The following is a 57,455-nucleotide window of genomic DNA, read 5'->3' as shown; positions in this document are numbered from 1 at the left end:
AAACAATGCCGCGGATTATGGGATGAATAAGTGGGACGACAATGACGAGGAGAGGATATATGGGGATTCTGTTCTGAAGCTGAGTGAAGAATCCTTAACCTTAACAACCACCGTTACGTTAAAAGAAGTTAAAAAAGAAGTTAAAGTCGTCTATGTTAAGGGGCTTAGCTTGCTTACGCAATAGCGATGATGGCGTCGTAGTCTTTAGAGCCTTATAACCTAAAGTCCCGTAAGCGTCAAATAGAATGGACATGGAAAGTGCAGGGAAAAGGTATATACTACGTTCAAGCTCAAGGGCGAAGCTCAGCTTTGGGGAGGGTTTCACTGTTTCGAAGACGCCATAGATTTTAACTCGATAGTATATTAAATAGTATATATTAAATCCCCCGGCTATGCCGGGGAAACTAAATAGAGCGGAAGCGATCCGTGAAGTAACAAAATTCCCAGACTCCAGATTAAGTCCTCAGATATGCTAGGCAAAACAGAAAAAGCGGAATAAGTTGAGTCCTATGTTTCGCTTATTCGAGGGCGAGAGGCTTTTCTAATGATTTGATGTTTTAAGCCCCTTATAGGAGCGCAATTTCAAGCCAGCGCTTGAAGCGGTGGCTGGTGGCTATGTTTTACGATAATATTCTGATCTTTCTGATCTTATTAACCTTATTTTGACCTTATTTTGGCTATCACCAATCAACTTAGCAAAACCTACTGTACGCAAGAATAATTGATTAGGAATAGCTCATTTGAGTGCGAGACATTTTTAGAAGAGTAATATTTAGCGTTGAAAGCGGAAGTTATTTTGTGACGAGCTCTAGAAGTTATTTTGTGACGAGCTCTAAGAGAAGAATACGAATCGAGCATCGCTCAGGCCAGGTGTGCAAAGACCTGGAACGCGTCTATATCGAACAGAAGGAAATTGCCGAAAGCGCTAAAGCTCTGGACGAAACCCTGAAAATCAGCGAGTTTGACGAGAAAGGGCGAAAAACCGGCGAAAAGATCAGGCGAAAAGATCAAAGGAAAAGAGACCGAAAAGACCGCGGCTTCTGAAACGAACCCGACCCTAACGCTGGAAAAAGCGATGTACAAGCGCGGGCAACGCGAGTATGTGGGGTGGGAGACCGGACGGCAAGAGCGGATCGACAAGAAAAATACCGCCCTTCGAGTCGTAGCTGATGTTTACTGGGCACGACGGGTTTTCAAATTCGTCCCGGTCAGAGAGACTGTTTTCTATTCCCTTCGTCTTGCATTGTGCTCTTATGTACGAAAAAACTCTCCGACAGTCACGTTATTGTACTCTATTTCGCTCTATTTCAATGTGCATTTCGTTACCTCCTTAAATTTTTTTAGGGAGTTGTGACTCGCTGCTCCTGCATTACCGGGCGGGATGTTCTCCGCCCGTCACTCTGCGTTTTCCAATCCCATCGTTGAGAGGGTTTCTGGTTAGCGAGTCCTTGAGTTTCATCGCCGCTGTTCTGGCTGGCCGTTTCCTATGGGTTTCTTGTGTTCACCGTTCGACCCCTTCTCCCGCTGGCCCGATTCCCTGGTTCGTGCCTACCCTCTGGTTGTCAAGGTGCTTGGTGCTTGATTCCTGACTTGATGGACATAGTTACACCTTGGCGCGTAAAGCGTCAAAGTGTAGTATATAGGCCATAAATCCTATCTTTACTTTGACGCGTTATACGTCAAGGTGCATAATGTAAAAGGAGGTGATATTTAAATGGCAAAAAGCGAAAAAGCGAGTGACGTTCGATTTACGTTTCGGATTGATGAGAAAGAATGGGCCTTATTTACTTCCATCATCGCCCTGGAAAGGAAAAACGCGATTGACGTAATAAGAGCTTACGTCAGACAGTACATTGAGGAGCGGAAGGGCGTTTTAATGTCAGCAGCAGCAGAATTAGAAAAAACAAAAGTCTAGCCGCCGAGAATGCCGCAATCCTGGCCAAGGCAAAAAGGAGCTAACCCAAAAGAGCTAACCCAAAATGGACAGAATAGGGTACAAGATTCAAGTCGCATGGGACGAAAAAGCGCTGGTATGGATTGCCACAAGCGATGATTTGCCGGGCCTTGTCTTGGAGTCCGGCTCTGTGGATGCGTTGATCGAGCGCGTCAGAGTGGCGGCGGCTGAGCTGCTGGAGATTGCTGCTGGAGATTGAGGAGAAGCGGCACGAAGGCGTTTCCTTGGACTTCAGCATGGCTCGTCAGGTGGTGGTTGCCTGATGGCAGAGTATGAGACGAGAGTCCGTGAGAAACTGGCCGAAAACGGGTGTTATTTCCAGCGGCACGGCAGAGGGGATCATGACATTTGGTACAGCCCTATCACGGGACTCTCGATAACGGTGGATGGTGGATGGGGTAATCAAATCGAGGCACACGGCTAACGCAATCATGAAAAGAGCCGGTGTTGATCACCGTTTTTAGGATTGCTAGAGAAGGTTACAATCCTTGAGGAGCGCTGGAGGCTAAAATGAAAAGGCTGACTACCCCAGCAATTTTAATATGGACGCTGGCAGGAAGAAAAAGCGATATAAGATATAAGATAATCCATCCGCTAATGATGCCGCTAATGATGCCGCTAATGAGCTAATGATGGGAAAGGATGATTCGCCGCTCTTCGAGATTTTTTCTGAGATTGACTACCGCTACGATCTCCTGTATCGGTCTGTCTCCAATGTGCAGGAATAAGAATTTTTCAAGCCGCGAGAGAGTTTTACAAGCATATTGGGGAGACTTTGACGGCGCTATGTTTCGACTGTGCCATTCCCAAGCTACTGCCCCGAAGGTGGGAAGATCGGGTTTCTTGGCCTTTGGATCGATTCCCCCCGCCAGGTTTTCCTTGAAAGCGTCGCGCTTCTCCCGGACCTCTTTCAGCCCAACTTCGGGATACACGCCGAGGCTTGTTTTGTGTTCCCGACCTTATATCCAATACCGCAAGTGCTAATACTTGCCGCCAGTCGGGAGAACTTCCACGGGAGAACTTCCAAATGAAGCCCGTTACCATCCCCAAGTTGGTACGGCTTTTCTCGCCCCTTGGCCTTTCGCACTTCCATCTCCGTCAGCGCTACAGCATACCCCTCCTCCACAAGCACCAACCCGTTTTTCTGTCCGGTTATGTCCCGGATAGTATTATATTTTGTTATGTTTTATTGTGCTGTGTTTTATTGTGCAAGGAAATAGCCTAAAAATCCGCTTACTGACTGCCTTTTTGTGCAAGATTGTTTCCTGTTATTTTTGTTCTTGGTGCGGAGAGGGAGAATCGAACTCCCACAGCTTTTAAGCCACAAGATCCTTAGTCTTGCGCGTCTACCAATTCCGCCATCCCCGCAAACTCGTGATTTTTTATTTTTAAAACTCCACTTATTACAACTTAGAAGATTTTACTTTATTTTCTTCAACACGTCAACAGCATCATAAAGGTTAAAATCCGCAAGATGCTCTCTAAAAATCCATGTCATCCTGCACTGCTCAAGGAAATTTTGGGGAAGGACCTGTCATCATGAGTAGAATTTAAACGCTCTAATTCCGCAGCGACCAATATGCGCGCTACGTCATGATAAGCGCTCTTCGCGCGCCATCTTAAAATTTAGGGGGCTTTGAGGGGTAACGCGCGGCTTTGCAAAATATCGGAGGACCTCTGCAAAGTTGGGCTGAGGTTCACGTGTTCTTTCCAAAATAACACCGGTGTGCCATAGCCCGTGACGGTGCCTGCGAGAAACAGCGCGTTCGAGACTAGCCGATGGAATGAACCCCGCCTTGATTGCCCAATTTACGGCTTATCCATAGCGGAGATTGAGGCATTGCGCAGATCGTATTGAGTTTAGCGGCATAGGTGAACGCGCGTTGCCGCATTACAAGTTCCGGCGGCAATAGGTTCTTACACGCGAAAAACCTCTGGGAGATTTTACTCCTAGGGGTTCTTTTGGATTGCCGAGCGAAAAACTTCATTTAAGACACATTTAAGACAATAAAATTATATTGGATATTTTTTTGCGTTCTATTTAACCGTAATTTTAGCCTTAAAAATTCCCATATATTCAATCTAAGTTTTTTTTGCTCCGAATTAATACCGATACGTGTTTTAATTTAGCAAATCTTTATGACATGAAATCAGCAAGAAACTGTCACACGAAAAACGCGTTTTTATGACATGATAGAAATGAAAACATAGAAATGAAAATAGTAAATCACATCACATTTTCACATTTATTTAAAGTTAGCTCTGCGTCTGACTTGCGGCGCCTCTGCATTTTTACGAGGAGGGAAAGCGCGTGGCGGAAGATTTTTCTCGTTCTTCACGAGCCGAAAAAACTAGAATCATTCAGGAATTTGTCCCCGGTAAACAAGTGACAATCGCCCATATTATCGCAAATCCCAATAGGGACATCTGCGAACGGATCGGCGTCGATAACAAGGGCGCGGTGGGAATCATGACAATAACACCAGGCGAGGGTGCTATCATCGCGGCGGATACGGCCTCGAAATCATCCAACATCAGAATAGAATTTGTCGACCGCTTCACGGGAGGACTTGTCTTCAGTGGCGAGGTCTCCGCTGTCGAATCCGCTCTCGTTAACGCCATGCACGCCTTGACAGAGACTTTGGGCTTCGCTCCATCGAACATTACGAGGAGCTAACAAGAGACATGGAAGAAGAGAGGTTAAAAGAAGAAGAGAGGTTAGAAGAAGAGAGGTTACACGTTCATCTTCCTCAAGAAGGGGTTTCGGTGGAACCAGTGGAGACCGCGAAGCAGCCAAACGAGCTCCGCCCTCCTGAGCTTGAATGTTTACATTATGGCTACCTTTCCGCTAATCGTAAGCTCATGGTAGCGGGACCCACACGGGCCGGAAAATCCACGCTTCTTAAAGCCCTTGGTTACATTGACGACGTGCGGAAAACGCAGATGGTCGTACACGGAAGCTATTTCATCGACACACCAGGAGAACTGCTGAACCACTTGTACCTTTACAGGTCGCTCTTGCAAAACGCGAACAAGGCCGGGCTCGTGCTTTTTTTAGCCGACCCGACGCAGACACCCCGCTATCCGCCGAAATTTAACACCGCCATTCGTGGCAAAGTACTGGGGGTCGTGACGAAGATAGATCTGGCTACGGAAGACATGAAAGCGCGTTCAAAAAGAGCCCTGGAAGTGGCGGGAGCAAAGGAGGTGATGTTCTGCTCGTCGCTAACGGAAGAAGGGATACCGGAGTTGCGTGAAAAAATTGATCATATTCTAGGAGGTGCGTTTGGAAATGAACGGTGAAGCTCTGGGTTTAATAGAGACAAAAGGGCTTGTCGGCGCGATCGAAGCGGCGGACGCGATGGTCAAAGCCGCCAATGTGGGTCTAATCGGTTACGAGAAAATAGGGTCCGGCTATGTGACGGTCATGGTGCGTGGAGACGTGGGAGCGGTGAAAGCCGCGACAGACGCCGGAGCGGCGGCCGCGAAAAAGGTGGGGGAAATCGTGTCCGTACACGTTATTCCGCGTCCACATTCGGACACGGAAAAAATCCTTCCCAAAATCGGATAGCTACAGTGAATTAAAGTAAAACGCCTAAAGTTAGGATAGTGAAAAGCAGTCCTTTGTGAATCAAAGTAAAACGCCTAAAGTTAGGATAGTGCAAAGCAGTTCTTTGTGAATCAAAGTAAAACGCCTAAAGTATAGGATAGTGAAAAGCAGTCCTTTTATGAGCTTAGAGTGCTTAATGGCTTAATGGTTCAACTGTTATTTTATCAAAGCGCTATAACAGAGGAGGCGTCGAGATGGAGCAAGAAACAGTCAAAAAAGTAATGGATGAAGTTATGAAGCGGTTCGCGGAGACTCCCGCCGAGACGAGCAAGCCGGTCGTGGAAGAGTGTCGTGTTGAGCCAAGTTGCGTCCCCGCGAGTTGCACTGAGTTCATCGGGACGGCTATGGGACATACCATCGGACTCGTCATTGCGAATGTCGAAGGGCGTCTGCATGAATTGATGGGCATAGACAATAAATATCGCTCAATAGGGATCATTTCCGACCGCGTCGGCGCTGGCCCCCAGCTCATGGCCTGCGACGAAGCTATCAAAGCGACGAACACCGAGATCATTTCCGCCGAAATGTGCCGCGATACCGAGGGCGGCGCCGGACATGGAGCCCTCATTATCTTCGGCGCGGAGGACGTATCTGACGCTAAACGCGCCATCGAGGTCGCCCTCAAAGAAACCCCGAAGTACTTCGGCGACGTGTGGGGCAACGAAGTTGGGTATCTGGAGCTTCAGTACACGGCCCGCGCGAGCTACTGCCTCAATAAAGCCCTGGGCGCTCCCGTGGGACGCGCGTTTGGGCTCATTCTGGGCGCGCCCGCCGGCATTGGCGTTGTCATCAGCGATACGGCGCTTAAGGCGGCCGAGGTTGAGGCGTTCAGCTACTGCTCGCCGCAGAAAGGCACTTGCTATACCAACGAATCCTTCATCATGGTGAGCGGGGATTCCGGAGCCGTGCGGCAGGCTATTCTTACGGCCCGCGACGTGGGCGTGAAGTTGCTCCACTCCCTGGGTGGCAAGCCGAAGCCCTCTACAGTTCCCTACATTTGACCGGCAAAGTTCCTCTGAAAACGAGGAAGAATGAGGAAGGTGGCTTGAGAATGGCTGGCACAAAACGCAGCAAAAGATTCGAAGCGCTCGAAAAACGTCCGGTCCACCTCGACGGCTTCATCGGGGAATGGATTGAGGTGGGACTTTACGCGATGGGTAGCCCCCAAGACCCGCAACCCTCTCTTAAAATAGAAAATGGCAAGATCGTTGAAATGGACGGTAAGTCCAGAGTCGAATTTACCACGATAGAGCAATTCGTGGCGGATTACGCGATCAACGTCGAAAACGCGAAAGAGGCTATGGCGAAGAGCGAGATAGAACTCGCCCGTATGCTCGTGGACATCAACGTCCCGCGTCCAGAGTGCATCCGCATGTTCACGGCTCTCACCCCGGCTAAGATAGCCCGCGTCATGGACCGCATGAACGTGGTCGAAATGATGATGGCGATGCAGAAAATGCGCTGCCGCCAGACGCCCGCCAACCAGGCCCACGTTACCAGTGCGAAAGACCATCCGGTCATGCTGGCGGCGGACGCGGCCGAGGCCACATATCGGGGCTTCAAAGAAATAGAGACGACGGTGGGTGTTGTTCGTTACGCGCCCTTCAACGCGCTGGCCCTTCTGGTGGGCGGGCAGGTGGGACGCCGCGGTACCCTGTCGCAAGATGCCCTCGAAGAGGCGTTCGAGCTACAGGTCGGTATGCGCGGCCTGACCAGTTACGCCGAAACCGTCTCGGTCTACGGCACCGAGCGCGTCTTCGTGGACGGAGACGACACGCCCTGGTCGAAGGCGTTCCTGGCCTCCGCCTACGCGAGCCGCGGCCTCAAGATGCGCTTCACGTCCGGCACGGGCTCCGAGGTTCAGATGGGCGCGGCCGAGGGCAAGTCGATGCTCTACCTGGAAGCCCTCTGCGTCATGGTCACGAAGGGCGCTGGGGTGCAAGGGCTTCAAAACGGCTCCATCTCCTGCATCGGCGTGCCCGCAGCGGTTCCCTCCGGGCTTCGCGCCGTGACGGCGGAGAACCTCATCACCATGTGTCTCGACCTGGAGGTGGCCAGCGGCAACGACCAAACTTTCTCCCACTCCGACCAGCGCAGAACCGCGCGGACAATGCCGCAGTTCCTCCCTGGCACGGATTGGATATTCTCCGGGTACTCCTCGGTACCGAACTACGACAACATGTTCGCGGGCTCCAACTGGGACATTTCCGATATGGACGACTACCTGGCGCTCCAGCGCGACTTCAAGGTAGACGGTGGCCTCCGGCCCGTGAAAGAAGAGGACGTCATAGCGGTCCGCAATAAGGCCGCGCGCGCCATGCAGGCCGTGTTCGCGGAACTCGGCTTTCCCCCCATTACTGACGATGAAGTCGAGGCGTGCACCTATGCTTACGGTTCCAATGACATCGGCAATCGCAACATTCCTGAGGACCTCAAAGCGGCGGAACGTCTGATGAGCGACGGCGTTACCGGCGTGGACGTGGCGAAAGCTCTGGCGAAACGCGGTTTCCGCGACGTGGCCGAGTCCATTATCCTCATGATGAGGCAGCGCGTCGCCGGGGATTATCTCCAGACATCCGCGTGGGTCGGGACTGATGGCACGGTCTATAGCGCCGTCAACGATCCGAACACTTACATGGGCCCCGGCACTGGCTACGAAATATCCAGCGAGCGCTGGGAGGAAATCAAGGCTATTCCCTGGGCCATTCGCGCCGAAGACGTATAGGAAGTATTAGGAAGGGTGGAAATTATGCAGATCAATCCTGAACTGCTCGAAAAAATCGTGACAGAGGTTCTGGCCGAAATGGAGGCGGGAGCCAGAGCGGGAGAAGTATCGTCCACGGTTTCCGCTTCTACAGTTGCCACTTCTTCGGTTGCCACTTCCACGGTTGCTGAGGAGCCTGCTGGACTCCTGCTCCAAGAAAAAGGAGCGGCCTCGCGCGGATCCGACCCGAAAGAGATCGTACTTGCTGTAACTCCCGCTTTCGGCACAACGTTCAAGACAACGATCGTGAAAATCCCCCACTCCGCGGTGTTGCGTCAGGTTTTTGCCGGGGCGGAGGAGGAAGGGCTCCACGTGCGTGCTATTCGCGTCTATCACACGGCCGATGTGGCGTTTATGGCCCATCACGCGGCCCGTATATCCGGCTCCGGTATAGGGATCGGCATTTTGTCGCGTGGAACCGCCGTCATTCACCAACGCGACCTGAACCCCCTCTCAAACCTGGAGCTGTTCCCTCAGTCTCCCGTCATCGACCTTCCGACGTTCCGCGCCATCGGTAAGAACGCCGCGAAGTACGCGAAGGGTGAGACTCCCACGCCTGTGCCCACGAAGAACGACCCCATGGCTCGCCCTCGTTATCAGGGGCTCGCGGCGCTACTGCACAACAAAGAGGCCGCTTTCCAGGAGCGCTCGAAAGCTCCGCAGGAACTGTCGGTTTCCTTTGAATAGGGGAGCTTTTTCTTTGGCTTTATAGTCAAAAAAATACTATGCGAAATATATCTACTCGTTATAAGTAGGTATTAGTACGCTGAAAGGATCGGATCGGACGAAGATGGCACAAACAAATGAAGAACTCATCGCGAGCGTTGTCCGACAAGTTTTGCGGGAGCTGAGTGGCGTGGCTCCTATAAACGCGGCTCCTATAAGCGCGGCCCCCGCAAGCAAAGCCCCCGCAAGCGCGGCGGCCGGCCCCGAAATCACCGCCCAAGACTATCCGCTGGGCATGAAGCGCAGAGATATCCTGAAAAGCCCGCGGGGAATCCCCTTCGACGAGCTGACCCTCGAAAACGTCGAGAGCGGGAAAGTCACCTTCGAGGACTTCAGCATATCGCCTGACGTTCTCCGAATGCAGGGGGACATTGCTGCGTCGGCCGGTCGCTCCCAGATCGCTCTCAACTTCGGGAGAGCCCGCGAAATGACGAAAATCCCCGACGCCAGAATTTTGGAAATGTACAACAGCCTTCGGCCTCACCGCTCGACGAAGGAAGAACTATTGGCGATGGCCGAGGAACTGCAGAGTCAATATGACGCCAGTGTCTGCTCGACCTTTGTCCGGGAGGCCGCTGATGTCTATCAGCGTCGGGGGTTGTTGAAAGGCGATCTGCCCACGGATTAAAATGGGTATAGTGGCTGGAATCGATATCGGCAACGCGACGACCGAAACGGCGCTCGCGCGCGTAGAGGGACGGAATATCACGTTCCTGGCTACCGGCATCAGCGATACCACGGGCATAAAAGGCACGCTTCAAAACGTCGCGGGCCTCCGTTCCTCTTTGGGCATGGCTCTGGAACGCGCCGGCTTCAGACGTGACGAATACAAGGCTGTCGACCTCATTCGCCTCAACCGCGCGGCTCCGGTTATCGGCGACGTGGCGATGGAGACCGTTACGGAAACCATCGTTACGGAATCCACTATGATTGGACATAATCCGTCAACGCCCGGCGGAATCGGGCTCGGCATAGGCGTGTCCACGCCCTTCGAGGATCTGTGGCAAACGGCGGAGGGCGAGTCCGTCATTCCCGTCATCGCGGCTAAGTTTGACTATGAAATTGCCGCCGCCGGCATAGCCGAGGCGATGAAGCGAGGTGTGAACGTCGCGGCCGCTATTTGCCAGTCCGACGACGGAGTCCTCATCGTGAATCGCCTGCCTCGCGTCATCCCGGTCGTGGATGAAGTCAGCGCCATCGAGCGGGTGCCCCTCGGTATGAGATGCTGCGTCGAGGTGGCGCCTCCGGGGCGTGTCGTGTCGCTGCTCTCGAATCCTTATGATATCGCCTCGCTTTTCGCGCTTTCGCCCGAGGAGACAAAGCAGATTGTACCGGTGGCGCGGGCCCTGGTGGGTAATCGTTCCGCCGTTGTCATTCGCACTCCCCTGGGCGAGGTTCGTGAGCGCCGCATACCGGCTGGAGAGCTATACATCATTGGTCCCCAGGGGAAACGCACGGTAAACGCCGAGGACGGGGCCGACGCGGTTCAAAATACGGTCACGGACTGCCGCCCCGTCGAAAACATCTTTGGGCAGCCCGGAACAAACGTTGGCGGTATGATGGAACGTGTGCGCCGCACGATGTCGGATTTGACGAACATTCCCATAGGCGAAATCTACATTCAGGATCTTTTGGCAGTGGACACTCTGGTTCCGCAGAAGGTGGTCGGCGGTGTCGCTGGGGAGTTTTCCCTGGAATCTGGGGTGGCTCTGGCAGTGATGGTGAAGACCGAGGAGCTGCCCATGCGGCGGCTCGCCTTGGCCGTCTCCGAGGAATTTGGGGTGACGGTCGAGGTGGGAGGCATCGAAGCCGACATGGCTATCCGGGGTGCGTTGACGACACCGGGCACAAAGCCTCCTGTGGCGATTTTGGACCTGGGCGCCGGCAGCTCCGACGCCTCGTTCATGAAAACCGACGGTTCCGTGACTTTGACGCACCTTGCGGGCGCGGGGAACATGGTCAACACGATCATTGCCAGCGAACTCGGCATAGAGGACATGGACCTGGCGGAGGCGATCAAACGCTATCCACTTTGCAAAGCCGAAAGCGCTTTTCACATCCGGCAAGAGGATGGTACGGTCCGCTTTTTCGACAAGCCCCTTGACCCAAACGTCTTTGGGCGCGTCGCTCTGTTGCATGAGAACGACATGCTCCAACCTCTGAACTTACCTCGCGTCAGCGTCGAAGGGGTCCGCGCGGCTCGGCGCAAGGCAAAGCGCGAGGTCTTCGTCAAAAACGCTCTGCGAGCGTTATCGCAGGTGGCCCCCGGCAACAACATACGCCTTGTTGATTACGTCGTTCTAGTCGGAGGCTCGGCGAAGGATTTCGAGGTACCGACCATGATAACAGACACGCTTTCCCGTTATGGGATCGTGGCGGGACGCGGCAACATTCGCTCGACGGAGGGACCAAGAAACGCCGTTGCCACGGGGCTTGTGCTCTCGTCGATGGAGGAGCTATGAGCGCCTGGTTTGGGCGTGTTGGCGCGGGCAAAGACGCGCTTCCGGACAACAAACCCTCCGTCTGGTTGGTGACGGACGCCTCCTTCAAGGAGAGCGACGCGAAAGCCGTAGGCGCCGGGTGCGAGGAGGAAGGTGTGCCTCTTGCTTGGTTTACCCAAAACGCTAAAAACGTGGGCTCCGGATCGTCCTCGGAGCTGGCCCGCGTGGCGTGTCTTCGATCACGCTTAGAGACCGGCATAGGGATATGCCCGGAGCGCAAGGGAGCGATTGCTCTGTTTTCCGTGGCTGATGCGCCTTATCTGGAACGGGACGTCAACACGCCCTCGCGGCTTCGCTGGCTCGGTCAGACGGCCGCCAGAATATCCAAAGGGGAGCCGATTATGTACGAAACGGAAGGGGTGGACGGACATGAGTGACGGCAAAGCTCTTGGCTTTATAGAGACCGTTGGGCTCGCGGCCGCCATTGCCGCCGCGGACGCGGCTCTCAAGGCCGCGAACGTAAAGCTCATAGGGCGGGAGAACTCGAAAGGTCGAGGCTGTATCACCGTAAAGATACGCGGAGAAGTGGGCGCGGTCAAGGCCGCGATAGACGCGGCCAAAGCGGCAGCGGGTGGCGTATCAAGGATCTGGGCGACGGACATCATCCCGCGCCCGGCAGAGGGTATGGGCAACATTATGGCCTGGAACAAAGAAACGATTCTCGCCTATCTAAAAACTGAAGAAAACGAAGATGTGGAGCCAGTTGCTCCAAGTGAATCAAATGTTCTAAGTGAATCAAGTGATTCAAATGCTCCAAGTGATTCAAATGCTCCAAGTGATCCAAATGATTCAAATGCTCTAAGTGAATCAAGTGAATCAAATGTTCTAAGTGAATCAAGTGAATCAAATGTTCTAAGTGAATCAAGTGATTCAAGTGATTCAAATGCTCCAAGTGATCCAAATGCTCTAAGTGAATCAAGTGATTCAAATGATCAGCTTACGTCAAGATATTCAAGTGAACCAAATAGTTCAAATGATCTAGGTGAAGCAAGTAGTTCAAGTGAACTAAGTGATTCAAGTGAAGCAAGCGAAGCAAGTGATTCAAATAATCTAAGTGAACCAACTGATCCAACCGAACATGAAACACAGCAGACGGAGAATAAGCCCAAGCCGGGCAAACGTGGAAAGAATACAAAAAAACACGGATAACCAGGGGGATGTCCCCTGGCCCCCAGGGAGGTGAGCGAGCAACGTGAGCGGAGAACAGAATGTGAATAACCCGCCGAAGGCTAACGGGTCCAGGGCCTATGGTCCTGGTTTGTTGGAGCCACTCGAAGCGTCGCTGGGGGCGACTTCTGCCCTTACGGAGTGGAAGAGCTTATATTTGGGCTTCGACCTCGGCACAACCAACACGGTCCTGGTCGCCCTGAACGAAAAGGGTGAGCCCGTGGGAGCCGCTATGGAAGAGTCGGGGGAATCCGTCGCGGATGGGGTTGTCGTCGATTACCTTTCCGCGGTGGCTACGATGCAACGTTGCCTGGAGCGCCTGGAACGTCGGTTCGGACGCTCGTTGAACGGCAATGGCCCGCAAGGCAGCATAGGCGCCGCGGCGTACCCGCCCGGCATTTCCGAAAGAACGGCCAAAGTTTGCGCTAACGTCGTGGAGACTCTGGGATTTCCCTGTGAGGGCCTTTACGAGGAGCCGACGGCAGCGGCAGACGCTCTGGGTTTCACCGACGGGGCCATTGTCGATATAGGAGGCGGCACAACGGGTATCTCAATTCTTCAAGGTGGCAAGGTCGTTTACTCCGCCGACGAGCCGACGGGGGGAACTCACATGACGCTCGTTCTTGCCGGCGCGCTGAAAATTCCTTTCGATGAGGCCGAAAAACTGAAACGGAATATCGCGCGCAACCCCAACCTTGTCCCCTTGCTTCGACCTACCCTCGAAAAGATGGGTACCATCGCGCGAAAACATCTTGAAATAAGCGGCTTTTATGGGAAGGTCTCCATCATTACCGTGGGTGGCGGAGCGGCGTTGCCGGGAGCCGAAGAGGTTTTGTCCGCGGCGGTGGGCTCAGAGGTGAAGTTGTGCCCTCATCCATTGATGGTGACTCCCGCGGGCATCGCCACTCGCCTCTGGAACGAAAAGGGAAACGAAAGAAAAGGAAACGAAAAAAATGGAACCGGAGAAAATTAAGGCTCTGGCGTCACTGGTCATAGAAAGACTGAACGAGAAAAGAGTCGGCTTTCTGTGGCCCGCCGCCCCTGTTTTTTTAGAACGCCAACAGGGCTTCAGGTGGGTCCATTACTGCCATGAGGCTTTCGTGCCCACGCTCCCCACGCCTTGGGGACAGACCGTGTCACTTCTCGAAGAACTGGGAGAATCGGAGGGGGAGGGACGAACGTTGAACATGCTCGTCGTTCCCTCTGGAAACGCGGGGATACTGTGCGAGGTAGCCTCTGGAATGACCGTCTCTTTGGAGTCGTTCCTGATCGAGGGAGCATTGGAGGCTTCCATCCCCGTCCTCTTCGATGCCTCTCCATTCAACGCCTGGCTTCGCTTCTCGTCGTCCAAACGGGCGCGGGCGTGTGATCGCGTTCTAGAATCCCTCTCCCAGCGAGGAATGAAGTTTATGGGTCTATCAAAAATAACAACAACAACATCAACATCAGAAATATCAACATCAGAAATATCAATAATATCACAAATATCAAAAATACCGGAGGTCCCGGCGGTTACGGTGTCCGGCGGCTGGTTCTCTTGGGTGGAGATAGCGCCTTTCGCGCGGGAGTCCATGAGACGTGGCTCCGTGATTCGCCTTGCCAAAGGAGCGAGACTAACGCCTGAGGCATTCGATAGACTTACTCAACTGAAAATTCGCGTCGAGGAAGTCTTTTAATCATGGCGCTTTTGCACAAGTGTATTTATTCTCCGTCGGCTTCGACGAGAAGGCTCCTGACACGGCGGATTCTCGTGGGACGCGCCGCGGCGGAGGAAGAAACGCTGAAGTCCGCGAGCTGGGGCGCGGTGTTGCTCGTCCAAGGGACGCTCGCTGAAATGTGCTACGCCGCCGACGTGGGAGCGAAAACCAGCCCTGTGACGGTGATGGAGGTCGTCGGTAATTGCCCGCAGCACATCGTCACGATGGCGTTCATCGGCGCCGTCGCGGACGTGAAACAGGTCTTGACGGCGCTGTTAAACGAGGGGGTGGTCGCGTGAAGCTGGGCAAAGTCGTAGGCTCGGTCGTCGCCGTACCAAAACATGAGCGACTGACGGGGCATAAGCTCCTCATCGTCCAACAGCTCAAACCAAGCCCAGACGGTTCGCTGATCCCGTTCGCGGGAAGCGGAGAGTTCACTATCGCTGTGGATCTCGTGGGGGTCGGCGTGGGAGAGTTCGTCTTGTATTCGTCCGGTTCGTCCGCGCGTAACGCGTCCTCGGAGGATCGCGATTCTCCGGTGGACGAGGCGATCATCGGTATCATTGATCAAACCGACGTGAATGGAAAAGAGATCCTGGTGAACAGAGACGTGAACAGAAAAGAGATCCTCGTGAACAGAAAAGAGGTCCTCTAACGTGGGTAGGGTCTACACCAGAACTGGCGACGGAGGCGAGACACGCCTGGGAAACAACACGAAAGTTCCCAAAGACGCGCGGCGGGTCGCTCTTTACGGCACGATAGACGAAGCAAACAGCGCTCTGGGTTTGGCGCGCGCCCTCGCCCCCGTCGCTGTGGCTCCGGCCATTCATGAGCTTCAGGCTGATATGACGCGTCTGATGGGCAGAATCTCCCTGTACAACCTGAAAGGGCCGCTCCTCACCGCCTCGGACATCGAAAAGCGCATCGAGACGACGCGCCAAATCGTGCCGATGCCTGATACTTTCGTCACGCCGGGCGAAAGCCGAGCAGGGGGCGCCCTACATTTGGCTCGCGCCACCCTGAGAAGAGCAGAGCGAGAAGCCGTTGCGCTCCGACGCGAAGAAAAACTGGATGCGGAAGAACTCAAAGTCATCAATCGATTGTCGGACTATGTTTTTGCTCTGGCGGAATGGGCGGATTACGAGGAAAAGATCGAGCGAATCACCCACCTCGTGTCCGAAGCGCTGGAAAAAAAAGCGATAAAAGAGGCAATAATAAAAGAGGGAACAATAAAGGAGGCAACGATAGACATGGACATGAGACTTGAAGTGGCGGAGCGTCTTCTACGCGCGATGCGGGAAAAGGCGGAGCAGGGGGGAGTGCCCATGGCGATGGCTGTTTGCGATTCGCGAGGAGAACTGGTGCTCTTCGCGCGTCAGGAGGGTGTTTTGCCCGTCAGCGTTGGGCTGGCTCAAAAGAAAGCCTTCACAGCGACTCAACTTAGGCTGCCGACGGCAGAACTCGCAGAGGTAACGCGACCGGGGGCGATGCTCTGGGGCCTTCAGTCGGATCCAAACCTGGTGGTCTTCGGTGGAGGAATCCCTCTTTTCTCTGGATCTGACTCAGGCAGACGTGTGGTGGGCGCGGTGGGCGTGAGCGGCGGAACCGTGGACGAGGACGTGACCGTAGCGGAAGCCGCCCTAACCGCTTGGGTAAATCGGTAAAAAAGGGATTCATAAGGGCCCAAGGCCCTTATGCGAGGTTTGGGGCAGAGCCCCAAGACAGTTTGATCTTACATATATATATTGCGAGGTGAGCGCGTTGGTCGATGGGAGCACACGAGAAACGCTCGTCAGAGATGTGACGCAAAAAGTAATGGCTCTCTTGAATCAACTAGAACCGGGCGAATCGAAAGAGCTTGGAACAAACGGTTACGAGTCCGTAGATGACGCGCTGGAGGCCGCTACCGAGGCTCAACGCGCGTGGCAGTGGGATTTTTTACTAGAGGAGCGCATCCGAATCATTAATGAAATGCGCAAAGAATTGTTGGACGCAAAGACGATCAAGGAACTTTCTATCATGGCTCTCGAAGAAACAGGCATGGGGCGCGTGGATGACAAGATCCTCAAAAAACGCCTCGCTCTGGAAAAGACGCCGGGGCCGGAGTTTTTCCGCGTAAACGCCATCACCGGCGATCATGGGCTGGCCCTGGAAGAGCTGTCGCCCTTCGGCGTCATAGCCGCCATCACTCCCTCCACCAACCCCGTCGCGTCCGTCTTCAACAACACGATCTGTATGATCGCCGGTGGCAACGGCGTCGTTTTCGCGCCTCACCCAACCGCAGCGCGTTCGACCCTCCACACGGTGAACCTCGTGGCCCGTTCCCTCGAAAGACTCGGAGCGCCGCGAGGCTTGGTCGTCACCCTGACGGAGCCCAGCATGAATAATCTCGAAAAATTAATACGCCATCCCAAAATCAGAATGGTCGTGGCCACAGGCGGACCAGGCGTCGTAAACGCGGCGCTGGCGTCGGGAAAACCCGCCGTCGGCGCGGGACCCGGCAATCCTCCCGTTTTGGTGGACGAGACCGCCGATCTGAGAAAAGCCGCCCTGGACGTCATCATGGGCTGTTCCTTCGACAACAACCTCACCTGCATCGCGGAGAAGGAGCTTTTTGTAGTCAACTGCGTGGCCGATGAACTGAAAAAACACATGCTCGAAAGCGGTCTGGCCTTCGAGCTGAAGAACCCGCGGGATATCGATAAACTGCTGTCCCTGGTCATCAAAAACGGCAACCCCTCAAGAGCGATGGTGGGAAAAAGCCCCCAGTATATCCTCTCGCAAATAGGTATGAAGATACCGGCGAACGCGCGGATCATTCTTGTGGAAACACCGGAGAAACACCCGTTCGTCCAGGAGGAATTGTTGATGCCGATACTGCCTATGACGCGTGTCGCCGACTTCGAGGAGGGCTTGGCCGCTTCTCTGCGAGCCGAGCACGGTTTCAGACACTCGGCCGTTATTCACAGCACGAATATCCATCACATGAGCGTTATGGCTCGCATGATGGAAACGACGATTTTCACGAAAAACGCGCCGTCTTTCGCCTCGATCGGCTATGGAGGGGATTGTCCCACCGCGTTCACAATCGCGACCACGACCGGTCAGGGACCCACGACCCCTTTGTCCTTCTGCCGGGTGAGGCGCTGCGTACTGGCTGGTTCGTTCCGAATTGTATAGCGCGTCTGCAGATACGCTCGTGACCAGCCTGCTCGATAGAGTAAGAGACGCCGGAGTCGTCGGCGCGGGAGGCGCGGGGTTTCCGACGCACATCAAACTTGACTGCAAGGTGGAGGTCCTGCTCGTCAACGCCGCAGAGTGCGAGCCCCTGCTGGCGACGGATAAATACCTGCTAAACACCCATCCCGACGAGATCGTCGAGGCCGCGTCCGCCGTGGCGAAGCATGTCTCGGCAAACAAAATCCACATCGCGATCAAGGCCGTGAACGAGAAGGAGATTGCCAGTGTCCGAGGCGCCATTGCTCATCTGGGCTCCAGTGTCGAAATTTTCCCTTTGGACAATTACTACCCGGCGGGAGACGAGCAGATGATCGTGTACGACGTTACGGGCCGCGTGGTTCCTCCGTCGGGCATTCCTCTGGATGTAGGGGTCGTCGTCTCCAATTCCTCCACGATGTGGAATATCTATCACGCCCTGAGCGGTCGTCCGGTTACGCACAAATTCTTGACGGTAGCGGGAGAGGTCGCGCGTCCGACGGTGTTGAAAGTACCGGTGGGCACGTCGTTTTCCGAATGTCTGAACGCCTGTGGAGGCAGCGGGCTCGCGCGTTTTAAGATCATCGACGGCGGCCCCATGATGGGAACCGTCCTAAACGACTCAGAAATAAACTCAGAAATAAACCCGGGAAGAAATTCAGAAAGAAATTCAGCAATAAACTCAAAGTGTGTGACGAAGACCACGTCGGGCATTATCGTGATCCCCGCCTCGGGTAACTTTGACGCCTGCACACACGATACGGCAACGCGAAAGATGTTGAACAGGGCCAAGTCAGCCTGCGTTCAGTGCTCGTTCTGCACAGAACTATGCCCGCGACACCTCATAGGGCACCCTCTGAGGCCGCATAGAATCATGCGTTGCATGGCCGCGATGGACTTCGCCGCCGAAAACCCGGTGTTGGAGAGCCCGGCGCTGGAAACGCTTAAAGAAGCTCTGATATGCAGCGAGTGCGGGGTATGCGAGACGTTCGCCTGCCCAATGGGGCTTTCTCCGAGACAGGTCAATAAGTACGTGAAAAAGTTGCTGGCAGGCGTTCGCCACGCGAAAAACGCGAATGAAAAAAAACATGAAGCGCCGCTCGTTCCTGACGAGATGAGAAAGCACAGAAAAATAGCGCCACCCAAGATCATGGCGAGAATGGGACTTCAGAGCCTTTATGAAAAAAAAGCGGAGGGTTTCGTTGAGCTTTCGCCTGATCGCGTGCGGATACCCGTGAAACAACATATCGGCGCTCCGGCTCGCCCCCTCGTGAACGTCGGTGACCGGGTGTCGCTGGGCCAGCTTATAGCGGAGGCGGATGGGCGCGTCAGCGCTAATGTCCATGCCTCCATCGACGGCGTCGTCGTGGAGGTCGGAAGTGTTATTGAAATAACGAAACGAGGCGCGTAATGAACACTATCGGATTCATGGAGCTTTCCAGCATCGCCCGCGGCATAGAAGTAGCGGATTCCATGCTGAAAGCCGCCAGCGTCAATCTCATGTCCGCGAAGGCCTCGTGTCCTGGGAAATACTACATCCTTATTAATGGGCAGATCGCCAACGTCGAGAAATCGATCCAGACCGGGGTTGCCCAAGGCGCTGGATTTGTTGTGTCATCCTTGGTGCTCCCCAAAATTCACCCTAAGGTGATCTTGGCCGTCAATATGGCGGGCATTCCAGATAAAATAGAGGCCATCGGCGTAATGGAGTTTTTTTCCGTAACATCGTCGTTGATTGCGGCGGACGCGGCGGTGAAAGCCGCTCCGGTGGAGCTCGTCGATATCCGGCTCGGCACAGGCATAGGCGGCAAAAGTTTTGTTGTTCTTTCCGGCGACGTCTCGTCGGTGCGAAGCGCGGTGGACGCGGCGGCGGCGATTCGCGCGGACGAGGGGATGCTGGTCAATAAGACGGTTATCGCCAGGCCGGACAAGAAACTCCTGTCCAGCCTATTTTAGAATAATTAACGTAATTTCTTTCGAAAAATCAATTATAGAAAGAAGGTGAAACCTGCTGCTGTAAAATTCGCGAACCTATACAAACAGCGTATCAAAGTCCAGAAAGCCTACTACAGACTTAAAAGAAAAATCTGGACTATTACACTTTTGTGTAGGTTTTCAGTAGCAGGCGGATTTCATGCCGCTAGACTCCGCTAGGTTGCGCGAGGCCGTAAAAAGAGCCGTCGATAAATACATGGGCAGTCCTTACGTGAAAGTAGGGGTGTCGAACAGGCACGTACACGTTTCGCAGGAGGATTTGGACACGCTCTTTGGAAAGGGCCACGCGCTCACGCCGATAAAAAACCTCTTGCCCGGTCAATACGCCTGCGACGAGACGGTGACGATAAGGGGCTGCAAGGGCCGCTTGGAGCGCGCGCGTATTCTGGGACCGGTCAGGAAGGAGACGCAGGTGGAAATATCGTTGACGGACTCTTTTACCCTTGGGGAGATTGTCCCCGTCAACGAATCCGGCAACCTGACCGGGGCAGCCTCCGTCGTGATCGAGAACCCAGAAAACGGCGTGTGGATAGAGCGGGCTTGCGCCATCGCGGCGCTCCGCCACGTGCACCTTTCTTTGGGATTCGCGGCAAAATACGGGCTACGGGATAAACAAACCGTGTCGTTGATCTTTGAAGGACGGCGGCCTTTGAGGTTTGGGGGAGTGTTGCTGCGGGTATCGAGCGAGTTCACAGACGAAATTCACATCGACACGGACGAAGCGAACGCTGGAGGAATCGTCAACGGAGATTGGGGTAAAATCATCGTGTGATCGTGTGAAGAAATATGGAGTCGGGGCTCGCGGAGCCCGAGACTTCAAACATAGGGGGGGTACTCGATGGTGACTCAACGTATGGTATTGAATGAAATGTCGTATTTTGGCGGAGGGGCTGTTTCCGTTCTTCCAGACGAGATCAAAGCCAGAGGATTCAAAAAAGTTCTTTTCGTGACCGATAAGGATCTGATCAAGGCCAAGGTCGCGACGAAAGTCGAGGATATCTTGAAGGGCGCGGGTATTGCCTATGAAATTTTCGACGATATCAAACAAAACCCCACGGTCGAGAATGTCCAGGCCGGAGTGAAGGCGTACAAAGAAGCCGCGGCGGATTGCCTGGTGGCGGTGGGTGGTGGTTCACCCATGGACACGGCCAAAGCCATCGGGATCATCATCAACAATCCAGAGTATGGTGACGTGCTTTCCCTGGAGGGCGTCGCCCCCACAAAGAAGAAAAGCGTACCGATCATCGCGATTCCGACGACAGCAGGCACGGCGTCCGAGGTCACGATCAACTACGTCATCACCGACGTGGCCAAGCGTCGAAAGTTCGTTTGCGTCGATCCTCACGACATCCCGATTCTCTCCATCGTGGACTCGGAGCTGATGGCTTCCATGCCCAAAGGCTTGAAGGCGGCCACCGGAATGGACGCCCTCACTCACGCTATAGAGGGATACATCACCCAAGGAGCCTGGGAACTTTCCGACATGGTGGAACTCAAGGCGATTCAGCTCATTGCGGCCAATCTCCGAGCTTCCGTCCTCGACAACAATCCCAAGGCGGCCGAACAAATGGCCCTAGGGCAGTATGTCGCCGGGATGGGGTATTCAAACGTGGGACTTGGCGCGGTTCACGGCATGGGACACCCACTGGGGGGATTTTACGACATTCCCCACGGCGTTGCCAACGCGCTCCTGCTTCCCTATGTGATGGCTTTCAACGCGCCCGCCTGCGGTGAAAAGTTCCGGGAGATCGGACGCGCTATAAACGTGCTCGGAATCGACGAGATGTCCCTGGAGGAGGCGCGGGAGGCTACCGTCGCGGCCGTGCGTCAGCTCTCACTCGATGTGGGTGTGCCGGAGAAGCTGCGTGAGCTGGGAGTGAAGGAGGAAGACCTTCCCGCGCTGGCCGCCGCCGCGTTCCAGGACGTCTGCACCCCTGGCAACCCACGGAGCGTCACGGAGGCTGACTTGCTCGCTCTCTATAAAGAAGCGTTTTAATTTCGATCATTAATCATAATCAATTATGATTAATCATGATAAATGACTATTAATAATGATAAATCGATACTAATCATGATTAAATTATTATTAGTCATAATTAATCGCTATCAATCGTGATCGATTATTATTAATTATGATTAATTGTTATCAATCACCATCAATTCTTATTAATTATGATCAATCACTATTAATTATTATAAGGAGGGGAAATTATGATTAAGGTTTTAGCGAGTCCTAGCCGCTATATTCAGGGACCTGGAGCTATCGAGCAACTGGGGGATTATTTTGAAAAGCTCGGAAAGAAAGCGCTCATTCTCATCACCAAATCAGGCATCGGGCGGGTGGGTGGAGATATCGAAAAGGGATTGAAGGCGAAATCCCTTGAATACGCGTTCATCGAGTTCAATGGAGAGTGCAGCCGGAATGAAGTTGACCGCGTCAAGGCGGCCGCCACCGAGAATAAAGCCGACGTCATCGTGGGTGTTGGAGGAGGAAAACTGCTTGACACGGCGAAAGCGACTGGTTTTTACTCGAAGCTGCCCGTGGTGATCGTTCCCACGATAGCCGCGACGGACGCCCCGTGTAGCGCCCTGTCTGTTCTGTATACTCCGGAGGGGGTTTTCGAGTCCTACTTGTTCCTGCCCGCGAACCCTAACGTGATTTTGGTGGACTCGGATATCATTGCCAAGGCTCCGGCGCGGCTGTTGGTGTCCGGCATGGGCGACGCGCTGGCCACATATTTCGAGGCCAAGTCCGCCGCGCAAAAAGAAGCGGACAACTGCGTGGGGGGTAAAGCGTCCATGGCGGCTCTGGCTCTTGCCAAGCTGTGCCTCGACACGCTCTTCAAACAGGGCTTGAAGGCGAAGCTCGCCGTCGAGGCAGGCGCGAGAACTACAGCGCTGGAGAACATCATCGAGGCCAATACGCTTCTTTCGGGACTCGGCTTCGAGAGCGGCGGGTTGGCTGGAGCCCACGCCATTCACAACGGCCTAACCGCCATTCACGAGACCCATGCCTATTATCACGGTGAGAAAGTCGCGTTCGGCACACTCACTCAGCTTGTTCTGGAAGACTATCCCGAAAGCGAGATCGAGGCCGTCGTCCGCTTCTGCGTTTCGGTGGGACTCCCCGTGACCCTGGCGGATCTGGGCATCCAGACCATCGATCACGAGAAACTGAAGGAAGCGGCAAAACTCGCCTGCGCTCCCAGTGACACCATGGGCAATCTCACCGTCACGGTGACGCCCGAAGAGGTTTATTACGGTCTGTTAGCGGCTGACGCCCTGGGCAAAAAATTCAAGCCGAAAGCGTAATAAATCCTAAGAAAGCATAATAAATTCCTAAGGAATAATAAGTAATAATGAGAAAGCATCAAAGAGCATAAGGAAACGTGAGGAAACATAAGGGATAATAAGAAAGCGTAAGAGAGCGTAGACTGGAGAATCAGCAATAAAAATTTCTATGATAAAGGGACTTCTACAGTCTAGTCTATAGAAGTCCCTTGTAGATTTCGGGCACTCGGTCGTCGAAGACGGTCAAGAACTTGCGGAACTCAGACGCTCTGGAGGTTTCGATAACGGTGAAGGCAGCCTCTTCTTCTTTGCCGGCCTTGAAGAGAAGCTCTCCGTAGGGGTCAATGACGGCGGATTCCCCACCGAAAGCGGTTCCGTCGGAGGTTCCTGCGCGGTTGCAGGCGACGACGAACATTTGATTCTCGATGGCGCGAGCCCTTAGAAGCGCGTTCCAATGCGACGCGCGGGCAGCCGGCCACTGCGACGCGACGAAGAGAACCTCTACGCCCTTCAGCGCGTATCCTCTCAGCCACTCACAGAAGCGGATGTCGTAACAGGTCACGTTGCCGGCTTTCACCCCTGTTCCGCCTATCCCGTCGGACGTGTGGAGTTCAAATAGTGACGGCTCGCGCCCCGCGATAAAATATTTGTCCTCTTCCATCAGTCGGATAAGGTGGGCCTTGTCATAGTTTCGCGCCAGCTTTCCGTCGGGTGAGATAACTTGTCCACGGTTAGCGTAACCGCTCGTGCCTGACGGCGTTTTGACCGACGCTAGAACGCTGCCTCCTGTGAACCACACACCGTAACGCTTGGCAAGGCTCCCTAAAAACTCCGCCGTCTCACAGCCTTCCGCGTCAGCTAGTTCAGCCGCCTTGTCAAGGCGGTATCCGGTCGTCCACAGTTCAGGGACGACGATGGCCGTTGGCAGATCTGAGGGGACATAACGCGTCTCCATCCAGTGTTCGACCTTGTGTCTGTTGGCCGCCACATCACCGATTGTGACGTCGATTTGAAAAATTCCCACACGAAGTTTCATGCTGAACCGGTCCTTTCTGGTCTGAATTAAAATCTCTATTCTAAATTTAAATCTCTATATTTGAATCTCTACTTAAATCTCTATTCAATCTATCTCTATTTAATTATCTCTATTTAATCTCTATTTAAATCCCTAGCTTCGATCCGGCAGAACGGTGACCGTGTAGCCGAATTTGATGGCGCGGTTCAGCGCCGGGTCGAAAAGGCTCATCCGAAATTCCCCGGCGTGGGCAATGGTGTGAACAATCTCCGTGACGCTACCGCCGATAGCCTCCAGCGTTCCGCTGAAAAGCGAAATTTTGCCCGTAAAAGGAGCGTCTTCACGCGCCAGTTCTTCCAAGCGTTCAGGGAGCGGCAGGTCTCCCAGAGTTCCCTTCTGGTAGACGCGGTAGCCTTGTCCATCGGGGATTTTTCCGGGGATTTCCGAAGATATTTCGATTTTGTCCCAGTGTTCACGGATATCCGAGACCTTCCAGAAGACGGGAGCCACGATCTTGCCACACACCTGTTTGGCCTTCGAGACGGAGACGGTTTCTAAGGCACGATCCGTGTGGTCGCTAGCTAGTGTGACGAAGAGGTCTCCTCCCTCGTCACGGGCCATGAAAAACTCGACCCCGCCCGATGTCGCTTCTCCGACGACAGAGAGGTGTCTCAGTGAGAACACCCTTTCAGGCTCGATCCAGTACATGGTCGGCACGGCGTTAGCGTAACCGATGGCGACGCACAAATCCCAGGTCAAATAGACACGCTCCGCCCGTCCATCGGAGCGTAAAACTGTCGCTTCATATTTCACGCGAATCCGATCCTTTCAAATATATTATAAAAATATATTATAATAAATCTATTAATATCTATTAATATCTACTATGCGCGTTCCCACGTCACGTCTTTTACTTTAAACCTTTTACTTTAATTCACTACTAACAAAAGCGTTGTGGCAAACGAGGCCGCAAGAGCGCAGGATACCACGCCGCAAAGGGTCATGGCGATGCCCTGCCGTTCTCCGTCCGCCGCGATCAGACCGGGGATGACCCAACCGATCCAGAGTGAAGGATCGGGCATGAAAAACGTTACCCCCGTTTTCGCGATCAAGGCAAGGAGCATAGCAACTCCCATGCGTTCCTTTCCGTACAGGCCCAGCCCATGCGACACAAACGACAGAGGGGCGACTAGAATGACACTCAAAACGAGGATGAAAGCCGCCCTGCCAGGGTTCGAGGCATACAAAGCCAACAACCCCGGAGTAATCACGCCACCGCAACTCCAGCCCGTTCGCCGGCTCCAGAAAAGCCCAGCCAAGATCCCCAACCCCACCGTTATGGGGTTCATGCTTATGGGATTCATGCTTATGAAAAAACCTACTACTGAAAACCTACACAAAAGTGTAATCGTCCAGATTTTTCCTTCTTTATTCTTCCCTCTTTCGCCAAAGCTACTCAAGTTTGTTCGGAAGTCCAAAGGCTTAAATTCCCGTGTAGCCCACGGTACATAGCTTTACACTACTTTATAGTGTTTACAATGCTTTAGGTTCATAGCTGCGTTCAAATCACGGTCTATTTTTAACCTGCATTCTTGGCAGATATAGACACGATTGCCGAGCTTCAAATCCTTGCTTCAAATCCTTCTTTAAACCCCACTTTATAGCCCCACAATTCGAGCACATCTTCGATGAGGGAAAAAAGATAAGGGAAAAAAGATAAGGGAAAAAATTGGTTAGCAGCTCGAAGCTCTATGTTGTGCCTCTTGCATTTCTCAGACAGCTTTGTTTGAAAACAGTAAAAATTCTGTTCCGCTATAGCCTTTGGGAGATGCTTATTTTTCATCATTCCAAGAATATTGTGATATAAGCTGGCTTGGTCATAACCAGCGCACAGACTATTTTGTTGATATAGTCTTTTCTTACACAATCAAGTCTGTAGTAGGCTTTCTGGACTTTGATACGCTGTTTGTCTAGGTTCGCAAATTTTACAGTAGCAGGTTTCACCTTCTTTCTATAATTAATTTTTCAAAAAAATTTACGTTACTCTCGTTTAAGCCTGCGTTTTAATTTCTTAACTCTGGACGCTTTGTTTATATTGCTAAAAACCTGATGGTTAGAAATGGCAGCTGTTTCTTTAATACCTAATTACCACCTATTCCATGTCCCACTTCTGTAGAGTTTTTACTTTGACGCTAAGAAATTCTGTCGCTTACCTCGAACTATATATCTTATCCATGAACTATATATCTTATCCATAACGTTATATTACATCTTATATCCTAATTAGTAAAACTAGAAGCGATTTCCTTTAAAAACTCCAAGGGCCACCCGGCCACGTTGCCGCAGGCGAAAACACGGCCCCGCCCCCCGCGCCACGCCCTGAAAGATGCGGGGTCATCGATGGCGTCGTTCCAGATTGGATTGCGGAGCGTTGGGTTACAGAACATCGAGCCACGGAACATCGAGTCGCGGCGCAAAAGGGAAAATAAAGGGGAAAATAAAGGGGAAAATATCCGAGGTTGCCGCGCCCGCGTAAAAACCACATCTCGCCACGGACATTCCCGGATCCACGACAGAAACTCTCCGAGACGGGCGCCCCGGTCGGGCCGGTGGTGGTAGAGAAGCGTGGTTTCCTCGAAACTCCAGCCGGTCTCGGCAAAAAGGTTTCGAGTACTTTCTAAGTCGTTGGCGGAGAAGGCCACAGCCAGCTCGTCGTCCTGTCCCACGTCCTGTCTTTCTCTCTGTCTCTGTCTCTGTCCCTCTCGCAGAATACGGAAATCCGCCAGATCGGGCGGCAGCGACGCCATAGCCGCCATAGCCTCGGAGCGTAAAGTTGATATCTGCGGGGCATCCACGCCGCAGAGAGAATAGGCCAGTTCAGCGAGAGCTAAATTTTCCTTCTTATGGCCGGTTTCCTCGGCTTTGCCCGGTCGAGTGACAATGTCGGGGACAATGTCGGGGACAAGATAGAGGGGATTACCGTTTTCCTCGAAAAGCCGCGGCAGGGGAGAACGCGCCAGTTCTGCTCCTCCCGCCACCGGAACGCCGGGAGGAACTCCTCGGAAGAGGGTCCGCGCCGCGCCCTCTCGTCCGGGTCCCCACGCCTCCACGTGGTCGGCTCGCAGAGTTGTCCAGACCACCAGAGTCGGGTGTATCAGGTCCGAGGCAAAAGACTGGAGTTCCGGAGCGACGGCGCTGTTCTCGACAACGAGGGCGTTCGCGTCCGCCGGAACCTGAGATAGCCACCAACGCGTTTCCCGGATATGGGCAGGGGATCTGCGCCGAATGACGCGCTCTCCCAAAGGCGAAAGCTCCCTAGGCACGACACCGGTGATGCGGGCATAGACGGACAACCCGCAGGCCGAGAATCCTTGACGCAAAAGGCGGGTCAAAGCGCTTTTTCCCCTCGATCCCGTCACAACCACACGAATGGGAATTTTTTCTAGGTGGCAAAGTTCTCGCGCCGCACTTAATTTTTTTCCCAGATTCAGCTTTCCCATGTCCAGCGTTTGTGGCTGGCCAAGACGAGAACGAAGAGCGTCAGTCCTGCCAGGGCCGCGAGAAAGGTGTTGCCCGTGAAAAAAGGCCGCCGGGTTTCAAAATCAATTCCCACCTTCTGGGAAAGGGAGCGCAGGTTCAGCAAATGCAATACAGGGATCCCCAGTCTCAGGCTCAGGGCAATCACGCCATCCCCTGCGGCCGCGGCGTCTTCTTGAAAGAGCAGCCCGTTACGAAGGGTGACAACGATTTCGTCGAGTCCCAAACTGGACAGGTTGCCTCCTACGCTGACCACTAGTCGCGCCGCTGATTCTCCGATCACGCGCGAAGAATTTGGAGCGATTTCTGGAGCAATCAGGGCCATCTTGCGGTCAATAATATCGGAGATTTGCCCGGAGCGAAAAAGTTCTACGCCATCTTCCCTTGCCGCGCGTTTTAGGGCCTCGATGCCCTCTGGAAACATGCCGTCCCCGTTTTCGCCGTTCCCACCCAAGGTGTAAAAGAGAGGTCTTGTCCTCAGCAGGTCGTGAGCGCGTAAAACACGCGCCAGCAAAGGCCAGGGAGCTTCGGAGCGGTTAGCGCCCCAGGCGGAGGCTCCTAGGGATACCGTCAGGTCGATGGCGAGCCCTCGGAATTCGGCCGCCGCCAGCATGGAGTAAAGCATCCCTGGGAAGGAGGCGGATGAGGTCACCACGACGCGGTCTCCCGCTTTCAGCCCAAGTCGGTCGAACCAGCGAAGGAATTGGACGGCCCAAAGGGGATCGCAGGCGTTCCGTTTCGCCTCCAGGAAACCCAAGGTGGTGGTGGTCTCGCTCCAGTCTAGCCCTATAAACCCCGTCTTGTCGAGGTCGTTGACGGGGTCCGTCCAGCCACGTTTTTCCATTTCGGACCAGAGGATATTTTGGGCCTCTCGTACTCTGGCATAAAGGCGCGACTCCTCGGACGACAGAGGCGAATACACCCGCGACAGCGCCACCATTGCCAGAGTCAAAAGCACCAGCCTTAAGGGAGAAGACCTATCGAACACGATCTTGCGCGCGGCTTTTGCCTCTTTCAGGTTGACAACGGTTTCATCGAATGTATGCTCTTGGCTTACTGTGCCGACTTTTGGGTAATCCGCAACATGCCATTCGTTTTCTCTGTATACGATGGCTGAGTGTCCCAAATCCATGCGCCAATCCGATCCTTTCAGCGTACTAATACCTACTTATAACGAATAGATACATTTCGCATAGTATCTTTTTGACTATAAAGCCAAAGAAAAAGCTGAATCTCGCAAAACTCACGGGAGTAAGCGTGTATTCTCAAATCTCTAATTGCGCGAACAAATTTTCGAGCGATGCCCTTCGGGTTTTTAGCGCTTCTGGCTTGGCGATGCTGACCATGAAGCCATTGCTCAGATGACCTTGTTCTTCTCGATCACTTCCTGCGATCCGGCCTTCGGCCCGGCCGCTTCGCTTTTTCGGCTTATGGCCGGGCTGAATGACTTCACATGACATTGCCTGGCACTGGGCAAAACGTCTCTGAGATAACCCAGCACTTTCACACATTTCTTTTATTCTCGATAAAGCCACTGTCATCCCGTTACCGTTCTGCCAAACCTATGCGAACATGAATAAATCTGATCAAATATGATCAGGAGCAAGTTTACTGTTGGCTTCCTGCTTCACCAAGGCCAGTTTCACCATCATCTCGCGACGACAGCCAGAGCTTTCCTCTCCACAGGCTGACACCAGGCTGACACCATGGAACTCACGGCGTAATTTCTTAATTTGACTGCGGCGTTTACGTCAGCATCATGACGTGCGCCACATTGCGGACACGTCCATTCCCGAACCGATAGCGGCAACTCTCCTAGTTTTTGTCCGTAGCACGAGCATATCTTGCTACTTGGAAAGATTGGTTGGAAAGATTGGAAAGAAACGATCCGCCACCACGATCTGACCTCCATGCACTGACCTCCATGCACTGACCTCCATGCACTGACCTCCATACACTGATCTCCATACACTGATCTCCATACATATTCACTTTGTATTCCACTTGACGCCGAAATTCGGAAAAACTCATGTCAGCGATGGAACGCGAAAGTCGGCGATTACGCATCATTCCTTTTCATTCCTTTTCATTCCTTTCATATTCCTTTCACATTCAAGTTCTCGATTCCGATGACATTGAACCGCTGTATGAGGATTCCACAGCCGCTTTCACGTTCTCAATAAGCTTCTGGTTCTTTCGTGAGCGTGAGCCATAAAGCCTCGCCGAGAACACGGTGATAATCTCCAGTACATCTTTAGCAAGATCTTCTTCGAAGCTCGTATCTTCACCTTGATTCAAGATTACGACTTCCACCTCTTTGGCCTCGCAGATGGCGAATACTAATTCAACACCAAAACGCAAGAGCCGATCTTTGTGCGTAATGACTATTCGACCGATCTGACCTTCAAGAATGGATTCCAGCAAGCGCTTTAAGCCTTTTTTGTGGTAATTCATACCTAAACCGATGTCGGATATGACTTCAAACGTCCACCCCTGACGAGCGCAGTACAGTTCCAGTACCTGCTTTTGCCGTTCCAAATCATCTTTCTGATCATGGCTGGAAACACGAGCATAAGCAATCGTCTTACGATACTCATGAGACTGCACCCGTACCAACGAAGGAACAATCTTGGCGAGATCATAGCGCCGATGGCCGCCTACTGTGTGTTCTGCCTCGATTCGCCCGATTTTTTCCCAACGCCGTAGCGTTGTGATCGAAACCCCTAATATTTCAGATGCTTCACCTATGCTTAATAATCTATTCATAATTACATATATTAACATAGATTTAATTATATTTCTATCGTACTCTTCACGCCCCCGTAATCAAAGACGTAATCAAAGAAGGGGCTCACATGAGCCCCCCTCAGCCTATTCTTCGTTATCCCGCGTAGAATCTACGCTCCCAACAGGCGTTTCCATTTTGTGCCGTGAGGCGTGTCCTCCAGAGCAATGCCACGAACCAACAACGCGTCCCGAATTTCGTCGGAGCGAGCGAAATTTTTGGTTTTACGGGCGATGTTACGCTCTTCTATCAGGACTTCGATCTCCTGAACCTCGTCGTCGGAGCCGTTCTCTTCGTCGATTCCCATCACGCCCAGAATGCCGTCCAACTTGCGCAGTTCTTCTTCCGCCGCATCAAAAAAGGCAATGGGAAGATTATCCCGCTTGAGCCAGGTATTCACCAGCTTCACGATCTCGAAAAAGACCCCCACCGCCGCAGCGGTGTTGAAGTCGTCGTTCATGGCTTCGTAAAAACGCCCGTCCAAAGCCTTTAATTCTTTGAAAAAAGCCGTCACATCCAGCTCTCCCTCTTTACAAACCTCTTTACAAACCTCTTTTTCACGATCCTCTTTAGTGTGTAGCAGATCGGCCCAGCAGTTGCGCAGACGGGCGACGCCTCCTGCCGCCTGTTCTAGCCCGTCAGGAGCGAAGTTGATCGGTGAGCGATAGTGGGCGCTTAACATGAAAAGGCGGATCGCCAGAGGAGGGTATTTCTCCCTCGCGGCTCGCGCGGTCATGAAGTTGCCCAGGGATTTCGACATCTTCTCCTTGTCGATCAGAAGAAAGCCGTTGTGCAGCCAGTAATTCACGAAGGGCTTGCCCGTGGCGGCTTCCGCTTGAGCCACCTCGTTTTCGTGGTGGGGAAAGGTCAGGTCCACGCCGCCTGAGTGGATGTCAATGGTTTCGCCCAAATACTTGGTGGACATGACGCTGCACTCGATGTGCCAGCCAGGGCGCCCTTTGCCCCAGGGGCTTTCCCAAGAGGGCTCTCCGGGCTTCGCGGCCTTCCACAGGGCAAAGTCCAGAGGATCGCGCTTGGATTCCCCCACCTCCACCCGAGCGCCCGCTTCCAGTTCATCCAGGCTCTGCTTGGAAAGTTTGCCATAGGGAGCGTAGCTCTTCACGTCGAAATAAACGTCACCGTCCCCTGTAGAGGTTTTAACCTCGTAGGCATGTCCCTTGTCGATGATCTTTCCGATGACCTGAACGATCTCCGACATATGATCCGTGGCTCGGGGAGCCACGGTTGCCCTGTGGATCCCCAGGACGTCAGCGTCTTGGTAGTACTCCGCGATGAATCGCTGCGCCAATTGCGCCACCGTGATGTTTTCCTCGTTAGCGCGTTTGATCATCTTGTCGTCAATGTCCGTAAAATTTTGGACGAACGTCACCTCGTATCCCACATGCTCCAGATAGCGCCGCAAGACGTCGAACACGATAAAGGGTCGCGCATTGCCGATGTGAAAATAATCGTATACCGTCGGACCGCAACTGTAGAAGGACACGTGCCCCTCCCGAACAGGAAGGAATTTTTCTTTTTCTCTCGTCAAATCGTTGTATAGAGTCAGACTCAAAATAATGCACCGATCCTTTCAGCGTACTAATACCTACTTATAACGAGTAGATACATTTCGTATAGTCTTTCTTTTAGTCTTTCTTTGACTATAAAACCAAAAAACAATAACCGCGCAAGCTTTTGTCAAACAATCTTAACACTTTCTATTCAGTATTTTCTTTAGGTATTTCTCTGCTGAGTCTTCGTTTATAAAACACTTGAATTGCGCGGCGGCTTGTATTAGTCTAAGACTTGTTCATTGACTTGCTCATTGTAAACGCGCGTGACTTTGACAGACGGAGGTCTTGAATTTACAGTGGAACGTTATCCTGTGGTCGCGATCATCGGTCCTACAGCCGTTGGCAAGACGGCCTTGAGCCTAGAATTGGCGGCGCTTCTGAACGCCGAGATCATCTCGGTGGACTCTCGCCAGGTCTACCGTTACATGGACGTTGGAACGGACAAGGTGTCTTTGTCGGAACGCCGAGCCATTCTCCACCACGCTATTGACGTGGTAGACCCGGATCAGGTTTTTACCGTGGCCTCTTTCGTGGTTCTGGCTCAGGACGCCGTTTTGCGGATACGGAGCCGGGGTCGAACGCCTCTTTTCGTGGGAGGCACGCCCTTTTACTACCATGCCCTCTTCAACGGCACCTTAAACGACGGCCTGCCCAGCGATCACCAAACCCGACTTCGCTTCGAGGACGTGGCGACGGCCGAGGGACCGGAGGCGCTTCACCGAATGTTGGAAAAGATCGACGCGCTCACGGCCGCTAGGTTGCACCCCAACGACGTGAGGCGCGTATCCCGCGCGTTGGAGATTCACGCGCTCACCGGAATAGCTCCTTCGCAGCTCTATGCCCAAGGAGAAAAGGCTCGCTCGAATATGGACGCCCTTTACATTGGGCTCATCCGTCCGCGGGCGGATCTGTACGAGAACATCGCGTCCAGGGTTCGACGGCAATTCGCGTCGGGTTACCCCGAGGAGGTCGAATGGCTGCTGGAGCATGGCTTCGACGAGCGATTTCCCTCCATGCAGGGGTTCGGTTACAGAGAACTGACCGCCCGGCATCGGGGAACCATGACGCTGGAGGAGGCTCTGGAAGGGGACATTCGGAGAACGAAGGCATTTTGTCGCCGGCAAATGACATGGTTCGGAAAATTTATGTCGCCCCTGTGGTATGATACGTCTGTATCGAGTATTCGCGAATTGCTTACAAGCGCCTTCGAGGCGGCGAAAAAACATCTGGAAGGTTGCGCATAATATCTGAATAAGCTATGATACATTGATATTCATACCTGATAAACTATATTAGCACATAAATATTTAATAAGTAGATATTTAATAAACTGTAAGTAGATAATTCAATCAACTAAAAGAATCGGGTGTCGCGCGACGGAAATTATCATGGCTGATCGGTTGGGCTTCTGCTTCGGTGTGAAACAAGCAGTTGACGATATTGTAAAAGCCTTGAAAAACGTAGAGGCCTCAAAAAACATAGAGGGCTCAAAAAATGTGGAAGGCTCGAAAGATAAGGATAGGATCTGCTCCAAGGGGGTCTGGTCTATTGGGATGCCGATCCACAACTCTCAGGAAGTAGCCCGCCTCCAGGCAATGGGATTGAGGGTGGCGCGGGACGCGTCGGAGATCCCCGACGGGGCGAATGTTCTGATCCGCGCCCACGGTGAGGCAAGAAGTGTGTTGGAGACCCTCCGCGCCAGGGGAACCCAGGTGATTGACACGACGTGTCCTTTTGTGCGAAGAGCACAAAAACGCGCTGGTGAGCTATCTTCTCAGGGCTATCATATTGTGTTGCTGGGAGATGTGTCGCACCCGGAAATTCGGTCAATTATGGGCCATGTGAACGGCGCGGTTGACGTTGTGGCGAGCGTAGCGGAGGTGGAAAAATTGCCGCGGCTCCAGCGAGTCGCCCTGGTTTCTCAGACCACCCAGCGGGAGGACCTTTTGGCGATGATAGCCGAGACTCTGGTCTTGAAGACGGAAGAGCTTTGTGTGTGCAATACGATCTGCAAAGCGACGGTGGAACGTCAAGACGCGGTGCGCCGCTTAGCGGGCCGCGTGGACGGGATGATATTGGTGGGGAGCAAAGAAAGCGCCAACACCACGAAGTTGCGGGATATAGCGGGAATAAATGGGATGGCCGTTCTTTGGATAGAGAGCGCGGGCGAGCTTGACAAGTTTGATAATATGGGCGAGATGGCGAGGAGGTGGTTCGAGGGACGGCAACGAATTGGCATAGCTGCTGGGGCAAGCACGCCTGAGTGGCTTATTACGGAAGTTTGTAATAAAATTGCGAGAATGTAGGCAGTCAAGGGGGCTAAGGTGGCAATGGAACAGGTTATGGAGAACGAAACAGGAACCCAAGAAGTCGAGGCTCAGGAAACACAAGAAATACAAGAAACACAAGAAACAATGGAAAGCATGATGGAACAGATCGCTCTTTCCGACCTTCGTAAGGGTGAAATCAGGACGGGCACCGTCATCGGGGAAACGGAAAATGGGTGGTTGGTGGACGTCAGTTACAAGTGCGAAGGGTATCTTCCCTCTAAAGAATGGACGCACCGCATCTTGGTTGGAGACGCGGAAAAACCCCACATAGGAGACAGCGTAGAGGTGCAGGTCGTCAACATCCGAGAGGGAGAAGAGGCTCAACTTTTGTTGAACCGCTGGCGCCACGAGTTCGATCGCCGGTGGGCCGAATTTGACATCAAACTCGCTCAGAACGACATCGTCCAGGTCAAAGCTCTCCGCAAAGTCAAGGGGGGGTTGATGGTCGATTGTTGCGGGCTGGAGGGGTTTATTCCCATCTCCCACCTTGCCGCAGACGGCAGAGGGGTCAACCTCAACAAGTTCGTGGACGAGGTTTTTGACGCTAAATTGCTTGAAAAAGATCGCCGCAAACACAGAATTGTCTTTTCCAGAAAGTCTTTGGTGGAAAAGGAAGCCGCGGAACAGCGAGCCAAGTTTTACGAAGAGGTCAAAGAGGGCAGCATCATCGAGGGTGAGGTCAGCAGCCTGACTGATTTCGGTGTTTTCGTGAACATCGGGGCCGTAGACGGCCTGGTCCATATGAGCGAGATTTCCTGGAAGCGCAACGTGCGCATCAAGGACGCTTTCAAGAAGGGCGACAAGGTCACGGTCAAGGTGATCGGCATCGACCACGAGAACAACAGGATTTCCTTGAGCATCAAGCAGGTGGACGGCGATCCCTGGAATTCCGTGTTGGAGCGTATCCAAAAGGGCGCGACGCTCACAGGGCCCGTAACCAACGTCACGGATTTCGGCGCCTTTGTGGAAATAGAGCCGGGCGTGGAGGGACTTGTCCACATCGGAGACATCAGTTGGGCCAGAATCCGCCACCCGAAAGAGGCATTCCGCAAGGGGCAGGAGGTGCAGGTTCAGGTGTTGGAGATCGACACCGACAAGCGCCGCATCAGCTTGGGCTTCAAGCAACTTCACGATCCTTGGAAGGATATTACCGAACACTACAAGAAAGGCCAGGACATCAAGGTTAAAGTTGTGCGCTTGGCGGATTTCGGTGCTTTTGTCGAGATAGAGGACGGTGTGGAGGGCTTGATCCACATTTCCCAATTGAGCACGAAGCGTGTGGACAAACCCGGCGATGTTCTCCGCGAGAAGCAAGAGGTGATAGCCCGGGTGATCGAGGTCAACCCAGAACAGCGCCGGATGCGTTTGTCTCTCAGCGCTTTGGAGGAGCAGGAACTAAAAGCCACCCGCGAGGAGGAGCACAAGAAGCGCAGCTCTGCCCGGGCGGAACAGGAAAAACACCAGAGAGCCACCCAAGAGGAGGTCGTCAATTACACCATGGGCGATCTTTTCAAAGACCGGAACATCAGCTCGCGTTCATGACGTTTGCCCTTTGAGCGGTTTTCTAGTTCTGGTTCCAGTTCTAGTTTCAGTTCCAGTTCTATATTTTCCCCCGGCATAGCCGGGGGTTTTTTTAGCCCCTTTTTTAGCCCCTATGATGATATCTCGAATGGCGGCTGCTCGCTCGAAGTCGAGTTTTTCGACGGCCTCCCACATGACGCGCTCCAGGTCCTTCACCGAAAGAGTGGAAGAAAGAGTGGAAAGAGTGGATTTGGCCCTGCCCTCCGCGCTGGAGGCAGTAGAGGCTGTTGGATCCAAGGAATAGGCTTCCAGCAGCTCTTGGGGCAAGAGACTCGTGATCTCTTTTTCCACGTTGCGGGGGATGATCCCGTTCCGCTCGTTAAAGTCCAGTTGCTTCTGACGGCGCCGCCGCGTCTCCTCGACGGATTTGCGTATGCTTTCGGTTTCGTTGTCCGCGTAGAGGTAGACTTTGCTGCTGATGTTACGCGCCGCTCGTCCTATGATTTGGATCAGCGAGCGATGGGAGCGCAGATACCCCTCCCGGTCGGCGTCCAAAATAGCCACCAGGGACACCTCCGGCAGGTCCATGCCCTCTCGGAGCAAGTTGATGCCCACCAGCGCCTGAATATCACCCCGACGCAGATCCCGGATCAGTTCAGCCCTCTCGAAGGTGTTCAGCTCCGAGTGAATGTACTTCACCTTGAACTTCAGCTCTCGCAGGTACTCAGCCAGGTCCTCCGAGGATTTTTTCGTCAGGGTGAGGACCAGAGCCCGCTCGCCCTTCTCCGTCACGACGCGCAAACGTTCGATAAGATCGTCGACCTGTCCCGTGGCAGGGAGAATCTCCACTTCGGGATCTACCACCCCTGTTGGGCGTATCACTTGCTCCACGAGACGGGAGGAGTTCTCCACCTCGTAATCTCCCGGCGTCGCCGACACGAAGATCGCCGAGCGCATTTTGCCCTCAAATTCCTTCCATTCCAGCGGTCTGTTATCCAAGCAGGAAGGCAGGCGAAATCCGTTGTCCACCAGGACCGACTTCCGCGCTCGGTCGCCGTTGAACATGCCCCGCACCTGAGGTAGGGTGATATGGGACTCGTCCACGACCAGCAGAAAATCGTCAGGAAAAAAATCCACCAGCGTCCCCGGTGGATCGTCTTTTTCGCGCCCGTCCAGGTAGCGAGAGTAGTTTTCGATGCCGGAACAATACCCCACCTCCGTCAACATCTCCAAGTCGTAGCGGGTGCGCATACGGATTCTCTGGGCCTCCAGGAGTTTCCCCTCCTGAGTGAAGCGCTCGACCATATCCTCCATTTCGGCCTCGATCAGGGGCTTTGATCTCTCGATGGAGTCGGTCTGGGTGACGTAGTGTTGAGCAGGAAAGATGGACGCTTCTCGGATACGCTCCACGATCTTGCCCGTCACCGGGTGGATGAGATCGACGCGCTCGATCTCATCGTCGAAGAACGTCACGCGAACGCAGTTTTCGTCATAGGCGGGGAAAATCTCTATGGTATCGCCCCGGACGCGGAACTTTCCCGCCGCCAGAACTTGGTCATTGCGCTCATAGTAGTTTTCCATCAGGTGTCGCATAAAGGTTCTGTGCTCCCAGCGGTCGCCTTCGGAGAAAGGAAAGATCGCCGCCTCGTAGTTTTCGCGTTTCCCCAAGCCGTAGACGCAGGAGACGCTGGCTACCACAAGCACGTCGTGTCGCTCCACGAGGGCTTTCGTGGCGGCCAAACGCAGCTTTTCGATGCGCTCGTTGATGGAGGCGTCTTTTTCAATGTAGGTGTCACTGGACGGAATATAGGCTTCAGGCTGGTAATAATCGTAGTAACTCACGAAGTAGTGCACAGCGTTCTCCGGGAAAAAGAGCTTGAACTCGCTATAAAGCTGCGCCGCCAGGGTTTTGTTATGAGCCAACACCAAGGTGGGACGATTGACGTTAGCGATGACGTTGGCCATCGTGAAGGTTTTGCCGCTGCCTGTGACGCCCAAGAGCGTTTGATAACGGTCGCCCTGGATCAATCCTTTTGTCAGCGCTTCTATGGCCTCCGGCTGGTCTCCCGACGGCGGCCACTCGGAGCGTAGCGTGAAATCCTTCTTTATCAAGACGAAACCTCCTTTCTATAATTAATTTTTCGAAAAAATTTACATTGCTCTCGTTTAAGCCTACGTTTTAATTTCTTTATTATATTAGATGCTTTGTTTGTATTAGATGCTTTGTTTATATTGCTTATATTGCTAAAAACCTGATGGTTAGAAACGGTCGCTGTTTCTTTAATACCTAAATCAACACCTACAATACCTAAATCAACACCTACTTTGGGTCCGTCTTTGGGTCCGTGCCTAGCTCACCGATCAAATAGTCGATGATTTTTTTCGCCAGAGTTTTCCCAATCCCTACACCGGGGACACTTGACAGCTCATCAGGGTCCATCATCGCAATGCGCTGAACGCTGCCGAATTTCACGATGAGTTGCGCGGCACGGGCTTTGCCAATACCGGGGACCTCCTCCAGCACGGAGCGGCGGAGACGGCTGACCCGCGCATTGCGGTGTGTGGTGATAGAATAGCGGTGAACCTCGTCGCGCAAACGTTGCAACAGCTTCAGCACGGGATCGTCGAGGGAGAGGCGCAGAGGTTCCGGGAGACCGGGACGGTAGACCAGCTCCTCTCGCTTGGCCAGGGCAACGATGGGAATATCCAACTTCAGCTCCTCAAAGGACTTCATCGCGAACTCCAGCTGCGTGGGGCCGCCGTCGATGACGGTGAACTGCGGTAAGGGCTCCGCGTTGTCTAAGGCGTGGCGATAGCGGCGCAACACCGTCTCCTGAATCGCGCGAAAATCATCCACAGGATAGGAATCAAAATCAGTATTTTTGACGTTGGAAGGCCGCGGTTCGCTCACCTTGCTCATCTTGCTATCTTTGCTCACCGTCGGTTCCACGGCCGCGGTCAAATCAGGGTTCTCAGTCAGCGAAGCCAGAGAGCGAATCTTGAAGCGCCGGTAAAGGGAGGGATTGGGCTTACCTTGCTCGAACACCACGCAACACCCGTACATCTCCCGCCCGGACATGTGAGAGATGTCGAAGGCGTCAATTCTCCAGGGGAGAATTTTCAGGCCGAAAGTCTCCTGGAGCTTTGTCAGGACCTGCCACGTCTCGGAGTCCAGATCCTCCCGCAACGCCTCGGAAACGCGCTGACGGGAAACTTTCCAGATCGCCCGTATCGTGTCGCGGCAGCGGGCGGCTTCCTCGAAGGCCATCTTCTTGGCTGCGGCGTCCATACGGCGCCGAATCCGCTCCACCAGTTCCGCGGTGTTTCCCTGGAGCAGAAGCGCCACATCGTTCACCCTATCTCGGTACTCGGCCTCCGAGCAGAGACCTGCGCAGACGCCCATGCAGCGACCCAGAGAGTATTCCAGGCAGGGTCGTTTATCAGGTTTATCGAATTTGCCACTGACGATCTCGGATTTGCAGTGCCGCAGGGGGAAATAGCGCTCCACCAGGCGCAGCAAAGTACGGATGGATCCCACGCTGACGTAGGGGCCGAACCAGATGGAGCCGTCGTCCTGCTTCCGTCGTGTCACCACCAGGCGGGGGAAAGGCTCGTCTGTAACGCGAATGAAAGGATAGCGGTCGCTCATTTTGAGGTCGATATTGAAGAAGGGAGAGTAGCGGCGGATCAGCTTAGACTCTACGATCAAAGCCTCGGCCTCGCTCTCAGTCCGCAGAGTGGAGATGTCCTCCACCAGTTCCACCAATTTCCGCAAGCGGGGCGACGCGAAACCTGAGTGCCTAAAATAAGAAGCAACCCTACGCTTCAGCCTCTTGGCTTTGCCCACGTAAACAACCTCTCCCTTTTCATCCCGCATGATATACACACCGGGTTTATCAGGAAGGTTTTTCAAAATCGACGCAATATTTGGCTTCATACCATTTATTTTGACATACTTCCACGACTAAAGTCATGGGACTAAAGTCATAGGGTTGTAAGATCGACAAAGACAGCCGATTGAAACTGGTCTTACGTCTTCTCCTTGAAGAGTGGATACCCCCACTCTGAAAATATTTACAGCCACATTGATATCCTGGTCGTGTTCCGCCTCGCATCTCGCGTTGATAAGCCATAAAAAGAAGTTTAACATGAAAGTAGACATATGACAAGAAACCAAATACAAAACAAACGCCGCCGTTGGCGGCGTTGCGATTCTCATTCAATCTCATTCAACGGCTGAAGCCGTTGAATGAGATTGAATGAGAATCGCTTTATTGTAACCCAGTTCCATGATTGTTTCTAGACGGTATAATAAACGTGACTCTTTTAAGGGAGGCAGAAAAAACGTGGCCGTTCATTTGAAGATTGTTTTGAAGATCAGTATGAAGATTATTTTGAAGATCATATGAAGATCGTTTTGAAGATCATAATGAAACACAGCGTGGCTCGATGGTGTTGTTGCGGTGGCCCTCCCGATATATGGCGAGAAAAGCCTCCCAAACCGGCAGAATACGTTTCTCGTGTCGCGGAGCGCATTCGCGAGCTGGAACGCCGTTACGGAAACCGGCTGGATATGTCCGTTAAGGATCCCAGTGACTTGCTGTCATTATGGGACGTGTTCCGTTACCGGGTTCGCTCCGACGTGCCTACCTGGATTCTGGAAGGGAAAAAAGTTTTTGAAGGCATACCCGACTTGGATCAATTGTCCAACGCCATCGACGCCCAATTGGAGAAGACGTTTACCGTTCATACTCCGAACGCGCGGAAAACCGGAAGCCTCGGTTGAGGCGCTCATCTGGGACGCTCATCGAAATGAGGGACGTATGAATTGTGGATGAAAGGTGAAAAATGAAAGATGAAAAATGTTATAATAGTAAAAAATCCAGGGGTGAGCGCGGAATGAGCACAAGCACAATGGATAGTAGTGCATGGATAACAGTATGGATAACAGCATGGATAACAGCATGATGGATGATTGTATTTTTTGCAAGATAGCGCGGGGGGAAATATCTGCGGAATTTGTTTACAAAGACGATAAAGTTTTTGTTGTGCGTGACGTGAACCCCCAAGCCCCCACGCATTTGTTGATTATCCCTACGCAGCACGTTGTGTCCGCCGTTGAGGTGGACGACCCGAATGTTTGGGCTTTGGTTATGGGACGCGCGGTAGCGGTGGCTCATGATCTGGGACTGAACGAAAAAGGTTTTCGTATGGTCGTCAACACGGGGGAGCAGAGCGGGCAGACGGTGCCGCATCTTCATTTGCATCTGCTGTCGGGGCGTGATTTCGGTTGGCCTCCAGGTTAGGCGGCGATCCTAAAACCCGGAAGGGGGGGATCTGAGATGACGACGGTCACTCGTAGAGAGGGAGAGAGCCTTGAGGACACTCTCCGTAGGTTTAAGCGGGAGGTTTCAAAAGTCGGCACCCTTCGCGAGGCAAGAAAAAGGGAGCATTACGAGAAACCCAGCGATGCCAAAAAGCTGAAGAGAGCGGAAGCGGCTAGAAAGCGCAAGAATAGCCGAACCAGGGGGTAGGTGGCGAGATGGGATTAGTGGCGACAGTAGCTGCAGATTTGATGGCGGCAATGAAGTCGCGTGATGAACTGACGTTATCGGTGTTGCGTATGTTGAAGGCTGAGTTTCAAAAAGCTCAGGCCAATAAGGGTAAAGCGTCGGAGCTGACCGAGGAAGAAACTTTAGGCTTGGTTCGTCGGCTGGTAAAACAGCGCAAAGAAGCGGCCGAACAGTATGAAGCGGGCGGTGCTCCCCAGAGAGCCCAAGAAGAGCTGTCAGAGATCACCGTTTTGGAGCGTTACCTTCCTGCCCAATTGGAGGAAGATGAGCTGGATGCTTTGGTGAAGCTGGCTGCCGAGCAAGCAGGGGCCGTATCTCCCAAGGATATGGGAAAACTCATGGGGACCTTGATGTCGATGGTGGCGGGCCGCGCCGATGGAAAACGAGTCAAGGAAAAGGCGACGGCGTATCTGAGTTTAAAATAGTCCTATAAAGTTTAAAAGTTTATAAAAAGTTTATGAAAGGAGCTCAGGAATTAGGGGCTCCTTTTGCGTCTTCAGCTTGCGTGTTGCAGTGGTTATCTACAAATAACGGTAGCACATTTTATAGAAAAGGTGCTATTATATCCGACGTAATCAATTCCCTTTAAGGAGTGTGTTATTTATGCGTCGGTTTGTCGCGGTATTGGTCGTTATGGTTTTGGTTGTTATGCTATTGGTTGGAATGACAAGCGCCGTCTTTGCTCACGAATTGATCGTGAAACCCACGAAGACGGAGATCGCCAAAGGAGAGGTTTTGCCCATCGAACTGCACTCCACTCATCAATTCATTGTAAAAGAGGAAGTCGAAAACGTTTCTCTCATCGAGGCGGGGGTGTTTCGCGACGGAAAACTGGAGAAAGTGGAGCTGAAGGGGAACGAGCCTGAGCTGCGCATAGATTACAACGTCAAAGTAGTAGACGACGGCGCGGTTCTGATTCTCGCGAACAAAGATGGCGAGGTTTGGAGCATCACCAATGAAGGTAGCCAGGCAGGAACCCGCAAAGAACTTGAAGCGAAAAACCTGAAGGTTCTTCGGGCCACAAAAACCGACAAGTTTGCCAAGGCCATCGTCAACGCCTCGAAAGAGGACACGAACTTCGCGACGGTGGTGGGTCAGGAGCTGGAGGTTATTCCGGTTACGAACCCAGTCAGCGCCAAGGTTGGAGAGTATTTCGAGGTGAAGGTCCAATACAAAGGCCAACCCGTGGCGTTACCTGTGTGGGCTTCTTACGACGGTTTCGCGTCTGATCTTGTCAACACCTACGCTTACTATACGGAAAGCAACGCCGAGGGTATCGCCAAGATCAAGATCACTGCGCCGGGGTTCTGGTTCGTGCGCGCGGCCAAGGATGGAGAGCCAGGGGTGGAGGGTGAATACGATGCCCGTAACCTGCGGTCCATCCTGAGTTTCTCCGTAAAGTAGCCTATTGGGTGCGCAAAGAGACAACGGGGAAAGTTTTAGTAGGAGATGTTCAATGGAAATCTTACGCCGCTTGAAAATTATGGTGGCGGGGGTCGGGCTGGTTTTCGCGACCGGCCCGTTTCTCGCGTGGAGTCCTGCCTTCGCTCATGGGACGGGATACAGGCAGTCGGAGAAAAAACCGATTTCTCTGGAATTTTACTATTCCACAGGCGAGACCATGAGCTATCTTGAAGCGAAAGTCTTCTCGCCTTTAGACGAAAAATTCGCCTTCCAATCGGGGCGCACAGACGAGGCTGGGCGTTTTGCCTTTACCCCCAACGCGCCCGGTCAATGGCGCGTCGTCGTCCGGGACGAAGAAGGGCACCTAGTCGAGGCCAAGGTCAACGCCGGCGCCGAGGCTGGAGCCAAAACCGAGGCCGAACAGGAAGCGACCGACGGCGATACGCGATACGACGAGCCGCTGGAAGTTGTCGCGAAAACGGCCGCGCCGGAGGGCATAGATCTGGTCATCAAAGCGGGGTTGGGGGTTAGTTTGCTTTTCAACGTCGCTGCTTTTCTGTCCTGGATTCGACGCGGTAAAGCGGTTGGTGGAGTGGTTGGTGGAGTGGGATAATGCATATCAGCGAGGGTTTTCTGACGCCTCAGATGTTGGCCGTCGGATGGGCTGTGACGGGAGTTGGCGTGGCGGTGGGGTTGAAGAAATTGGATTCCGACAAGATCGTTCGCGTGGCGGTATTTTCCTCCACGTTTTTCCTAGCGTCGTTGGTCAACATCAGGATTGGGCCAAGTGCCACCCATTTATCCCTGCTGGCGCCGATGGGACTAGTGCTGGGGTGGGGTGTCTTTCCCGCCATGTTGGCGGCGTTGCTTTTACAGGCGGTGCTGTTCCAGTTCGGAGGGCTTCTCGTGTTGGGGGCCAATACGGCTGATATGGCTTTTCCCGCTTTGGTTGTTTATCTGTTGTTTTCCGGTCCGATCCGACGAAGCGACGCTCTTTTCGCCTCGGCTTTGTCTTTTGCGGCCGGATTTTTGGCGGTGATCTTGGGAGCTGTGGGAGTGGGGATTTTCTTGAGACTCTCCGATCCCGGTATGACGGGCGCCGTGAAAGTTGTTTTCGCCGCGCACCTGCCTCTCGCTTTCATCGAGGGCGTGGTTACGCTTTTTATGGTAGGATTTCTAAAAAAGGCCGCGCCTGATATTTTGTACGGGGCCGATAAATGCGAAATCACGTGAATGGTTAATTAATACTCAACATAGCAAATTGCTTTGAGCTATTCTAACTTTAGGCCTTTTATCTGACTTCAGGCCTTTTATCTGATTCACTGAGGAAGATTGCTTTGAGCTATTCTAACTTCAGGCCTTTTATCTGACTTCAGGCCTTTTATCTGATTCACTAAGGAAGATTGCTTTGAGCTATTCTAACTTTAGGCCTTTTATCTGATTCACTAAGGAAGATTGCTTTGAGCTATTCTAACTTTAGGCCTTTTACCTGACTTCAGGCCTTTTATCTGATTCACTAAGGAAGATTGCTTTAAGCTATTCTAACTTTAGGCCTTTTATCTGACTTCAGGCCTTTTATCTGATTCACTGAGGAAGATTGCTTTGAGCTATTCTAACTTTAGGCCTTTTATCTGACTTTAGGCCTTTTATCTGATTCACTAAGGAGATTTATGGAGTGCGCTTTCATATCGACCGGATTTACGACGGTGAACACCCGTCGCGTCTTGATATTTTCGATCCTCGGTGCCGCGTGCTTTGCGCGGTATTACTGACGGTTCTATTGGCCTCGGCGCGATCTTTGCCGGAGCTGTTGATAGGCTCGGTCATTCCGCTCCTGCTGGTATTTGCGAGTGACTTCGCGGGGCTAAGGAGGTCTTTGGCTCACATCAACGTCGTCATGTTTTTCGCGTGGATTTTACTGCCATTGACCACGCCTGGCCCCAGAATCGGCGGTGTTTTGCCTCTTTTCTCCGATCTCTCTGAGCCTGGGATACGTTTGGCTCTTTTGCTCACCTGCAAGCTGAATTTGATCTCTGTCACGTTGATCCGCATGGTAGCAGAGCTAGGGATGGAACGCGTCGATGGCGTCTTAAGCGAGTTTCGCCTCCCTGAAAAGATGCGCGCGCTTTTGTTGCTCACTTTGCGTTACTCACTTCTAATGATGGATCGAGTGGCAACCATGACTCGCGCGATACACCTGCGAGCTCCCGCGCTGAGCGGGAAACGCCTTTGGCACGCTTTCGCCTGCATGTTGGGCACGACCTTGATTCATAGCTCGGACCGGGCGGAGCGTTCAATGTTGGCTATGCGCTGCCGGGGTGGCATGACCGGATTGTCCCAATATCACCCCGAAAGTTGGCGTCTGCGTGATACGTTGCTCTGCGCTTTCTTCGCGGCAAACACCGTTCTGTTTGTAACCGTCGGTCTTTACTGGCGTCACTAAAAGCGGATAAAAGCCAATGAAAGACGAGAATTCCTTTCTTTTGTCTTCGCCTCTTTCGCCTTCACCTGAGCCCATTCTGGAAATCAAAAACTTGTATTACGCTTATCCCAGCGGACCTGTGGCTTTGAGGGAAGTTTATTTTTCTCTGAAGCGGGGTGAGAAGCTGGCTGTTGTCGGAGCCAACGGATCGGGAAAGTCCACGCTGCTGGCGCATTTGACGGGGTGCTTTCCTTTGGCGGAGCAAAGCGAGGTCCGGTTCTCCGGTCAAGTGGTGGGCTCTGATCTGGAACGTCTCAGACGCGCTGTGGGGCTGGTTTTTCAGGACCCGGACGACCAGCTCTTCATGCCCCGTGTGCTGGAGGATGTTGCTTTCGGTCTTGTCTCCCAAGGACTGGACGTGGCCGAAGCGCAGGAGCAGGCGCGGGCTATCCTCGAAAAGCTCTCTGCCGCGCATCTAGCGGACCGGCTTCCACATCGTCTATCGGGCGGAGAGAAGCGCGTCATTGCCTTGGCCGGCATTTTGGTGACGCAGCCGGAGATCTTGGCTTTGGACGAGCCGACCTCCGCCCTGGATCCGCGGGCGCGGAGACGGGTGATCGAGATTCTGAAAACCCTGGACCAATCCATGATTCTGGCCACTCACGACCTGAACATGGCGCTGGAGATCTGCTCCCGCGTTTTGATCATGAACGGAGGCCGCATTGCCGCCGAAGGTCCTCTCCCTGACCTTTTAAAGGATGAAAAGCTGCTGTCCGAAAACGGCTTAGAATGATTCAAGAACGGTTACCAATAACCGTTCTTTTAACCATTCTTTTAAGCGTTCTTTTAAGCGTTCTTTAATTGTCTCTTAACCGTCCTGTCTCTGTAACATCAATCTGCGGAGGCGGCGCTCTTCGGGGCTTGGGACCGCGAAGGCATAAGGCTCACGGCCGGGCGGCTGTCGAGGAAGTAGGTGATCCCGAAGACGACCAGACAAACGATCCATTCTGCATAGATCAGATGAGGGCCGACGCGGGTGGAGGGAACATAGGTCCAAAGACCCCACACGATCAGGGAGACCAAGATTGTCCAGAACCCAGCAGATTTTTTACACAGGCGCGGCGCATAGATATTGGTCAAAATCAGGAGCGTGAAAGAAGTGGTGATGGCCAAAGCCGAAGTGATGGTCTGCAAGATCCCCACCGCGGTCAACGCCAGATAAAATGAGCAGAGACTAACCAGGAAAACCATCAGACGCGAGATCATGAGTTCGGTATTGGGAGAGAACTCTTTGGGCACCGCCCGCTTCCAAATATCCTGGATGAGCAGCGAGGAACACCCCATCAAAAGCCCCACGGCAGTGGAAACGTCGGCTGCCCAAAGCCCTGCGAGGAAAACGCCGCCAATCAGGGGCGAAATGGTGTTTTTGGCTATCGTGGGCAGCGCGAGGGCGGGGTTGGCAAGATCTGGGAACTTCGCGGCGGCCATGATTCCGAAAAGAGCGCAGAGAAAACCCGCCGGCAAGGTCAAAATACCACCAATGATGAAGCCATTACGCGCTGTTTTTTCATCTTTTGCGGCCAGAGAGATCTGCACCACCGCCTGGGTTGTGCAGGCCATGGTGATCATGACGGCCATCCATCCCGCGAAGATCGCCGTACCGATTCCGCTGATGGGCTCGAACCAGGTGCCCTCAGGGAGGGCCTGCGCGACGGATTCAAAGCCCCCTAAATTTTTAAAACCAGAAAAAAGTGCGGCGATGATTCCGATGTAGATGCAGATGACGTTGACGACATTGGTCAAGCCGCTGGCCCAGTAGCCGCCGCATAAGGTGATACCGATGAAGACCACGGCGGAGGCGAGCATTCCTGTGGTGAGCGTGAAGACCTCCGGCAGCATGGAGGCCAAAATTGCCCCGCCCGCCACATACTGGAGAGACGTGATCGTCATCATGATGAGGAGCTGTGCGATGACGCCGATCAAGCGGGCCCCATTGCCGAAGGCTGTTCCCATCATCTCTGGGACCGTGCGCTGACTCATTCCGCGATACTTCGAGGCCAAGATCAATCCCACGACGATCCCGCCCGTGCCCCAAGCTCCGTTATACCAACCTGCGGAGATGCCTTTTGTATAGGCTTGTTCCGCCACGCCCACGGTGGAAGCGCCGCCCACGGCAAGACCCGTGAGCATGACGGCAACCAACACTGTGGGAAGCCTTTGGCCCGCCAGCAGGTAATTCAGCGTTTTTCCGCCGGAGCCGTGTTTTTGGATCTGGGTGGCTTTCCAGGACAACAGGGTCAACACGATCACGTAGACGATCAAAATCACCAATGGAATATTCGATTGCATTTTTTTTCCTCCCGAAAATGAAATACGAAACCCACCCTTCGAGTTTCGAGGGTAAAACGCTTCCTTCTAAAAGAGCTCCTCCTTTCTCGTATTTTCTCGCGCTTTCTCGTGAACATAAAAAAAGAGTTTCCTTCGCGTGATTTTGCGAGGAAACCCTCAGTCTTTCGATTTGATTCGGCTCAACAAACGGACGTTGCGCCGATCCTCCTCCGACTGGGATCCCCGTATGTTGTCCAGTAATAAAAGTAAAAGAACGCCACTAGAGTCTTTGACACCACCATAGCCGATCCAATCCTTTCAGCGTACTCATCTTTAACCTGCTAATCTTCAATAGTACTAGTATTCAATAGTACTAGTCTTCAGCCTCTTAAACAACTTGCCATATTAAAACACCTTTTGAAGAAAGTCAAGGAGTCGTGGAGGCTTCTTTTTTCAAGGTGAATTGAAACAGGGATATACAAATGAGCATTGTAGAATAGATATTTAACTTGTATAATTTTTTTTATGTGGCATGACCACCAAGGCGATGAAAAAGGCCAAGAGGATTTTTACTGGGAGAGTGAAGAGTTATGCCTGTTGTGACATGCCCTAAGTGTAATTATTTGATTGTTAATCCTTCAGAACCATGTCCTTCATGCGGAGCTGTGATATTGGTTTCGGCAAAGCCTTCTGTGGCGTATAACAACTCACAACATCAACCTAATGAAGTATCTAATGAAGTATTGAATAGCCTGAATTCCCGCTTTGCTTCATTAAGCGATTTTTCCTTGGGAGTCTTGACTCAATTATCCTATCTCGCAAACTCGAAAACTAGGGAACTTGACCAGTGGCTCACTAAGTTTAATGATTCAAGAAAAGGTACCTCTATGGGAGCGCCTAATATAAAGACACCCGATATGGGAGCGCCCAATATAGAGACGCCTCATATGAAGACACCCAATATAGAGACACCTCATATGAAGACACCTCATATGAAGACACCCAAAGAAAATGCCGAAAACCGCCGGTTATGGCTTTCCGATGAAGGCGAAGCACAAACATTTTCGTCGAACGGAGTAACCCAAGCTGGTGCTCATAGTGAAGACTCGTTTCAACAAATCTTTGACGATTATAGAAATGGTCGCATTACCGCAGAGGAATTTAGTAGACGTAAGTCTGCCTTGCCTAAGAAAAATGACTTCCGCCCTAATTCTAGTCAGAAATCCATAGTTAGAGGAGGAATAGATAGGAAACGTATAATCTTATTTACAATAAGCATACTTCTCCTTCTCGGAACGCTGACAGCTTTCAGTACTTCCAGTAGTAGGCGCGAACCCGACAACAGACTAAAAATACCGAAAGGTTCGAGTAATTACATTGGTTCTGACTATTCAACAGTCATAGCCGAATTGCAAGCAGCCGGGTTTTCGAATGTACAAACAGCGGTGTTGGACGACCTGATCATGGGTTGGCTCACCAAGGACGGAGAAGTAGAATCGGTAAAAGTTGGCGGCAAGACTACGTTTAGAGCAGGTTCGAGATATACTCCAAATGTTCCGATTGTGGTTACATACCATACATACCCCGCAAAGACGACTGACAGAGCGAAAGAAACCGCGCCACAGTTAAATTCTTTAAGTGTTACCGCGTCCAACACTCCTAATCTTACTGCGCCTGATATCCATGCGGTCTCGGTAAATTTCCCTGTGAAATACGCGTTACGCGCGGCAGTAGTAGCCTTTACAAATTACTACGCTACAGATGTTTTGACAAGTGATGGAAACGACTATGATATTTCAAAATTTCATAGTTACGCGGATGTAGCCGGATTTTTTATGAATGTTGAATCGGAGGGAACGTGGACTGCGAAGAGTAAAAACACCTGGCACGTTGACCACTTGAAACTCAAAATTTACGAAGTCGGTAGCGTTGTCGATGCCTCGCTTAACGTAAGTTATGACGGTAGCAGGTATAAAGTTTCAAACTTGACGGGTAAAGGGCCGTCTTACCCTGATATTAGCAACTTAGAGAACGAGCGCTATTTTGCGCTATGCTCTTCTGTTCCTCCCGCGCTCATACAAGATGACCGGAACGCCGCCAAGGTCGTTGCCCGTGATCATTCTGGCGAACTCCCAAAAAGAGACGCGAGAAAAGCCTTTGAAAAATACGGCCAACATAAATCTTATGGATTTAAATGTCACTGGGGTAGCGGTTTGCGATACGAGGAACAACGTGTTGACGGTTCTTGGTTCTTCAAGGTGGAGGTGATAATCCAGAACCAATACGGCGCCAAACGGAAAGCCATAGCCGAAGGTGTAGTTAAAAATAATACTACTCGATCGGTAGAACAGTTTCATGTCCACTAAGCGAACTAACAGGTCAATTAGGAATATAGACCAATTTTGCGAAGAAAAATTTGAATAGGTATTGCTAAAACTAGAAAAAGATAAAAAAGAACTTGCGCAATTTATTTAGGCTGCTATAATGTAGAAAAATACCCAATGGGAGGTTTAAAGCATGACAAAAGCGGAACTTGTTGGAACTATTGCTGAGAAACGTCATGAAACGAAGAAAGATATCGCCCCTATCGTTGAAGAGGTTTTCGCTTCTATCGCAGATTCTCTAGGTAAAGGAGAAAAATGCACATTTGTCGGCTTCGGAGTTTTTGAAGTGAAAGATCGCGCGGCTCGTGAGGGGAGAAACCCCCAGGACCCATCAATAATCGTCAAGATTCCAGCTAAGAAAGTTCCTACTTTCCGGCCCGGAAAAGAATTGAAAGAGAAAGTCCGAGCGGCGAAAATCAAAAAGAAGAAATAGTGAGGGTATCATTGTGATGTTCATAAGTTTAGCGCGCGTGTGTCCTGTGTTTTTTGACGAAAGATTATAAGAAGAGAGGCGCTGCTGGATATGTTAAGGAAAAATAAAGAAGATCTAACATGCGTGAGCGATATTGAAATACGGATTCCTGTGGGTAGCGTTCTATTGGACAAGTTCCGAAAAATTTCGGAGGCAACGGGCTTTTCCGATCTAGAACTCTTTCAGAAATGGATTACTCAAGAAGAAAGCAATCTTCATGTTTTGCGGCATTATGTTGATCAATTGAACGAGATGCCGCAACGGTTACAAACTCGGCCTCAACAAAAATCGTCGCCGGTCCAGGAAAATCTGGAAACTCAGGAAGAATCTACAAAGGACGATAAGAAGTTGGATTATCGCCAGTTCATCTTGCAAAGAATCCAAAGCATGAGGCAAGAGGGAATGACCTTCTCGAAAATATCGGCTCAGTTCAACGAAGAAGGTGTCGTAACAATCTCCGGGGTGGGTAAATGGTATCCTAGCACTATCTCCCAGCTTTTGGCAGCATTGTAGGCGTCATTCCAGGATACGTGTCGTTCTCCAGGTATTCTAGAGCTTCTAGGCGGATTTCTGGGCAAGAGAGAGAAATACAATACCTACTAGATATAGGCCTAAAGGACTATATCTAGGGTTACTTACATTTTTTTGTGGTTTTGGGTTTCGCTGATTCTCTGGCAAATCTATCCGCTCGCGAATATGATAATAGGAAAATAAGTTGGGGATTAAAGCTTATGTGGTTGTGTCGTATAGTTTTCTGACCGATTGCGTAATAGCCTACTAATTGACTGATCGGGGGAAGGTTATCCGCGTACCATGCCACATCAACGATGCCGCTTTTGCCGAGGCATTCGCCGAACACTTTAGGAAAATTGAAAAATTATAGGAGGGCACCACCGACAATCAGAAAATCATATTGCTTCAAACTCGTCCCTCCAACTCGTCCCTCCAACCAATAAGCCCCTCGCGGGTTTTTATCTCAAAAAATATTTCTTCCAGTTGCGGGTTCTGATTTTTATCAGTTTCCAAACCCTGTTCAGTTTTTCACCCAATGAGGCAATTGTATACAATTTTTTCACAGAGTATTCTTTATGGTAATCCAGCCATATGCTTAATAGATGTTCCGTGGCAAATGCCGGTCGAAATTTGTCTCCATATATTTTCTCACCTTCTTCACAAAAAGAGTACATAAATGTCAGATAGTCGTCAAGCATTCTTTTTCTCATTACGAAGATATTTTGAGTAGAGTATCGTTGGCTTTTTATTACGCCATAAAAAGAACTCAAATACTCCGGATACTTTTGTTTAATAACAGCTTCTATACGGCCCAATGGCTCGGACATAAACCTTGTGCGGATTTTAGTCTCTTTTTTGACTATACCGTCGTGCGTTTGCAAGATTTTCTCTATTTCCTCTTTGGTGAGCGCCAATTTGACAGTTTTGTCCTGTGAAAAAGCAAAGCACTGATAGAAAGGCCAACTTCTCTTTTTGCGCTTGGCGGTTAACCATTTGGAGTAGTGGCATAGCCCCAAGTAGTCATAATTCTTAAGATTTTTCCAACCCCAATACAAAGCGGTGAGTTCAAGGTATGTAGGATTTAAAGAGCTGATCTCCCCTCCCCCGTGATTCTCATCGTCCCGCTGGTATTGGAACGGTTTATTTGTTATCGCCGAGCCAGCGTATACCGGCATATAAGGTTCGGTCTTTGGGTATTTTGAGATTTCTTTATGCGTAGAGATTAGAATTTTTCCATTCATTGCACAGACCCTCTAAAATTATAATTAATTATTTAAGTTTGCCTGCTAAACGTCGCGCAAACGGCATAACTTTTACCTTAAATATTTTAGCATAGATTCTTCTGTCAAGTGCCATAAACGCGGCGCCCGCTATTAAAGTAGATAACACAAGTGAAAAAGCCGAGAACTCTATCCACGCCCCAAAACTTCCTATACGCGGGAAAAGAAAATTCGTCCTGCCTAACAAAAAACCGATAAGAGAGAAGCATGTTACGCTGACTAACCATCTGCTAATGCTTGGCAGTATCCGAAAACCGACTTTTTTGGGGATGTGTATTACAATCTCCAAGTCGCGGTAAACCTGCGACAGTATGTCCCCGATGAAAATGCCCAAAACACCGAACTTCAGCCCTAATAATACCGAAGCCGTAATCTGTATGAGCGTTTGGGTAATCATATATCTTCTTGTACCCCGAAACCAACCTATGGCATTTAACATATTGTCCTGTGGCATACGCAGATTGCGGGTGAATCCGCGCACACAACACAGAAATGCCAATCCCGATACGGTGCTTCCGCTGTACAAGCGCATAAACGGCTCAAAGTTAACCGTCATAACAGAAAATACAATAGCGCTGAGAAAGCAGACCAAGGATTCGAATTGCCCGTACGCGCGATATAACCGCTCCGATTCTCCTTGGGCGTATAATTGGCCGAAGGCGCTTGTCGTTGAGCTTAGCACGCCCAAAATATTATCCACACCACGGACGACAATTAAATACATGGAAAGAATGCCGACCTCGGATATAGGGAGCAGGATAGTCGCTATGACAATAGGCGCGCTTGTTTGCGTTACAAGAGTCAAGGGTTGTACCATAGCGTCGTAGTGGTTTGCCAGCGCCTCCGTATTCGGCGGGGCGGAATAGTCGATTCGGCTATACATTTTGCGGCAATATAAATGCAGTATTATTGGGCAGATAATATAAATAATGATGGAAGCCGCCTCGACAATAAGGATGGGCAGCCTGAAATATATCAAAACGGAGACAAGCCCGCACTGCAAGGCAAGCCGAACCGTATGCGCGATTTGGATTACGCCGACACGGTTGTCTGCGGTTAGAACAACGCTATAACGTTTGATTGCGACAAATTCCAAAAGACCGTTGGCACCCAATATAATAAACAGCAGGAAAGTGGTGGAATAGCCTACGTTGCTGTTTCGCACGATGAGCGGGTATATAAACGCGACGCCCAGCACCAACGTGGCAAAAAAGACGCTGATTTTATCGTAGAGCCGTTTAGACGCGACAAGTATGCCACTTGCTGCCTTATAGTCTTTATTTGCCATAGGAGCGTATAGGTTGACCGTTACCGCTTTGGACAGCCCCGCCTCAATGAGCATAAAGAACGCCATAAGCTGGGTAATCGACGCGACAAGACCCGTAATCTCCATGCCATAAACACCTAATGTAAGTTTCGGCACAATAAAAGAATTCGTGGTCGATACCATAACCATCGCGATACCGGCTATCGTGTTGAAAACAAAAGCGCGGCTATTGTTCACAGACAACCCCCTAATCTAACTCAACTAAAAAATAAATTCATATTCCAGTTGTTGGAAATAAGCTAAATATATTTCCATCTTTTTTAATATATTATCAATGAAAATACCTCTGCGCACATACGGGAACGCCCATTCATGTGTGAAAACTACGGCAGCATCCCCCAAATCCAAGACAGACTGTTTTGGCCGTCGGGCTAATTCAAGTCTGAGGTCACTTTTTCTGTACAAAACGCCATCTTTGAATATCTGCCGTTGCTGTTGCAACCTGACATTCTCGTCAAGTGAAAGAGAGTAATTTATTCTGTCATCATCAGCACAGAGCAAAGTATTTACGCCACCGGCTGTAAGTATGCTGATATCAATCTCGTTTGCTTGAAATCTATGGAGACGTAAGGTTGAACTTGTTTTACCGCCGATTCGCTCAATGTTTTTATTGAACAATGAAAACCTCTCGATTAAGTTGCCTTGCTCAAAGCAACCATGATAAGCGAATTTAATAAAATCTGCGGAAGTTAATTCCTCAAAATAACGGTCGGTCATTTTTTCGATATCGAAAGATTTAACTCTATCAAAACAATAGAGCGTAAATTTTGCGCCATATTTTTTATTGAATTTTAATAAAGTACTAAGAAACGAATTCTCAAAAACGCTTTTATATTTTTTCCGATTGATGTCGTTAAGACATAACCAAACATCGTCAAAGCTAATATGAGCGGTTTTCATTTTCGCGTTTTCCTCTTAAAGCAAATGTTCTTTATCCTCTTAATAACTTTGTTTTTAAAATCGCTTCGGATAAAAAACGGTTTTCTCAGTTCTAACCACATCTTTTCCCGATTAGAAAAAATTTTATTTCCCTCTTGTAGTCGTTGGGAGCAAAATGCTTTCATTTCCGGTGTTAACCAATTACTCTCGTCAGAGGCAACGCGGTTCCTAATATCAGTATAAGTAATCCCCTTAACTTCAAGAACATCCCCAAGCGCTAAAAAAGCGTGACCGTTAAAGCAGTGAGACTGTTTGCAATGATGCCCGACGGGAATGTCACGAATTGGTTTGGATAAATCGAAAAAATCTTGTCCATAAATCTGACCGTAACATGTTGACAGAACGCCTGTTTCAAGCGAAAGAAGATACGTCCACGCGCCTGCGTAGCAGTATTCTTTACGTTTCTGCATCCATGTAGACACTTTAAAATCAAGCATAGGACTATCAAAGACACCCCAAATTCTGTGGAATTTTTCAAGTGAATGTTTTGACATAAGCGTGTAATCAGGGTCCTTTTCGTCACGCGGAAGCGAAATATGGCAATAATGGCCAAGTTTACTCTTTGTAAGTTCGAGAATTTCGGAGATATGGCTTTCCGCCTCGTCGTTTGCGGTAACCTCGACCGAAAAGGACATGTGAGCGTTTTTGACGATTTTAACATTGTCAAAGAAGCAGTCAAGCAAACCATGTTCAATGAGTTCGAGATAATGGAAAGACATCTTGAAGCCAAGACGCTTTCTTAGTTCGGCAGGAAAGTTCGCGAACTGATTAAACCTTTTTGTAAGCGTACCATTTGTTACAATCCAAACGTAATGTCTCTGCATCAGGATTTGCCTTGTTATTTCGATAATCTCATTGGGAATAAGCGTTTCTCCTACCCCGCACATATTAACAAGGCATACTCCACCCAACCTATCCGCGCTGAACGCTCTCCCAATTGTTTCCGGCGAATATTTAAATGGTTTGCCGTCGGAATGTTGGGGCGCGTTGTGGGATATATAACAATAATCACATTTAAAGTTGCATGTGTATATCGGGACCAATATATCAATAAACCTCTTCATTTGATCCATAATTTAATCCTCTACAATTATAGCGATTTTTTTAAAGAATGGCATAAATCCTGTATTATCGTAACGGTCTGTATCTTGTAACGTTTTCAAAGCAACAATATCTTTAACGGCGTCATCAACACGATCAGCGAATTTTATGTAGTTGAATTCGTCAAGCCATTTGCTAATATATTCTACCTTCCGACTTACATTATTAAGCGCGACACACGGTGTGCTTGTTATCGCGGAAAATATAAGCCCGTGCAATCTGTCGGTGACAACAATTTGCGCGCGCCTAAATTTATCAAACATATTTTTTAGTTCATTATCAAAATCTTTTACAAATATCCTGTCGATAACTGTATCGACATAAAAATATTGACCAAAGTTTTGCGAAACGGCAGACTCTATCGCTTGTATTTCGATTTTGCTCAAAATACTTTCTTTATCATCCCTAAAACATAGGAGTCCACCGTGTCTGTCTCGTTTCGGCTCTGTTTTATTCAATTCTAAAACAATGTCAGGTACACAAAAAGCAGCATTAAAATAGCCACCGTATAGTCTCTTCTTCACTAAGTCATAAGAGCGTTCCTCACGCAAAAAGACCGATAAATTGTGGTGACTCTGCCATATCATTTTGGTTTTTTCTAATTGTTCTTCTCCCCAAGGCGTATCCTCATAATACACCGTCTGCGGCAATACCACAATTTTGTTTTCAGGAAACGCTTGAATTATATTCCGGACGGGTTCCTCCGACCACGACATATAAAGTGTCCCAAGAAAACCGCCGGCGTTTATGAGAATAATATCCGTGTCTCGAATATACTTTTTAACCTCGCTAAGGTTATATTTGCCAAGAATTTCACTTATTTTTATCAACGGATATTGAGGCAACTCAGAGGCGAAAAAATCCACTACGGCGGCAGTTATGGCATGATCGCCTAAGTTTTTATGTTCCGGACAACAAAATAACATTAACCTGTGCTGAGAAGAGTCATCCCTTAATCTTGTAAGAGTGTCTCTGTAGGCAAACTTAGATTGAATCGTTCGCAAAAAATCCTTTATGGTCTTTGTAATAATTTCACTCATATTCTTCTCCTTAATGCATAGTATAGCCTCCACACAAATCGATAAAACTGAAATCCGAGCATAAGCGCCATAATCCCAAATTTGTCCCGTTTGGAAGCCTTTTTGTCTAACAGCGCATCCCATCTGTACTTAGCGACTACGCGTTTCATCTCTGAAACACGTCGTTTGTCATTATGCCCGCAATTAACCATTTGGGATAGAGTGGAAAGCCTTACAAACACACGCTTAACATTGGCTGATTTGGTCAAGTCCGGGTAATGATACATTATATAATCCGCCATTTCATCGCCAGCCTGTATAAACTGGTATTTGCGCTCGTTAAATACCACGCCGTTGGCGATGGAATTGTATCTCTGGATGTAATAATACTTCGGTGTCATATTGACGACGAAACGCTCCGCTTTTTCAGCAACCAAATAACAAACCGCCGTGTCCTCATAAATTCGCCCCTCCGGGTATCGTATCGCGTCAAATATACTCAGTTTATACAGTTTGTTCCAAGCCGTCACGTCATATATACCATTATAGCACAGGCTCTCAATCGCCTGATACTTGTCAAGTGTCACCGTAGCGTGGTGGGGGTCTTGATCTGACATACGACTTTCGGAGTATACGACGTAATGCCCACACTGGGATATATCCGCGTTGCTATCCCGAAGCAGTTTATACAGAAATTCTATATAATCCGGCGCGATATAATCGTCGCTGTCCACAAAGGCGACGTACTCGCCTTTGCCACCTGACAGTCCGTCGTCCAAGAGAGCGGACAGTCCGCTGTTCCTTGCGGCGGATAGTCCACCGTTTGGACGGTGAATTGCCATAACGCGACTGTCTTTTTGAGCGTACTCGTCGCATATCGCGGGGCAACCATCCAGCGCGCCATCGTCCACGAGGATAACCCGCAGGTTCTTGTGCGTCTGCGCCAGTATGCTGTCCAGACACCTACGCAGGTATTGCTCCACGTTGTAAATGGGGACAATTACATTTAT

Annotated in this window: 61 protein-coding genes, 1 tRNA gene and 1 pseudogene; 41 read left to right on the top strand and 22 right to left on the bottom strand. The window is 51.3% G+C overall.

What is annotated here, in order from left to right:
- The 5 genes from LBJ36_01495 to LBJ36_01475 all read left to right on the top strand — a co-directional run.
- The coding region (locus LBJ36_01495) for a hypothetical protein (GenBank protein ID MDR1377715.1) at positions 1–184 on the top strand (184 nt) is incomplete at its 5' end.
- A 638-nt stretch (positions 185–822) separates the two neighbouring features.
- Complete coding sequence (locus LBJ36_01490) at positions 823–1,044, top strand: hypothetical protein (protein ID MDR1377714.1); 222 nt, start codon at positions 823–825, stop codon at positions 1,042–1,044.
- Between the two features lie 670 nt (positions 1,045–1,714).
- A complete protein-coding gene (locus LBJ36_01485) occupies positions 1,715–1,915 on the top strand; it encodes a hypothetical protein (protein MDR1377713.1) in 201 nt (66 codons plus the stop codon).
- Between the two features lie 64 nt (positions 1,916–1,979).
- Positions 1,980–2,153, top strand: coding sequence for a DUF1902 domain-containing protein (locus tag LBJ36_01480; GenBank protein ID MDR1377712.1), 174 nt, complete (start codon positions 1,980–1,982; stop codon positions 2,151–2,153).
- A gap of 63 nt (positions 2,154–2,216) precedes the next feature.
- Positions 2,217–2,378, top strand: a complete 162-nt coding sequence (locus tag LBJ36_01475; protein MDR1377711.1) for a hypothetical protein — start codon at positions 2,217–2,219, stop codon at positions 2,376–2,378.
- A 202-nt stretch (positions 2,379–2,580) separates the two neighbouring features.
- On the opposite strand, the gene LBJ36_01470 is transcribed toward LBJ36_01475, so the two are convergent.
- The 3 genes from LBJ36_01470 to LBJ36_01460 form a co-directional block, all read right to left on the bottom strand.
- On the bottom strand, positions 2,581–2,886 hold the full coding sequence (locus LBJ36_01470; protein MDR1377710.1) for a hypothetical protein: 306 nt from the start codon (positions 2,884–2,886) through the stop codon (positions 2,581–2,583).
- Complete coding sequence (locus tag LBJ36_01465) at positions 2,865–3,086, bottom strand: Arm DNA-binding domain-containing protein (GenBank protein MDR1377709.1); 222 nt, start codon at positions 3,084–3,086, stop codon at positions 2,865–2,867. The genes LBJ36_01470 and LBJ36_01465 overlap by 22 nt, the downstream gene beginning before the upstream one ends.
- Before the next feature lie 149 nt (positions 3,087–3,235).
- A tRNA-Leu gene (locus tag LBJ36_01460) sits at positions 3,236–3,322 on the bottom strand.
- Between the two features lie 943 nt (positions 3,323–4,265).
- Here LBJ36_01460 and eutS point away from each other — a divergent pair.
- The 21 genes and pseudogenes from eutS (at position 4,266) to LBJ36_01355 (ending at position 22,942) form a co-directional block, all read left to right on the top strand.
- Positions 4,266–4,631, top strand: a complete 366-nt coding sequence (gene eutS / locus LBJ36_01455) for an ethanolamine utilization microcompartment protein EutS (GenBank protein MDR1377708.1) — start codon at positions 4,266–4,268, stop codon at positions 4,629–4,631.
- An 8-nt stretch (positions 4,632–4,639) separates the two neighbouring features.
- Positions 4,640–5,257, top strand: coding sequence for a hypothetical protein (locus tag LBJ36_01450; GenBank protein ID MDR1377707.1), 618 nt, complete (start codon positions 4,640–4,642; stop codon positions 5,255–5,257).
- Positions 5,247–5,525 carry a propanediol utilization microcompartment protein PduA gene (gene pduA / locus LBJ36_01445; protein ID MDR1377706.1) on the top strand — a complete coding sequence of 93 codons (279 nt, stop codon included), beginning with the start codon at positions 5,247–5,249 and terminating at the stop codon, positions 5,523–5,525. The genes LBJ36_01450 and pduA overlap by 11 nt, the downstream gene beginning before the upstream one ends.
- Before the next feature lie 233 nt (positions 5,526–5,758).
- On the top strand, positions 5,759–6,565 hold the full coding sequence (gene pduB, locus LBJ36_01440; protein ID MDR1377705.1) for a propanediol utilization microcompartment protein PduB: 807 nt from the start codon (positions 5,759–5,761) through the stop codon (positions 6,563–6,565).
- A gap of 50 nt (positions 6,566–6,615) precedes the next feature.
- Positions 6,616–8,289 carry a propanediol/glycerol family dehydratase large subunit gene (locus LBJ36_01435; GenBank protein ID MDR1377704.1) on the top strand — a complete coding sequence of 558 codons (1,674 nt, stop codon included), beginning with the start codon at positions 6,616–6,618 and terminating at the stop codon, positions 8,287–8,289.
- Positions 8,290–8,313: 24 nt separating this feature from the next.
- The gene (locus LBJ36_01430; GenBank protein ID MDR1377703.1) at positions 8,314–9,015 is read left to right on the top strand and encodes a propanediol/glycerol family dehydratase medium subunit; all 702 of its coding nucleotides are present in this window, start codon (positions 8,314–8,316) and stop codon (positions 9,013–9,015) included.
- Between the two features lie 103 nt (positions 9,016–9,118).
- A complete protein-coding gene (locus tag LBJ36_01425) occupies positions 9,119–9,682 on the top strand; it encodes a diol dehydratase small subunit (GenBank protein ID MDR1377702.1) in 564 nt (187 codons plus the stop codon).
- A 1-nt stretch (position 9,683) separates the two neighbouring features.
- On the top strand, positions 9,684–11,516 hold the full coding sequence (locus tag LBJ36_01420) for a diol dehydratase reactivase subunit alpha (GenBank protein ID MDR1377701.1): 1,833 nt from the start codon (positions 9,684–9,686) through the stop codon (positions 11,514–11,516).
- Positions 11,513–11,932: a glycerol dehydratase reactivase beta/small subunit family protein gene (locus tag LBJ36_01415; GenBank protein ID MDR1377700.1), complete on the top strand. Its 420-nt coding sequence runs from the start codon at positions 11,513–11,515 to the stop codon at positions 11,930–11,932. Before LBJ36_01420 ends, LBJ36_01415 begins: the two co-directional genes overlap by 4 nt.
- Positions 11,925–12,170 (top strand): annotated as a pseudogene (locus tag LBJ36_01410) (BMC domain-containing protein). Before LBJ36_01415 ends, LBJ36_01410 begins: the two are co-directional and overlap by 8 nt.
- Before the next feature lie 577 nt (positions 12,171–12,747).
- Complete coding sequence (gene eutJ / locus LBJ36_01405) at positions 12,748–13,695, top strand: ethanolamine utilization protein EutJ (GenBank protein ID MDR1377699.1); 948 nt, start codon at positions 12,748–12,750, stop codon at positions 13,693–13,695.
- On the top strand, positions 13,676–14,398 hold the full coding sequence (locus tag LBJ36_01400) for a hypothetical protein (GenBank protein MDR1377698.1): 723 nt from the start codon (positions 13,676–13,678) through the stop codon (positions 14,396–14,398). Before eutJ ends, LBJ36_01400 begins: the two co-directional genes overlap by 20 nt.
- A 2-nt stretch (positions 14,399–14,400) precedes the next feature.
- The gene (locus LBJ36_01395) at positions 14,401–14,718 is read left to right on the top strand and encodes a microcompartment protein (GenBank protein MDR1377697.1); all 318 of its coding nucleotides are present in this window, start codon (positions 14,401–14,403) and stop codon (positions 14,716–14,718) included.
- Entirely contained in the window at positions 14,715–15,074 is a 360-nt protein-coding gene (locus LBJ36_01390) for a EutN/CcmL family microcompartment protein (GenBank protein ID MDR1377696.1), read from the top strand. Before LBJ36_01395 ends, LBJ36_01390 begins: the two co-directional genes overlap by 4 nt.
- A 1-nt stretch (position 15,075) precedes the next feature.
- A complete protein-coding gene (locus LBJ36_01385) occupies positions 15,076–16,083 on the top strand; it encodes a cob(I)yrinic acid a,c-diamide adenosyltransferase (GenBank protein ID MDR1377695.1) in 1,008 nt (335 codons plus the stop codon).
- Between the two features lie 88 nt (positions 16,084–16,171).
- Complete coding sequence (locus LBJ36_01380; GenBank protein MDR1377694.1) at positions 16,172–17,599, top strand: aldehyde dehydrogenase EutE; 1,428 nt, start codon at positions 16,172–16,174, stop codon at positions 17,597–17,599.
- Positions 17,592–19,046, top strand: coding sequence for an SLBB domain-containing protein (locus LBJ36_01375; GenBank protein ID MDR1377693.1), 1,455 nt, complete (start codon positions 17,592–17,594; stop codon positions 19,044–19,046). Before LBJ36_01380 ends, LBJ36_01375 begins: the two co-directional genes overlap by 8 nt.
- Entirely contained in the window at positions 19,046–19,591 is a 546-nt protein-coding gene (locus LBJ36_01370) for a BMC domain-containing protein (GenBank protein ID MDR1377692.1), read from the top strand. Before LBJ36_01375 ends, LBJ36_01370 begins: the two co-directional genes overlap by 1 nt.
- 178 nt (positions 19,592–19,769) lie before the next feature.
- On the top strand, positions 19,770–20,402 hold the full coding sequence (gene pduL / locus LBJ36_01365; protein ID MDR1377691.1) for a phosphate propanoyltransferase: 633 nt from the start codon (positions 19,770–19,772) through the stop codon (positions 20,400–20,402).
- 69 nt (positions 20,403–20,471) lie between these two features.
- A complete protein-coding gene (gene fucO / locus LBJ36_01360) occupies positions 20,472–21,626 on the top strand; it encodes a lactaldehyde reductase (protein ID MDR1377690.1) in 1,155 nt (384 codons plus the stop codon).
- Between the two features lie 215 nt (positions 21,627–21,841).
- Positions 21,842–22,942, top strand: coding sequence for a glycerol dehydrogenase (locus LBJ36_01355; protein MDR1377689.1), 1,101 nt, complete (start codon positions 21,842–21,844; stop codon positions 22,940–22,942).
- Positions 22,943–23,117: 175 nt separating this feature from the next.
- On the opposite strand, the gene LBJ36_01350 is transcribed toward LBJ36_01355, so the two are convergent.
- The 10 genes from LBJ36_01350 to cysS form a co-directional block, all read right to left on the bottom strand.
- Positions 23,118–23,957, bottom strand: a complete 840-nt coding sequence (locus LBJ36_01350) for a carbon-nitrogen family hydrolase (protein ID MDR1377688.1) — start codon at positions 23,955–23,957, stop codon at positions 23,118–23,120.
- A gap of 132 nt (positions 23,958–24,089) precedes the next feature.
- Positions 24,090–24,749 carry a DUF2848 domain-containing protein gene (locus LBJ36_01345; GenBank protein MDR1377687.1) on the bottom strand — a complete coding sequence of 220 codons (660 nt, stop codon included), beginning with the start codon at positions 24,747–24,749 and terminating at the stop codon, positions 24,090–24,092.
- Positions 24,750–24,865: 116 nt separating this feature from the next.
- Positions 24,866–25,300, bottom strand: a complete 435-nt coding sequence (locus LBJ36_01340) for a poly-gamma-glutamate biosynthesis protein PgsC/CapC (GenBank protein MDR1377686.1) — start codon at positions 25,298–25,300, stop codon at positions 24,866–24,868.
- A 150-nt stretch (positions 25,301–25,450) separates the two neighbouring features.
- On the bottom strand, positions 25,451–25,561 hold the full coding sequence (locus LBJ36_01335; protein ID MDR1377685.1) for a transposase: 111 nt from the start codon (positions 25,559–25,561) through the stop codon (positions 25,451–25,453).
- 654 nt (positions 25,562–26,215) lie between these two features.
- Positions 26,216–27,436, bottom strand: a complete 1,221-nt coding sequence (locus tag LBJ36_01330; GenBank protein ID MDR1377684.1) for a hypothetical protein — start codon at positions 27,434–27,436, stop codon at positions 26,216–26,218.
- A complete protein-coding gene (pgsW, locus tag LBJ36_01325; protein MDR1377683.1) occupies positions 27,424–28,605 on the bottom strand; it encodes a poly-gamma-glutamate system protein in 1,182 nt (393 codons plus the stop codon). Before pgsW ends, LBJ36_01330 begins: the two co-directional genes overlap by 13 nt.
- A 133-nt stretch (positions 28,606–28,738) precedes the next feature.
- Positions 28,739–29,014 (bottom strand): hypothetical protein, encoded by a 276-nt coding sequence (locus tag LBJ36_01320; GenBank protein ID MDR1377682.1) that lies wholly within the window; start codon positions 29,012–29,014, stop codon positions 28,739–28,741.
- Between the two features lie 107 nt (positions 29,015–29,121).
- A complete protein-coding gene (locus LBJ36_01315) occupies positions 29,122–29,385 on the bottom strand; it encodes a transposase (protein MDR1377681.1) in 264 nt (87 codons plus the stop codon).
- Between the two features lie 200 nt (positions 29,386–29,585).
- A complete protein-coding gene (locus LBJ36_01310; protein ID MDR1377680.1) occupies positions 29,586–30,239 on the bottom strand; it encodes an IS607 family transposase in 654 nt (217 codons plus the stop codon).
- A 131-nt stretch (positions 30,240–30,370) separates the two neighbouring features.
- Entirely contained in the window at positions 30,371–31,831 is a 1,461-nt protein-coding gene (cysS, locus tag LBJ36_01305) for a cysteine--tRNA ligase (protein MDR1377679.1), read from the bottom strand.
- Positions 31,832–32,128: 297 nt separating this feature from the next.
- Between cysS and miaA the strand changes: the two genes are divergently transcribed.
- The 3 genes from miaA (at position 32,129) to LBJ36_01290 (ending at position 35,704) form a co-directional block, all read left to right on the top strand.
- Positions 32,129–33,076, top strand: a complete 948-nt coding sequence (gene miaA, locus LBJ36_01300; GenBank protein ID MDR1377678.1) for a tRNA (adenosine(37)-N6)-dimethylallyltransferase MiaA — start codon at positions 32,129–32,131, stop codon at positions 33,074–33,076.
- Between the two features lie 144 nt (positions 33,077–33,220).
- Entirely contained in the window at positions 33,221–34,138 is a 918-nt protein-coding gene (gene ispH / locus LBJ36_01295; protein ID MDR1377677.1) for a 4-hydroxy-3-methylbut-2-enyl diphosphate reductase, read from the top strand.
- A 108-nt stretch (positions 34,139–34,246) separates the two neighbouring features.
- Positions 34,247–35,704, top strand: a complete 1,458-nt coding sequence (locus LBJ36_01290) for a S1 RNA-binding domain-containing protein (GenBank protein MDR1377676.1) — start codon at positions 34,247–34,249, stop codon at positions 35,702–35,704.
- On the opposite strand, the gene uvrB is transcribed toward LBJ36_01290, so the two are convergent.
- Positions 35,699–37,792 carry an excinuclease ABC subunit UvrB gene (gene uvrB / locus LBJ36_01285; protein MDR1377675.1) on the bottom strand — a complete coding sequence of 698 codons (2,094 nt, stop codon included), beginning with the start codon at positions 37,790–37,792 and terminating at the stop codon, positions 35,699–35,701. The two genes, LBJ36_01290 and uvrB, sit on opposite strands and share 6 nt — an antisense overlap.
- A 211-nt stretch (positions 37,793–38,003) precedes the next feature.
- A complete protein-coding gene (locus LBJ36_01280) occupies positions 38,004–39,620 on the bottom strand; it encodes an excinuclease ABC subunit UvrC (protein ID MDR1377674.1) in 1,617 nt (538 codons plus the stop codon).
- A 468-nt stretch (positions 39,621–40,088) separates the two neighbouring features.
- Between LBJ36_01280 and LBJ36_01275 the strand changes: the two genes are divergently transcribed.
- The 9 genes from LBJ36_01275 to LBJ36_01235 all read left to right on the top strand — a co-directional run bounded on the left by LBJ36_01275 (position 40,089) and on the right by LBJ36_01235 (position 45,875).
- Positions 40,089–40,469 carry a hypothetical protein gene (locus LBJ36_01275; protein MDR1377673.1) on the top strand — a complete coding sequence of 127 codons (381 nt, stop codon included), beginning with the start codon at positions 40,089–40,091 and terminating at the stop codon, positions 40,467–40,469.
- A gap of 142 nt (positions 40,470–40,611) precedes the next feature.
- Positions 40,612–40,989 carry a histidine triad nucleotide-binding protein gene (locus LBJ36_01270; protein ID MDR1377672.1) on the top strand — a complete coding sequence of 126 codons (378 nt, stop codon included), beginning with the start codon at positions 40,612–40,614 and terminating at the stop codon, positions 40,987–40,989.
- A gap of 36 nt (positions 40,990–41,025) precedes the next feature.
- A complete protein-coding gene (gene rpsU / locus LBJ36_01265; protein ID MDR1377671.1) occupies positions 41,026–41,217 on the top strand; it encodes a 30S ribosomal protein S21 in 192 nt (63 codons plus the stop codon).
- An 8-nt stretch (positions 41,218–41,225) separates the two neighbouring features.
- Positions 41,226–41,681 carry a GatB/YqeY domain-containing protein gene (locus tag LBJ36_01260; GenBank protein ID MDR1377670.1) on the top strand — a complete coding sequence of 152 codons (456 nt, stop codon included), beginning with the start codon at positions 41,226–41,228 and terminating at the stop codon, positions 41,679–41,681.
- 178 nt (positions 41,682–41,859) lie between these two features.
- Positions 41,860–42,660 carry a DUF4198 domain-containing protein gene (locus tag LBJ36_01255; GenBank protein MDR1377669.1) on the top strand — a complete coding sequence of 267 codons (801 nt, stop codon included), beginning with the start codon at positions 41,860–41,862 and terminating at the stop codon, positions 42,658–42,660.
- Between the two features lie 52 nt (positions 42,661–42,712).
- Entirely contained in the window at positions 42,713–43,273 is a 561-nt protein-coding gene (locus tag LBJ36_01250; GenBank protein ID MDR1377668.1) for a DUF2914 domain-containing protein, read from the top strand.
- On the top strand, positions 43,273–43,893 hold the full coding sequence (gene cbiM / locus LBJ36_01245) for a cobalt transporter CbiM (GenBank protein MDR1377667.1): 621 nt from the start codon (positions 43,273–43,275) through the stop codon (positions 43,891–43,893). Before LBJ36_01250 ends, cbiM begins: the two co-directional genes overlap by 1 nt.
- Positions 43,894–44,335: 442 nt before the next feature.
- Positions 44,336–45,103, top strand: a complete 768-nt coding sequence (locus LBJ36_01240) for an energy-coupling factor transporter transmembrane protein EcfT (protein MDR1377666.1) — start codon at positions 44,336–44,338, stop codon at positions 45,101–45,103.
- Positions 45,104–45,119: 16 nt separating this feature from the next.
- Positions 45,120–45,875, top strand: coding sequence for an energy-coupling factor ABC transporter ATP-binding protein (locus LBJ36_01235; GenBank protein MDR1377665.1), 756 nt, complete (start codon positions 45,120–45,122; stop codon positions 45,873–45,875).
- A gap of 98 nt (positions 45,876–45,973) precedes the next feature.
- Here LBJ36_01235 and LBJ36_01230 read toward each other — a convergent pair whose 3' ends face one another.
- The gene (locus LBJ36_01230) at positions 45,974–47,431 is read right to left on the bottom strand and encodes a sodium:solute symporter family protein (GenBank protein ID MDR1377664.1); all 1,458 of its coding nucleotides are present in this window, start codon (positions 47,429–47,431) and stop codon (positions 45,974–45,976) included.
- Between the two features lie 569 nt (positions 47,432–48,000).
- Between LBJ36_01230 and LBJ36_01225 the strand changes: the two genes are divergently transcribed.
- The 3 genes from LBJ36_01225 to LBJ36_01215 all read left to right on the top strand — a co-directional run bounded on the left by LBJ36_01225 (position 48,001) and on the right by LBJ36_01215 (position 50,779).
- Positions 48,001–49,776: a hypothetical protein gene (locus tag LBJ36_01225; GenBank protein MDR1377663.1), complete on the top strand. Its 1,776-nt coding sequence runs from the start codon at positions 48,001–48,003 to the stop codon at positions 49,774–49,776.
- Between the two features lie 151 nt (positions 49,777–49,927).
- Positions 49,928–50,227, top strand: a complete 300-nt coding sequence (locus tag LBJ36_01220; GenBank protein MDR1377662.1) for an HU family DNA-binding protein — start codon at positions 49,928–49,930, stop codon at positions 50,225–50,227.
- Between the two features lie 123 nt (positions 50,228–50,350).
- On the top strand, positions 50,351–50,779 hold the full coding sequence (locus tag LBJ36_01215; GenBank protein ID MDR1377661.1) for a recombinase family protein: 429 nt from the start codon (positions 50,351–50,353) through the stop codon (positions 50,777–50,779).
- A gap of 458 nt (positions 50,780–51,237) precedes the next feature.
- Here the strand turns inward: LBJ36_01215 and LBJ36_01210 are convergent, their stop codons facing one another.
- From LBJ36_01210 to LBJ36_01185, 6 genes are all read right to left on the bottom strand, one after another.
- Positions 51,238–52,020, bottom strand: coding sequence for a DUF4422 domain-containing protein (locus LBJ36_01210; GenBank protein ID MDR1377660.1), 783 nt, complete (start codon positions 52,018–52,020; stop codon positions 51,238–51,240).
- Between the two features lie 28 nt (positions 52,021–52,048).
- Positions 52,049–53,563 carry a hypothetical protein gene (locus tag LBJ36_01205; protein MDR1377659.1) on the bottom strand — a complete coding sequence of 505 codons (1,515 nt, stop codon included), beginning with the start codon at positions 53,561–53,563 and terminating at the stop codon, positions 52,049–52,051.
- 24 nt (positions 53,564–53,587) lie between these two features.
- Entirely contained in the window at positions 53,588–54,286 is a 699-nt protein-coding gene (locus tag LBJ36_01200; GenBank protein MDR1377658.1) for a hypothetical protein, read from the bottom strand.
- The gene (locus LBJ36_01195) at positions 54,283–55,398 is read right to left on the bottom strand and encodes a radical SAM protein (GenBank protein ID MDR1377657.1); all 1,116 of its coding nucleotides are present in this window, start codon (positions 55,396–55,398) and stop codon (positions 54,283–54,285) included. Before LBJ36_01195 ends, LBJ36_01200 begins: the two co-directional genes overlap by 4 nt.
- Before the next feature lie 3 nt (positions 55,399–55,401).
- Positions 55,402–56,466: a polysaccharide pyruvyl transferase family protein gene (locus LBJ36_01190; protein ID MDR1377656.1), complete on the bottom strand. Its 1,065-nt coding sequence runs from the start codon at positions 56,464–56,466 to the stop codon at positions 55,402–55,404.
- On the bottom strand, positions 56,463–57,455 hold a 993-nt coding region (locus LBJ36_01185; protein ID MDR1377655.1), incomplete at its 5' end, for a glycosyltransferase. The genes LBJ36_01185 and LBJ36_01190, both read right to left, overlap by 4 nt.

The organism is Synergistaceae bacterium (assembly GCA_031267575.1).
In the GTDB taxonomy this organism is placed as follows: Bacteria; Synergistota; Synergistia; order Synergistales; family Aminobacteriaceae; genus JAIRYN01.
This window is presented reverse-complemented; position numbering and strand designations above follow the sequence as displayed.

Coding starts and splice junctions, on each gene's coding strand:
- LBJ36_01315 (MDR1377681.1), bottom strand. CDS start 29,385: ATGGAGGTCAGATCGTGGTGGCGGATCGTTTCTTTCCAATCTTTCCAA.
- LBJ36_01200 (MDR1377658.1), bottom strand. CDS start 54,286: ATGAAAACCGCTCATATTAGCTTTGACGATGTTTGGTTATGTCTTAAC.
- pduL (MDR1377691.1), top strand. CDS start 19,770: ATGCCGCTAGACTCCGCTAGGTTGCGCGAGGCCGTAAAAAGAGCCGTC.
- cbiM (MDR1377667.1), top strand. CDS start 43,273: ATGCATATCAGCGAGGGTTTTCTGACGCCTCAGATGTTGGCCGTCGGA.
- LBJ36_01220 (MDR1377662.1), top strand. CDS start 49,928: ATGACAAAAGCGGAACTTGTTGGAACTATTGCTGAGAAACGTCATGAA.
- LBJ36_01195 (MDR1377657.1), bottom strand. CDS start 55,398: ATGGATCAAATGAAGAGGTTTATTGATATATTGGTCCCGATATACACA.
- LBJ36_01370 (MDR1377692.1), top strand. CDS start 19,046: ATGAACACTATCGGATTCATGGAGCTTTCCAGCATCGCCCGCGGCATA.
- pgsW (MDR1377683.1), bottom strand. CDS start 28,605: ATGGATTTGGGACACTCAGCCATCGTATACAGAGAAAACGAATGGCAT.
- LBJ36_01480 (MDR1377712.1), top strand. CDS start 1,980: ATGGACAGAATAGGGTACAAGATTCAAGTCGCATGGGACGAAAAAGCG.
- LBJ36_01420 (MDR1377701.1), top strand. CDS start 9,684: ATGGGTATAGTGGCTGGAATCGATATCGGCAACGCGACGACCGAAACG.
- LBJ36_01400 (MDR1377698.1), top strand. CDS start 13,676: ATGGAACCGGAGAAAATTAAGGCTCTGGCGTCACTGGTCATAGAAAGA.
- LBJ36_01415 (MDR1377700.1), top strand. CDS start 11,513: ATGAGCGCCTGGTTTGGGCGTGTTGGCGCGGGCAAAGACGCGCTTCCG.
- LBJ36_01395 (MDR1377697.1), top strand. CDS start 14,401: ATGGCGCTTTTGCACAAGTGTATTTATTCTCCGTCGGCTTCGACGAGA.
- LBJ36_01260 (MDR1377670.1), top strand. CDS start 41,226: ATGGGATTAGTGGCGACAGTAGCTGCAGATTTGATGGCGGCAATGAAG.
- LBJ36_01225 (MDR1377663.1), top strand. CDS start 48,001: ATGCCTGTTGTGACATGCCCTAAGTGTAATTATTTGATTGTTAATCCT.
- LBJ36_01475 (MDR1377711.1), top strand. CDS start 2,217: ATGGCAGAGTATGAGACGAGAGTCCGTGAGAAACTGGCCGAAAACGGG.
- pduB (MDR1377705.1), top strand. CDS start 5,759: ATGGAGCAAGAAACAGTCAAAAAAGTAATGGATGAAGTTATGAAGCGG.
- LBJ36_01280 (MDR1377674.1), bottom strand. CDS start 39,620: ATGAAGCCAAATATTGCGTCGATTTTGAAAAACCTTCCTGATAAACCC.
- LBJ36_01355 (MDR1377689.1), top strand. CDS start 21,842: ATGATTAAGGTTTTAGCGAGTCCTAGCCGCTATATTCAGGGACCTGGA.
- LBJ36_01255 (MDR1377669.1), top strand. CDS start 41,860: ATGCGTCGGTTTGTCGCGGTATTGGTCGTTATGGTTTTGGTTGTTATG.
- LBJ36_01210 (MDR1377660.1), bottom strand. CDS start 52,020: ATGAATGGAAAAATTCTAATCTCTACGCATAAAGAAATCTCAAAATAC.
- LBJ36_01330 (MDR1377684.1), bottom strand. CDS start 27,436: ATGGGAAAGCTGAATCTGGGAAAAAAATTAAGTGCGGCGCGAGAACTT.
- LBJ36_01350 (MDR1377688.1), bottom strand. CDS start 23,957: ATGAAACTTCGTGTGGGAATTTTTCAAATCGACGTCACAATCGGTGAT.
- rpsU (MDR1377671.1), top strand. CDS start 41,026: ATGACGACGGTCACTCGTAGAGAGGGAGAGAGCCTTGAGGACACTCTC.
- LBJ36_01435 (MDR1377704.1), top strand. CDS start 6,616: ATGGCTGGCACAAAACGCAGCAAAAGATTCGAAGCGCTCGAAAAACGT.
- LBJ36_01290 (MDR1377676.1), top strand. CDS start 34,247: ATGGAAAGCATGATGGAACAGATCGCTCTTTCCGACCTTCGTAAGGGT.
- LBJ36_01425 (MDR1377702.1), top strand. CDS start 9,119: ATGGCACAAACAAATGAAGAACTCATCGCGAGCGTTGTCCGACAAGTT.
- LBJ36_01310 (MDR1377680.1), bottom strand. CDS start 30,239: ATGAATAGATTATTAAGCATAGGTGAAGCATCTGAAATATTAGGGGTT.
- LBJ36_01190 (MDR1377656.1), bottom strand. CDS start 56,466: ATGAGTGAAATTATTACAAAGACCATAAAGGATTTTTTGCGAACGATT.
- LBJ36_01235 (MDR1377665.1), top strand. CDS start 45,120: ATGAAAGACGAGAATTCCTTTCTTTTGTCTTCGCCTCTTTCGCCTTCA.
- ispH (MDR1377677.1), top strand. CDS start 33,221: ATGGCTGATCGGTTGGGCTTCTGCTTCGGTGTGAAACAAGCAGTTGAC.
- LBJ36_01270 (MDR1377672.1), top strand. CDS start 40,612: ATGGATAACAGTATGGATAACAGCATGGATAACAGCATGATGGATGAT.
- LBJ36_01450 (MDR1377707.1), top strand. CDS start 4,640: ATGGAAGAAGAGAGGTTAAAAGAAGAAGAGAGGTTAGAAGAAGAGAGG.
- LBJ36_01275 (MDR1377673.1), top strand. CDS start 40,089: ATGAAGATCGTTTTGAAGATCATAATGAAACACAGCGTGGCTCGATGG.
- LBJ36_01230 (MDR1377664.1), bottom strand. CDS start 47,431: ATGCAATCGAATATTCCATTGGTGATTTTGATCGTCTACGTGATCGTG.
- pduA (MDR1377706.1), top strand. CDS start 5,247: ATGAACGGTGAAGCTCTGGGTTTAATAGAGACAAAAGGGCTTGTCGGC.
- LBJ36_01485 (MDR1377713.1), top strand. CDS start 1,715: ATGGCAAAAAGCGAAAAAGCGAGTGACGTTCGATTTACGTTTCGGATT.
- LBJ36_01250 (MDR1377668.1), top strand. CDS start 42,713: ATGGAAATCTTACGCCGCTTGAAAATTATGGTGGCGGGGGTCGGGCTG.
- LBJ36_01340 (MDR1377686.1), bottom strand. CDS start 25,300: ATGAATCCCATAAGCATGAACCCCATAACGGTGGGGTTGGGGATCTTG.
- LBJ36_01430 (MDR1377703.1), top strand. CDS start 8,314: ATGCAGATCAATCCTGAACTGCTCGAAAAAATCGTGACAGAGGTTCTG.
- LBJ36_01320 (MDR1377682.1), bottom strand. CDS start 29,014: ATGACAGTGGCTTTATCGAGAATAAAAGAAATGTGTGAAAGTGCTGGG.